The organism is Allobosea sp. MMO-172 (assembly GCF_037147855.1).
Classification (GTDB): Bacteria; Pseudomonadota; Alphaproteobacteria; order Rhizobiales; family Beijerinckiaceae; genus Allobosea.
The window spans coordinates 1-54,608 of sequence record NZ_JBBCUM010000005.1 but is presented as its reverse complement, the minus strand read 5'-3'; the positions used below and the strand labels follow the sequence as shown (position 1 = coordinate 54,608).

Genomic DNA, 54,608 nt, shown 5'->3' with positions numbered 1-54,608 from the left:
CGCATGAGGTCTGCCCGCCCGATATCGCGCAGGCCTTCATTATCAGGGCGCGGCGCATCGCCGACAGCTTCGAGATGGCCCGTGCCAGCCAGCGCGGCGAATTCGCAGCGCCTAGGCATAGCTTGCGCTGATCAGGCCGCTCTGGCTTCACGGGTGAGAAAGGCCGCGATCTCTCCGCGATCGGCTCCCGCTTCGAGCGCGATCCGCTCGGCCAGCGCCGCAGCAGAGGGCCGCAGCGCGCCCAGCGGCCGGTCGAGCCAGTAGGAAACCGGATTCAGCGCCTCACGCTCGTCGACCCTGACGATCCGCCCCGCCGCCAGTTGCTCGCGCGCCAGCGGCGGACGCGCCAAGGCGATGCCGAGCCCATGCGCGGCGGCATCCAGCACGAGATTGTAGTCCTCGAAGCGCCGATCCTGCGGGCGCGGGCGGTAATCCAGTCCTTGCGCCGCGAACCAGGCCTTCCAGCCGGCGGCGTCCGAATCGTGGATCAGCGGCTGCGCGAGCAGGCGCTCCGGCGCCCCCTCCCCGATCGTCTCGGCAAGCTGCGGCGAGGCGATCGGGAAGCACCATTCCTCGAACAGCTGGAGCGAGAGCCGGTCCGGCGCGCCGCCGCGTCCGCAGCGTATCCCGAGATCGACGCCTTCCTCTTCAAAATCGACCTTGCGATGCTCGACCTGCAGCACGATCCGCAGCGACGGCGTTCCGGCCTCCAGCACGGCCAGTCGCGGCATCAGCCAGAGCGCGCAGACGGAAGGCGGCGCGCTGACCCGCACGACCGAAGCGCCGCGCACCTCGCGCCAGCGCTCGGAATTATCGGCGATCAGCGCGAAGGCTTCCTGCGTGCGCTGAAGCAGGCGCTGGCCTTCCGGCGTCAGCGAGACGCCGCGCGCCTGCCGCAGGAAGACGCGCAGGCCCAGCCAGTGCTCAAGCTTGGCGATCTGGCGGCTCACCGCGCCATGGGTCAGGTTCAGCGCCTCGGCAGCGGAGGAGAAGCTGCCCGTGCGGGCGGCAGCCTCAAAGGCGCGCAAGGTATCGAGCGGCGGCAGGTTCGAGCTGTGATCCATTCTCACAGCTCATGCGCGAATTGTTCGTTTGTCAATCAGCTCGCGGAGGCGCTTATCGGGAACAACTTCTTCCCGTCGAAGGAACGACATCATGTCCTCCTCAAGCTGCGCTTCTCCCGCCCTCGCCACCTCCGGCGCCCAGCGTCTCGATCCGACGCTGGTCTTCACCGTGACCTTCACGGTCATGGCCTGGGCCTCCTCCTTCCCGGCAATCCGCGCCGGGCTCGCCGGCTTCGGCCCGGCCGAAATGGCTGCGTTGCGTTTCGCGCTGGCCGGCGGCCCGGCTGCGCTCTTCCTCATCGCGACACGGGCGAAGCTGCCCGAGCACGGCGATATCTGGCGCTTCCTCGTCGGCGGCGTGATCTTCATCGCCGGCTATGCGCTGCTCTTGAATTTCGGCCAGCGCGTCGTGCCGGCGGGCCCGGCCGCCTTCATCATCAACACCAACCCGATCATGACCGCCGTGCTCGCCATGATGATCCTCGGCGAGCGCTTCAGCCTCACCGCCTGGCTCGGCACCGCGCTTTCCTTCGCCGGCATCGGGGTCATCGCACTCGGCAAGGGGCTCGATGTCGAGATCGGCGTCAGCGTGCTGCTGATCCTCGGCGCCGCTTTCTGCAACGCCATCACCACCGTGCTGCAGAAGCCGCTTTTCGCCCGCTACAAACCGCTCCATGTCGCCGCCTGGAACATGGCGGTCGGTGGTTTCGTGCTGCTGCCCTTCCTGCCTTCGGCGATCGGGCAGGCGCAGGCCGCCCCCGCCGTCTCCTTCTGGTCAGTGGTCTATCTCGCGGTGGTGCCGAGCCTGATCGCCTACGGCACCTGGGCGATCACGCTCTCGCGCCTGCCGGCCGCCCGCGCCTCGAACTTCCAGTACGCCGTGCCGCCCATGGCCATGCTGATCGGCTTCTTCTGGCTCGGCGAAATCCCCACCGTCTTCGGCCTGGTCGGCGGCACCATGGCGCTCGCCGGGGTGGTGGTGGTCAACCTGAAGCGCTGAAGCTGCTTGGCGCTGGAACCTCCACCGTCATCCCGGGCAAGCGGAGCGTAGCCCCGGGATCCATCGGAAGGCTCCGCGCTCTACGATGGATCCCGGATCGGCGCCGCTTCGCGGCTTGTCCGGGATGACGCTCGCGTGTCGGAAAACGGCGCGAATACTGCCTCAGCAGAGCGACCTCAAAAACCCCTCGCCTCCAGCGCCTTCTCGTCATCCGCGATATAGTCGCGGATGATCGGGACGGCGCTCTTGTGCTGGCCGAGCAGCAGCTGGAACACCATGTCGCCGCCGATATCGAAGGAGATCGAGCAGGCGCAGAGATAGAATTCCCACATCCGTGCGAAGCGCTCGCCCATCATCGCGACGACCTCTTCGCGCTTGGCCATGAAGCGCTCGCGCCAGGCCTCCAGCGTCCAGTGATAGTGCCGGCGCCAGAACTCGCAGTCGGACGCCCACAGGCCCGTCTGCTCCTGCGCCGCGAAGACCTCCGACAGCGCCGGCGCATAGCCGCCGGGGAAGATGTACTTGTCGAAGAACGGCCCGGTGAAGCCGGGCGGGCCGACTCGGCCGATGCAATGGACCAGCGCGATCCCGTCCGGGGTCAGCAGGTCGCGGATCCCCCCGAAATACTCGCCGTAATGCGCGACGCCGACATGCTCCATCATGCCGACTGAGACGACGCGGTCGAATTTGCCGCCGAGTTCGCGATAATCCTTGTTGATGAAGGTGACCGCATCGCCGACGCCGGCCGCCTCCGCCCGCTTCTGGGCCGCCGCCATCTGGTCCGGCGAGACGTTGAGCCCGGTCACCTTCGCGCCGCAGGCCTTGGCGAGGTAGATCGCAAGCTCACCCCAGCCCGAGCCGATATCGAGGACGCTCATGCCGGGCTCGATCTTCAACTTGGCGGCGAGGTGGCGGAGCTTCGCCTTCTGCGCGGCCTCCAGCCCGACCTCCGGACTGTGCCAGTACGCACAGGAATAGGTCATCGTCTCGTCGAGCCAGAGCCGATAGAAATCGGTCGGGATGTCGTAGTGATGCTTGACCTTCTTGCCGGCGACGCCGAGCGGATTGTGCATCCGCCAGCGCCGGATCCTGAAGCGCACCTTGCGGATCGCCTGCTGCAGCGGGTCCTTGCGCATTTCCCGGCGCTGCAGCCAGAACAGCGTCAGCAGGTCGTGGATCGTGCCTTCCTCGAAATCGATCCGCCCGTCCATGTAACCTTCGGCCAGGGCGAGCTCGGGGTTGAGGAAGAGCTCGCGCTCGACGCGGTTGTCGTGAAAGCGCACGGTGACGGCCGGAGCGGTCTTGGTGACACCGGCGAAGAGCAGCTCTGTCGGCCCGGCCCCGAAGACATGCCGCTTGCCGTCCGGTGTGATGACGGTCAGCCGTCCGTGGCGGATGAACCGCTTGAGCAATCGCGGCAGCAGCAGCATGGGCGCTCCTCGTCTCGATTCGCCAACTAAAGCGGAAACGCCACGGCCTCGAAACCCCCGGCTGTTGCAGAGCCACCCGGCTTGTGCGTAGTCATCGAGAGATTTCCGCAAACCCGAGGGTCGACCGAACACATGTCCTGGCGCGATTTCTGGAATGGCGAGCATTCGATCTACGTCTCGCCGCGCCATAAGGCCCTGCACTATCGCGCCATCGCGACCGACCTGATCGGCCATGTCCCGGCGGCCGATGCGGTCGTCCTCGATCATGGCTGCGGCGAGGCGCTGGACGCCGCCCGCGTCGCCGCCTCCTGCGGCAAGCTCTATCTCTGCGAGGCGGCCTCGACCGTGCGTGACAAGCTGCGCGCCCAGTTCGGCCGCAAGGGCAATATCGTCGTGGTCTCGCCGGAGGAGGTCGAAGCCCTGCCGCCGGCCTCGCTCGATCTCGTCGTCGCCAACTCGCTGCTGCAATACCTGTCGCGCGACGAGCTGAAGGCGTTGCTGGAAATCTGGCGCGACCGATTGAAGCCCGGCGGCGCGCTCATCCTCGCCGACGTCATCCCGCCCGATGTCAGCCCGCTGACCGATGCCTCGCAATTGCTCGCCTTCGCCTGGCGCGGCGGCTTCCTCATGGCGGCGCTCGGCGGGCTCGTCCGCACCGCCTTCTCCGACTATCGCAAGCTCCGCGCACAATACGGCCTCTCGACCTATACCGCCGAGGCGATCATCGCCCTGATCCGCGAGGCCGGCTTCGCCGATGTGCAGCGGCCCGGCAATTTCGGACACAACCCGCATCGCATGACGTTCAAGGCCATCAAGGCGACAGCATAGACGAAAGTAGAATAATCGGCGACAATTCGGCGCTCCGGCACCGATATTCCCTAACGGAAGTTCGCCATACGCCTTGATTTGGCGCTTCAGATATGGCTTTGACCGCGGCTTGCCGCCGCGAGATTGCCGTGCAGGACCAGTTCACCTGTCCCTATTGCGAAGCTGCGCTCAACAAGGGCGTGCTGTCCTGCCGCAGCTGCAGCCGGGACCTCACGCCCGTGCTGCCGCTGCTGCACCGTCTCGACGCGCTGGAGGAGCGCCTCGCCGCTCTCGAGAAGCAGCCGGAAGAAGGCCGCCCCGCGCCCGCCAGCCCACGGCTGCCCGAGCCTCCACCTGTCACCTTTGCCGATCTGGTGGAACCTCAGCGGGAAACGGCACCGGTCTCTTTCCCGGTCGCGCGACGCCGCTTCTGGGTGCTGCCCTTCGGCCTCGTGCTGCTGCTGCTCGCCTATTGCGCGGTCATCCTCTGGCTCGACCTGCCGCTCTGGACGCTGCGCCTCGCTTCGATCGCGATCCCGTTCTTCACCGGTTTGATCTATTTCGGCATCCGTCCGCGCCTGATCGCCTTCGATATCGGCGTCGCCATCTGCTTCGCGATTTTTTCCGTCGCGACCATGAACGCGTTGCTGGGCTGGCACGACAACATACCGCTCCTTCCGCAGGGGGCGGTCGCCTGGCGCGAGACCTCGTTCTACGCGCTGAGCATCGCCGCCTCGATGTTCTCGGGGATGTTGCTGCGCGTGACGCAGGCTGCGCTCGCCGCGCGCGGCCTCGTCTCGCTGCCGGAACTGCGGAAAGGGCTCCAGGCTGTCCACGGCAAGGTGCCGATGGAAACGCTGAAGACAATCGAAACCACCATCCTGATGGCCGGCACCGCCATTTCGGCAATCGCCGGCCTCATCGCTGCAATCCTTGGAGTGAAATAGGACGATGATGAAGTCTGTGCTCGCTCGGCACATGCTGCCTGCCGTTCTCGCCACCGCCGTCCTGCTGACGGCGGCGCAAGCTGCCGACCCGGTCCATCTCATCACGCGCGAGGAAGCCGGCATGCCGGCCGCGCCGAAAACCCCGGCCAGCACGCGCAACCTGACGCGAGGCCCCGGCATCGACACCTTGCCGACCCCGGACAAGGGCGTCGACGGCAAGCCCTTCCGCCTCAATGTGCGCTTCATGCCGGCGAACGGCGTGCCGGTCGATCCGGCCACCGTGCGCGTCTTCTACCGGCGCGACCCTCCGGTCGACATCACCCAGCGCATCAAGCAGTACATCACGCCCGGCGGCATCGACGCGCCCTCCGTCGTCGTGCCGAGCGGCAACCACATCATCGAGATCGAGGCCACCGACAAGGAAGGCCGGATCGGCCGCAGGCAGATCACGCTGACGGTCGCCCCGACCCCGTAAGGCAATCAGGCGTGACGCGCCCTGCGCGTCACGCTGCCCTGTCCGCGAAGCTGAAGAACTTGTGGCCGAGGAACGAGAACACCATCACCACGCCCGTGGTGACGAATTGCATCGGCAGATAGGGCAGCCCCGCCCGCGCCACGAAGAGATGCATCAGGATGCCGGTGAGCACGAAGCCGCCGGCAGCGATCAGGGCGAAGCGCCAGCCGGCCTGGGCGTGCGTCCGGGTCGCATCGAAGGTCATCCAGCGATTGAGCGCGTAGGAAACCAGCGCACCGACGATGAAGCCGGCGAGCGTCGCCGGCACGGGGTCGATCCGGCCGAGCTCGACCAGCCCGATCAGCACGCCGTAATGCGCGACCGCCGTCAGCCCGCCCGCGAAGACATAGGCGGCGAGCTGACGGAACTGACGCGGATAGCGGCGAAGCGGCATCCGCGTTTCCTAGAGGATGCCACAGGTTCACGGAAGCCCGTCAGCCCGCGTCGCTGCCGGCGAGATTGGCCGGCATGCCGCCGACCGGCATGTCGAGTCCCTGCTTCAGCGTATCGAGATGGTACTCGCGGATGCGTCCATTGGTCGGATCGCTGACGAAGGCGCTGCCGCCGATCACGGCGAGGCTCGGCGTCGGCGTCTTCGCGCCATAGGCGCAATCGAAGGCCGGAACCGCCTCGAAAGCCGCAAGCTCCTTCCAGGCCGGCGCGACCTCATAGATGCGCAACTTGCCGTCCGGCGTCAGGTTGGCGAGGCGGCTGCCATTGCCGCTGAGTTCGAACTGACAGGCGGCCTGCCCGCCCGGCACGGCGAGCACGTCCTCGATCTTCAGCGCTTTCGCTTCCGGATCGATCCGCAGCAGCGCGTCATAGGGAGCCTTCAAGCCGTAATTGCCGACGAGATGGCGCCCGCTCTCGCGCGATTTCAGCGCGCTGACGCGGCGCTCGTCGGGATAGCCGAGCTTGCGTCCGCTCCATGCCGTCGCCGCGCCCTTGCCGGCTTTGGACAGCACGAGCAGGCCACCGCCCTCGCCCTCGGCGCAGCCGAAGACATGGCGGCCACCGCGCGCCTCGGCCGAACCGTGGAAGAGCTTGCAGGACGCATCGGGCTTTCCGGCATCGTCGAACAGCGCGACGCGCTTCCAGTCCTTGCCCTCCGCGAGAACCTCGAAGCCGTTGGGGCGCGACGAAGCGCTGCGATCGTCACCCCTGGCATAGGCCGGGTTGGGGATCGACATCAGCCATTGCCGGTTGCCGAGTGGCACCGCGATGCCGTGCTGCGGCGCCGGGCTCGGCCAGACCGTGACGGCAGGCTTGCCCTTGCCGAGGCTGTCGATCGCGACCAGCACCGCTTTCGGCTCGCTCTTGCCCTCCCACGGGCGCAGGCCATCGAAGAACAGTGCAAGCTGGCCATGGCCGGAGAGCACATGCGCCGGCCGGTCTCCCTTCACCGCGAAGTCGAGCAGCTTCGGCGTCGCCTTGTCGAGATCGACATGATCGCCATGCGATTCGGCGATCAGGCCGGTATCGAGGATGCGTAGCGTGCCCGCCTCGTCCCCGGTCTTGACCACGACATAGCGCCCGCCCGAAACGCCGGCGAAGCCGGGGTTGGCTTTCGGCACATCGAAGCTGTGCGTGACCTCGCCGCTGTCGAGATCGAGGATGCGGACGGCCGGCTTCTCGTGATCGGCAAAGACGAGGCGCCCGCGCAGGGGCGCGTGGTCATGGGCGAAAGCCGCGGAGGCGAGCAGGCAGCCGGCAAGACCGGCGGCAGCGAAACGGAAGGACGGCACGGGAGGACTCCAAGGCAATAATGCAATACTATAACATTACATCATCATCTCGCGAACTCAACCCGCTTCCATGCTGCCGGTGGACAAGCCGCATGGCCCGGCAGGCGCCAAACGACACCTGCCGAACAGCGACCAACCGGATAACCTCAGGCCCTGACTTCGAACACCATGTTGAACGGCGTCTCGGTCGCTCGGCGGAAATGCTGGAAGCCGGCATCCATGGCGACCTTGCGCAGACGCATCTCGCCGGCCTGCGCGCCCAGCCCCAGCCCGACCTCCTGCGAGAGCGAGGCCGGCGTGCAGATCATCGTCGAGGCCCCGTAAAAGATCCGCCCGACCGGGTTCAGGTTGTCCTTGAGATGATCATGCGCGAAGGGCTCGACGATCATCCAGCTGCCATCCTCGGCCAGCGACTCGCGCACATGCTTTCCGGCGCCGACCGGATCGCCCATGTCGTGCAGGCAGTCGAACATCGTCACGAGGTCGTATTTCCGCTCCGGGAAATCCTTGGCCGAGGCGCGCTCGAAGACGATGCGGTCGCCGACGCCGGCCCTCTCCGCCGCCTCCCGCGCCCGCTCGATCGAGGGCCCGTGATAATCGAAGCCGTGGAAGCGCGATTGCGGATAGGCCTGCGCCATCAGGATGGTGGAGGAGCCGTGCCCGCAGCCGACATCGGCGACGGTCGCGCCCCGCTCCAGCTTGGCCTGGACGCCGTTCAGCGCCGGGATCCAGTCCGCCGTCAGATGCGCGTTGTAGCCCGGCCGGAAAAAGCGCTCCGTGCCGCGGAACAGGCATTTGCTGTGCTCGTGCCAGCCCAGCCCCGAGCCATTGCGGAAGGCCTCCTCGACCTTCGGCTCGTCGACCCACATCGATTGCACGATCTCGAAGGCACCGGCGAAGAAGGCCGGGCTGTCCTCCTCGGCGAAGGCCATGGCCTGCTCGGGCGAGAGGCTGAAGCTGTCGCTGCCCTCGTCATAATCGACATAGCCCGCCGAGGCCTGGCCCGCGAGCCATTCGCGCAGATAGCGCTCCTTGAGGCCGGTCTTCTCGGCCAGTTGCTGGGAGGTGACGGGCTTGCCGTCGGCCATCGCCTTGTAGAGGCCGAGCTGGTCGCCCAGCACGATCAGGGCGCCGGTGACGGAGGCACCGACGTCACCGACGAGACGTCCAACCAGGGCATCGAGTTTCTGAGGGTCGGCAGCACGCATGGCCATGCTCCTCGGGTTCGGGGCGTGGCCGGTGCCGTGTCGCGATCCGGCTCGACGCCATCGCGGAAGCATGAACGCTAGACCCGTGCGAGGGTCTGTCAACGTGACGAAGTCTGACCCTGAGCCTGTTCGGCACCCGCGAGCCATTCCGACCCCAGCCGCGGCAGGTTCGGGTCGCGCCGCGCCGTTTCGATGACGCTGTCGATCAGTCCCGGAAAGCGCTGGTTGAGTTCCTCGCGCCGGATGCTGAGATAGCGCGACGTGCCCTCCACCCGCATGCGGGTGATGCCGGCCTCGCGCAGCTTGGCGAAATGGTAGGATAAGAGCGAAGGCGAGGCGAAGGCGGTGAAATGGCTGCAGCGCGCCTTATCGACCTCGTTGACGTCGGAGAGCGCGACGAGGATGCCGAGCCGGATCGGATCGGCCAGCGCGCCGAACACGTCGGCAGGCGCGACATCCTCGATATCGGGGTGAAAAACCGGCTTCATGACCTCCGAGATAGGCGATGAAGCCGCCCCTGACAATATTCAACATTCATTGAAATTACCCTTGTGGTAATCGCCAGGCAGGTTTAATTCAACGATCATTGAATTTCGAACCCAGCTTTCGAAACAGCGATCATCCGCAAGGATTAATCCCATGGATACGCGCCTTCTCTCGCTTGCCGGCGGCGCCTTCGCCATCGGCACGGGCAGCCTGATCGTCACCGGCATCCTGCCCCATCTCGCTTCCGGCCTCGCCGTCTCCGTCGATACAGCCGGCCTCCTTATCTCGATCTTCGCGCTGGCCTATGCGATCGGCTCGCCGATCCTTTCCACCGTGCTCGGCGATGCCGATCGCAAGCTCGTCCTCGCCGGCGCGATCACCGTCTTCGGCCTCGCCAATCTCGGCGCCGCCTTCGCCACCGATTTCTGGATGGTTATGGCCGCGCGCATCGTCATGGCGCTCTCGGCCGGCGTCTTCATGCCGGCGGCCAATGCGGTTGCCGTCGCGGTCTCCGCTCCCGAGCGGCGCGGGCGCGCCATCGCGCTCGTCACCGGCGGCATGACCGTCTCGCTGATCCTGGGCATCCCGATCGGCACCGCCGTGGTCGGCTTCGGCGGCTGGCACCTCGCCTTCCTGATCGTGGCGGGCCTGAGCGCGCTCTCGCTGGCGGGCCTTCTGGTCAAGCTGCCCAAGGGCCTGCCGCACGGCACCAACACCTTGCGCGAGCGGCTGCAGGTCGCAGGCCGCGGCGACGTGCTGCTGGCGCTCGCCACCACCATGCTGTGGACCACCGGCGCCTTCGTTCTCTACACCTATATCGCGCCCTTCCTGACCAACCATGCCGGCATCACCGGTCCCTGGCTCGCCGCGACGCTGGTCGTCTCCGGTCTCGGCTCGGCCATCGGCAACCAGCTCGGCGGCATCGCCAGCGACCGCTTCGGCCCCGAGCGCTCGCTGAGCGTCGTGCTGTCGATCCTGGCGGCAGCGCTCTTCACCGCCTCGCTGATCGCGATCAGCCTGCCGCCGGCTCTGGCGATCTGGCCGATTCCTTTCGTGCTCTTCGTCTGGAGCGCCGCAGGCTGGGCCGGCCACCCCTCGCAGATGTCCCGACTGGCGGCGATGGCGCCGGACGCGACCGTGGTCGCGCTCTCACTCAACGCCTCCGCGCTCTATTTCGGCATCGCGGCGGGCGCGGCGCTCGGCCAGCAGGTGATGCGCCACGCCGGCACCTGGCCGCTCGGCTTCGTCGGCGCCGCCTGCGAGGTCGCGGCGCTCGCGGTGCTCGCATTCACGCTCTACCGCAAGCGCGCCGCCAAGCGCGTGCCGTCCCTCCCGGAAACGGCGGCGCCGGCCCGCAGCTGAGAGGAAGCGGCGCGGCTCAGGCCGCCTCCGCCCGCCGCCAGGCCGGGAACGGATCGGGCAGATCGCGATAGCGCTCCGGGTTGAAGCGCAGCGGCAAGGCATCGCCCACCAGGCAAAGGTCGAGCGCGGCGCGAATCGCCGCCTCGTCCAGCTCCGTACCGATGAAAACCAGTTCCTGCCGGCGGTCGCCCCAGACGGAGTGCCAGTTGCGGTTTAGGATCGCCTGCCATTCGGAATGGTCGGGCCAGCGCGAGCGTGGCACGGCCGCCCACCAGAAGCCCATCGCCTCGGTGCGGCAGATGCTGCCGGCAAGCGACATCTCGCCGACCCAGTCAGGCCGGGTCGCCAGCCAGAAATGCCCCTTGGCGCGGATCAGCCCCGGCCATGTCCGCCCCAGGAAAGCGTTGAACTTCTCGGGATGGAACGGCCGCCGTGTCCGGTAGACGAAGGAGGAAATGCCGTATTCCTCCGTCTCCGGCACATGGTCTTTGAAGCCGTAGAGCTCCTTGTGCCAAAGCGGATGTTCCTGCGCCTTCTCGTGGTCGAACAGACCGGTATCGAGCACGGCGTCGAGCGGCACCTTGCCGAAATCCGCCTCGACCTGCCGCGCGTCCGGGTTGAGCGCGCGCACGATCCTGCTGACGGCCTCGCGCTGTTCCGGCGAGGCGTCAGAGGTCTTGTTCAGCACCACCACATCGGCGAACTCGATCTGCTCCACCAGGAGGTCGACCAGCGTGCGCTCGTCGCCCTCCCCCGCCGTCTCGCCGCGCTCGCGCAGGAAATCACGCGAGCCGTAATCCCTGAGCAGGCTTGCGGCATCGACCACCGTCACCATCGTGTCGAGCCGGGCGACATCCGACAGCGAAAGCCCCGCCTCGTCGCGGAACTCGAAGGTCGCAGCGATCGGCAGAGGCTCGGCGATGCCCGTCCCCTCGATCAGCAGATAGTCGAACCGCCCTTCCTCCGCGAGGCGGCGCACCTCGGCCAGCAGGTCGTCGCGCAGCGTGCAACAGATGCAGCCATTGCTCATCTCGACCAGCTTCTCGTCGGTGCGCGAGAGCTTGCCGCCGCCCTCCCGCACCAGATCGGCGTCGATATTCACCTCGCTCATGTCGTTGACGATGACCGCGACCTTGCGGCCCTCGCGGTTGTTCAGGATGTGGTTGAGCAAGGTCGTCTTGCCGGCTCCGAGGAAGCCGGACAGGACGGTGACGGGCAAACGTGGCATGAAGCAACATCTTCTTGTGAAATGTTATAACATAACTCTCATAAGATACCCGTGCCTGGCAAGTGTCCTGACGAAGCCGTGCACATCTGGCCGTGCCGCTCCTTTTAGCTTCCCCCCGCGGCCTTCGCCGTCTATAGCGAGCGCCTAGCATTCATTCAGACGCTCGCCTCGCCTCCGCTCGCCCGATCGGACCGGCCTTGCGCGCGCCTGCCCAAGACCGGTCGAGATCATGCCCAAGCGCACAGACATCAAGTCCATCCTGATCATCGGCGCCGGCCCCATCATCATCGGACAGGCCTGCGAGTTCGACTATTCCGGCACCCAGGCCTGCAAGACGCTGAAGGCCGAGGGCTACCGCATCATCCTGGTCAACTCGAACCCGGCGACGATCATGACCGATCCGGACCTGGCCGACGCGACCTATGTCGAGCCGATCACGCCGGAGATCGTCGCCAAGATCATCGAGAAGGAGCGCCCCGACGCGCTGCTGCCGACGATGGGCGGTCAGACCGCGTTGAACTGCGCGCTCTCGCTCAACAAGAAGTCGATCGTCCAGCCCGATGGCAGCAAGATCAGCGTGCTGGAGAAGTTCGGCGTCGAGATGATCGGCGCCACCGCCGAGGCCATCGACAAGGCCGAGGATCGCGAGCTCTTCCGCGAGGCCATGACCAAGATCGGTCTCGACACGCCGCGCTCGCACCACATCAAGACGCTCGGCCAGGCGCTCGACGCGCTGGAGGATATCGGCCTGCCCGCCATCATCCGCCCGTCCTTCACCATGGGCGGCACCGGCGGCGGCATCGCCTACAACAAGGGCGAGTTCATCGACATCGTCGAGCGCGGCATCGACGCCTCCCCGACCAGCGAGGTCCTCATCGAGGAAAGCGTGCTGGGCTGGAAGGAATACGAGATGGAGGTGGTCCGCGATAAGAAGGACAACTGCATCATCGTCTGCTCGATCGAGAACTTCGATCCGATGGGCGTCCATACCGGTGATTCGATCACCGTCGCGCCGGCCCTGACGCTGACCGACAAGGAATACCAGATCATGCGCGACGCCTCGCTGGCGGTGCTGCGCGAGATCGGCGTCGAGACCGGCGGCTCGAACGTCCAGTTCGCGATCGACCCGGCCACCGGCCGGATGATCGTCATCGAGATGAACCCGCGCGTCTCGCGCTCGTCCGCTCTCGCTTCCAAGGCGACCGGCTTCCCCATCGCCAAGGTCGCGGCGCGGCTCGCTATCGGCTATACGCTCGACGAAATCGAGAACGACATCACCGGCGGCGCGACGCCTGCCTCCTTCGAGCCGACGATCGACTACGTCGTCACCAAGATCCCGCGCTTCGCCTTCGAGAAGTTCCCGGGCTCCGAGCCGACGCTGACCACCGCGATGAAGTCGGTCGGCGAGGCCATGGCCATCGGCCGCACCTTCCAGGAATCGCTGCAGAAGGCGCTGCGCTCGCTGGAGACCGGGCTCGACGGCCTCGACGAGATCGAGATCGAGGGCTTCGGCCAGGGCGACGACCGCAACGCCATCAAGGCCGCGATCTCGACGCCGACGCCGGACCGCATCCTCCATGTCGCCCAGGCCATGCGCGCCGGCTTCACGGACGGGGAGATCCACGAGAGCTGCAAGATCGATCCGTGGTTCCTCGCCCAGATGCGCGAGATCGTCGAGACCGAGGAGAAGGTCCGCAAGATCGGCCTGCCGACCACGCCCGGCGCCTTCCGCCAGATCAAGGCGATGGGCTTCTCGGACAAGCGCCTCGCCGCCGTTTCCGGCAAGACCGAGGCTGAAGTTCGCAAGGCGCGCCGCGCGCTGGAGGTCCGCCCGGTCTACAAGCGCATCGACACCTGCGCGGCCGAGTTCGCTTCGCCGACCGCCTATATGTATTCGAGCTACGCCATGCCCTTCGCCGGCAAGGCCGCGGACGAGGCCAACCCGTCCGACCGCAAGAAGGTCGTCATCCTCGGCGGTGGGCCGAACCGCATCGGCCAGGGCATCGAATTCGACTACTGCTGCTGCCATGCCTGCTACGCGCTGCGTGACGCCGGCTATGAGACCATCATGGTCAACTGCAACCCGGAGACGGTCTCGACCGACTACGACACCTCCGACCGGCTCTATTTCGAGCCGCTGACGGCCGAGGACGTGCTCGAGATTCTCGAGACCGAGAAGCAGAACGGCACGCTGATGGGCGTCATCGTCCAGTTCGGCGGCCAGACCCCGCTGAAACTGGCGAATGCGCTGGAAGAGGCCGGCATCCCGATCCTCGGCACCTCGCCCGACATGATCGACCTCGCCGAGGACCGCGACCGCTTCAAGCGCCTGCTCGACAAGCTGCACCTGAAGCAGCCGAAAAACGGCATCGCCTATTCGGTGGAGCAGGCCCGCATCATCGCCGGCGAGCTCGGCCTGCCCTTCGTCGTGCGCCCGTCCTATGTGCTCGGCGGCCGCGCCATGGCGATCATCCGCGACGAGATCCAGTTCGAGGATTACCTGCTCGGCACCTTGCCCTCGCTGATCCCCTCCGAGGTCAAGGCCAAGTACCCGAACGACAAGACCGGCCAGATCAACACGGTGCTCGGCAAGAACCCGCTGCTGTTCGACCGCTACCTGTCGGACGCCATCGAGGTCGATGTCGATTGCCTCTGCGACGGCAAGGACGTCTTCGTCGCCGGCATCATGGAGCATATCGAGGAAGCCGGCATCCATTCCGGCGATTCGGCCTGCTCGCTGCCGCCGCGCTCGCTCTCGCCTGAGACGCTGGCCGAACTGGAGCGCCAGACGAAGGCAATGGCGCTCGCGCTCGATGTCGGCGGCCTGATGAACGTCCAGTACGCCATCAAGGACGGCGAGATCTACGTGCTGGAGGTCAATCCGCGCGCCTCGCGCACGGTGCCCTTCGTTGCCAAGGTCATCGGCCAGCCCATCGCCAAGATCGCCGCCCGCGTCATGGCCGGCGAGCCGCTCGCCGGCTTCGGCCTGAAGCCCGCGAAGCTGGATCATGTCGGCGTCAAGGAAGCGGTCTTCCCCTTCGCGCGCTTCCCCGGCGTCGACGTGCTGCTCGGGCCGGAGATGCGCTCGACCGGCGAGGTCATCGGCCTCGACCGCTCCTTCGACACCGCCTTCGCCAAGAGCCAGCTCGGCGCGGGCTCGAAGGTGCCGGTCAAGGGTACGGTCTTCGTCTCGGTGCGCGACGAGGACAAGCCGCGCATCGTCCCGGCTGTCCGCATCCTCGCCGATCTCGGCTTCCGCATCCTCGCGACCGGCGGCACGCTGCGCCATCTGCAGGAGCAGGGCATCTCGGCCTCCAAGATCAACAAGGTCCTGGAAGGCCGGCCGCATGTCGTCGACGCGCTGAAGAACAGCGAGATCCAGCTGGTCTTCAACACCACCGAGGGGCCGCAAGCCCTGGCAGACTCCCGTGCACTCCGGCGCACGGCCCTCTTGCACAAGGTGCCCTATTATACCACCTTGGCGGGAGCGATCGCGGCGGCAGAGGGCATAAAGGCCTATTGCAGCGGCGATCTCGAAGTACGATCCTTGCAGTCGTATTTCGAACGCGCGGCCTGACCGGCCGCACGGCGAATTCTAGGGATTGAGCGGAAGCGCGGGAACCGGCGGTCGATATGCCGCCGGTGAGCCGCGCTTTCGGAGCTTATGGGACGGAAGGTATGGAAAAGGTTCCGATGACTGCGGGCGGCTTTGCCGCCCTGGAGGCCGAGCTGAAGGACCGCCAGCAGGTCCAACGCCAGCGCATCATCACCGCGATCGCCGAGGCGCGCGCGCTGGGTGACCTGTCCGAGAACGCGGAATACCACGCGGCCAAGGAAGCGCAGTCGCTCAACGAGGGCCGGATCATGGAACTCGAATCGCTGATCGGCCGCGCCGACATCATCGACATCGCCAAGCTCGCCGGCGGCGACACGATCAAGTTCGGCGCCACCGTCAAGCTGATCGACGACGATACCGAGGAAGAGAAGAGCTACCAGATCGTCGGCGAGCCGGAATCGGACGTGAAGTCCGGCAAGGTCTCGATCGGCTCGCCGATCGCGCGCGCGCTGATCGGCAAGAAGGTCGGCGATTCCGTGCAGGTCAACACGCCTGGCGGCGGCAAGTCCTACGAAGTCGTCAGCGTCGTCTTCCGCTGAACCGACCCCGCCTGCACCCGTCATGCTCGCCCTTGTGGCGAGCATCCGCGGCTTGAACACCCCACTGCATCGATGAAGGCGTGGATGGTCGGGACAGGCCCGGCCATGACGACCGGGCGTCGCTTTCTCACCCCGCCAGCACGACCCGCATCGCCTTGATGATGCCGTCCACCGCGACGCTGGCCAGGATCAACCCCATCACGCGGCTGATCACGCTGGCGCCGGCATTGCCGATGACGGCGATGATCCGCGAAGCGCTGAACAGCAGCACGAGCATGATCGCGAAGATGATCGCGATCTGCAGCACGGTCTCGGCCTGCTCCGCGAGGCTGAACTTCGAATTGTCGGTCACGGTCATCACCGTCAGCATCGCGCCGGGGCTGGCGATGCTCGGGATCGCCAGCGGATAGACCGCCTTCTCCAGATCGGAGGAACGCAGCAGCTTCTGGTCTTCCTCCAGTTTCGATTCGCCGAAGATCATCGTCAGCGCGAACAGGAACAGCACGATATTGCCGGCGATCTGGAACGAGCTCAGCTCGATATCCATCGCCGTCAGCAGCACCTGGCCGAGCAGGACGAAGAACAGCAGCACGAGGAAGGCGACGAGCGAGCCCTGGAGCGCGATGCGCCGCGCCGCAGCCGCACTCAGGCCCGCCGTCACCGCCAGGAAGACCGGCAAGGTCCCGATCGGGTCGATCACGACCCAGAGCTTCACGAATTCCGTCAGCCAGCGATCCACGGCGATGCCCCCTCGGCCACGCCTGACACCGGCGCAGCTCCCCCGCTCCGATAGACCGGGTTTCGACACCGCTTGGCAACCATCCCCCGCGCATGATCGAGCCAAACTGCAAGCCATGGACTATCGCCGGTCCGCACCTACATTGAAGCGACAAGGCTATCGGAGATCCGACCATGATCACCCGTCGACATGTCCTGGCGTCCGCGCTCGGCGCCACCGCTCTGGCGCTTGCGCCGGCCGTCTCGCCCGCTTTTGCACAAGCGCCCGCCGTGGGCGCGATCCGCGTCGAGGCCCTGCCCTCCGTCGTCGAGGCCTGGGGCCCGCATCTGCCCATGGTGAAGGCCGAGCTGGCACGGACCCTCGCCGAGATCCTCGGCCCGAGCTATCAGCCCCGCTCGGGCACACGGCTCGTCGTCACGATCGGCCGGATGTGGCTGGGCAGCGACATTCGGGGCGGACGCTTCAACGGCGGCAACAACGATTATCTGGAAAGCACCGCCACGCTCTATGACCGCAACGGCCGGCAGATCGCCAGCTACCCGATCCGCTCGACCGAACTGTCCAGCGGCGCCGGTCTGCCGCAATTGGCGAGCGTCGACAAGAACCGCCTGCAGGCGCTCGCCCGCAACAATGCCTGGTGGATCAAGCGCTATATCGCGGGCTGAGCGCCGCGTTCAGCCGAAGGGAACGATCGGCTCGTCCTTGACTCGGTCGAGGGCGAGCGCTGTCCGGACATTGCGGACATTCGGCATCGCGGTCAGTTCCGCGACGAAATCCTGGAAGGCCTTCAGGTCCGGCGCGACGCATTTCAGGGCGAAGTCGATATCGCCCGAAAGGGTCCAGCACTCGCGTACCGTCGGCCAGCTGCGTATCCGTTCCTGGAAGGCGACGAGATCGGCCTCGGCCTGGCTCGCCAGATGCACGAAGGCGAAGCAGACGACCTCGTAGCCCAGCTTCCGCTCGTCGAGATCGGCGTGGTAGCCGCGGATCAGCCCGGCCTCTTCCAACGCGCGCACGCGCCTCAGGCAAGGCGGCGGCGAGATGCCGACGCGGCTGGCCAGCTCGACATTGGTCATGCGCCCATCGGCCTGGAGCTCGCGCAGGATGCGCAGGTCGATATCGTCGAGTTTGGGGCGCAACGAGCATCCTCGCGTGAAGGTCGCGCTGGTGTAGACGGCGCGGCCAAGCGATACAAGGCGCATGCCACGAGCCCAGAAAGCCATGCACGACAATCCGGAGCCGAACGTCTGGGTCCTGACCGACGGCAAGGCCGGCGACGAACTGCAATGCCTCGGCGTCGCCGAGCGGCTTGGCGTCGTCCCCGAAATCCGGCGGGTGAAGCCGCGCAAGCCCTGGACCTGGCTGATGCCGCGCGGGCCGATCGACCCGCGCGAGGCGCCGGACAGGCCGGATAGCCCGCTCAAGCCGCCCTTCCCCGATATCGCCATTTCCTCGGGCCGGCGCGCGGTCGCCTATCTGCGCGCGCTGAAGCAGGCCTCGAACGGCGCGACCTACACCGTCTTCCTCAAGGACCCGCGCACCGGCCCCGGCACGGCCGATCTGATCTGGGTCTCCGGCCATGACCGGCTGCGCGGCGAGAACGTCCTCGTCACAACGACCTCGCCGCATCGCCTGACACCCGGGAAGCTCGCCGCCGCCCGGGCCGCGCCCCCACCGGCCATCGCAAACTTGACCGCCCCCCGCGTCGCGGTGCTCGTCGGTGGCGACAGCCGGCATCACCGCTTCACGCCGGCCGATATCGAGCGCCTTGCCGGGCAGCTCGACCAACTCGCCCAATCGGGCGTCAGCCTGATGGGCTCGCCCTCGCGGCGGACCTCGCCGGCACTGGGAACTACCGTCGCCGCCGTCTTCGCGCGCCATGGCGGCTGGTGGTGGGATGGCACGGGCGAGAATCCCTTCCTCACCCTGCTCGCCAATGCCGACGCCGTGATCGTCACCGCCGACTCCACCAACATGGTCGGCGAGGCCGCGGCGGCCGGCGTTCCCGTGCTCGTCTTCGAGCCCACGGGCGGCCATCCCAAGATCGCGGCGCTGGTCGGAGCGCTGGAACGCGAGGGCGTTGTGCATCGCTTCTGTGGACGCCTTGAAGGCCAGCCCTACGAACCGATAGACTCAACGCCGATCATAGCCGATGCGATACGGCAAGGCTGGCTGCGCCACCGGGCTGCCTTGGGGTTCACGCGCTCCTGAACCCGGCGACCCTTGTTTCGGCGCCACGCCGGCGTATCTGACGGATCGAGGCTGCGGCTCCAGGCCCGCAGGAGAGGAACTGAGACGATGGCCCACACCCATGCCCGCGTCATGATCGTCGGCTCCGGCCCGGCCGGTTACACTGCCGCGATCTACGCTGCTCGCGCCATGATGGAACCGGTGCTGATCTCCGGCATGCAGGCCGGCGGCCAGTTGATGATCACCACCGATGTCGAGAACTATCCCGGCTTCGCCGACGTCATCCAAGGCCCCTGGCTGATGGAGCAGATGCGCGCCCAGGCCGAGCACATGGGCACCCGGATGGTCTCCGACCATATCGCCCGCGTCGATCTCTCGCAGCGCCCGTTCCGGCTCTGGGGCGATGGTGGCGAGACCTATTCCTGCGACGCCCTGATCATCGCGACCGGCGCCCAGGCCAAGTGGCTGGGCCTGCCCTCCGAGCAGAGCTTCCAGGGCTTCGGCGTTTCGGCCTGCGCCACCTGCGACGGCTTCTTCTTCCGCAACAAGGAGGTCGCGGTGGTCGGCGGCGGCAACACCGCCGTGGAGGAGGCGCTCTATCTCGCCAATCTCGCCAGCAAGGTCACGCTGGTCCATCGCCGCGACAGCCTGCGGGCCGAGCGCGTGATGCAGGAGCGCCTGTTCAAGCACCCGAAGATCGAAGTGGTCTGGGAAAGCGAGATCGCCGAGATCTGCGGCGGCACCACGCCCCCCAGCGTCACGCATCTGCGCCTGAAGAACCTCAAGACCGGCGCCGAGAGCGAGCTGAAGACCGACGGCGTCTTCATCGCCATCGGCCACAAGCCGGCGACGGAGCTGTTCGTCGGCCAGCTCGCCATGAACGAATCCGGCTATCTCGCTGTCGAGGCCGGCACGACCCGGACCAATGTCGAAGGCGTCTTCGCCGCCGGCGACGTCACCGACGAGCATTACCGCCAGGCGGTCACGGCGGCCGGCCTGGGCTGCATGGCCGCGCTCGATGCCGAACGCTGGCTCGCCGCCAGCGCTCTGGACCACCGCGAAGCAGCGGAATGAAGGCCTTGGCGCAACCCATCACTGACTCTGATGGGTTGCGTCACCAGATTCACGACGAATAACAGAGGCGATCCGCCACACAGGCGTTGACGCACAACGCCTTTATCCCCCATCATGCAAAAAACGCATAGCGGGGGAAGCGCGGTGGATTGGGACCGCATTAGAATCTTTTATACGGTCGCGGAGTCAGGCAGCTTCACCAAAGCTGGCGACGTTCTCGGCCTGAGTCAATCGGCCGTCAGCCGCCAGATCGGTGCGCTTGAGCGGGAGCTGCGCGCGCCGCTGTTCCATCGCCATACGCGCGGCCTCATTCTCACCGAGCAAGGCGAGTTGCTGTGGCGTGCCGCCCGCGAGATGACGCAGCGGCTGGAGCGCACGCGCTCGCAGCTCTCCGAGACACGCGAGCATCCGTCCGGCGAGCTCAAGGTCACGGCGACCCGCGGCCTCGGCGGGCACTGGCTGACGCCGCGCCTCTCCGAGTTCATGGATCTCTACCCTGACATCCGGGTCGAGCTCATCCTCACCGATGAGGAACTCGACCTGTCGATGCGCGAGGCCGATATCGCGATCCGCCTGCGCCAGCCGCAGCAGCCGGACCTGATCCAGCGCAAGCTCTTCACCGTGCACTTCCACGTCTACGCCTCGCCGGCCTATGTGAAGCGCTTCGGCGAGCCCAAGAGCTACGACGATCTCGACAACCACCGCATCCTGTCCTTCGGCGGCACCTCGCCGTCCTACCTGACGGCGGTGCACTGGCTCGGCACGATGGGGCGCGACCAGCGCAACCCGCGGCCGATCCACCTGACGGTCAACAACATCACCGCGATGAAGCGGGCCGTGGATTCGGGCGCCGGCATCGCGGTGCTGCCGGATTACCTGATCGAGACCGGCTCCCCGCTCGTGCAGCTGATGCGCGAGACCGAGATGCCGCAGCTCGAGAGCTACCTCGTCTATCCCGAGGAGATGAAGTCGGTCGCCCGCGTCCAGGTCTTCCGCGACTTCCTCATCCAGAAGGCCCAGCGCTGGACTTACTGACCGCGCAGGCACGTTACGAAGAATCGGGCGCCGCAAGGCGCCCTTTTCGATTCTGGCGGTTTTGTGACCAATTCGGCATCTCGCATGCGCCAAAATCGGACTGTTCGCCTGAAAACTGTTCAGCAGCGGACGAAAACCGGGTTTGCAGGAGGTCCGCAACTTCCGCGCGCAGACCCCATCCTGCAACGAACGCATATTTCTCAATCATTTAGGCTCAAATTCGCGCCATCTGCCCTTAGTACATGCAGCACGCGCATGGCGGACCCAAGATATGTTGCATTGCAAAATGGCAGGGCATGGCCGATATTGTACTCACGGTTGTTCGAAACGGGCTCCGCAATCTCCTCCCGGCGTTGAGTTCGTTTCAGCCGTTCCCCTCTGAGATGTTTGGCGGTTTCGCCAGATGTTTCAAACTTACAAAGCCGGCTCCCCTCGGGGACGCCGGCTCTTTTTTTGCCCGATCGCCAGCGACCAGCCTCACCGAAACGAAAAAGGCGCCGCCCGGAGGCGACGCCTTGTGCAAGTGCGGAGACTGATCGTCGATCAGGCGGCGAGCTTGCCGGCGATCTTCGCGAAATTGTCGACGAAGCCCTGCAGGAAGCCCCGCGTGGCCTCGTTGGTAACGTTGCTATCAGCGTCGATCAGGTCATCCTTGAAGGTGACGAAGACCTGGCTGCCGACGACGACGCCGGCGAGATTGGTCAGGATCATGCGCAGTTCGTTCTGCGAGACGGCCGTACCGACGGCGCCGCCGCTGGTGCCGGTGACGGCAACGGTCTTGCCGGCCCAGGAATTCTTGCCATAGGGGCGCGAGGCCCAGTCGATGGCGTTCTTCAGCACGGCCGGGATCGAGCGGTTATGCTCGGGCGTGACGATCAGGATCGCATCGGCGGCCTCGATCTCGCGCTTCAGGCGCAGAGTCGATTCCGGGCGGTTCGGCTCCAGGTCCTGGTTGAACATCGGCAGGTCGTCGATCTGGACGAAAGTGGCGTCGAAGGCGCCCTCGCCCAGCTTCGCCAGCGCTTGGGCCAGCTTGCGGTTGATCGATTCGCGGCGGTTGCTGCCCACGATGACGGCGAGCTTCAGTTTGGCCATGCTGGTCCCCAGTGAGGGTGGAAAGGCCGGCACAGTAGAGGCCGCGCCTCACGCCGCGCAAGCTGCCGCGCTGCAAGGGCGATATTGCGCGAATTCAAACGCCGTCATTGCGAGCGCAGCGAAGCAATCCAGGGGGACTGGGCGAGACGGTTCACCCCAGTCCCCCTGGATTGCTTCGTCGCTTCGCTCCTCGCAATGACGGCCTGCGGCTCAGTGCCGCCCCGGGCGGGCCGCCAGCGGCAGGGCGTCGAACAGGCTGGGCTCGGCGCTGGTGCGCGCCTTCTCGATGGTCAGGATGCGGAGCTTGATCTCCACGCCCCCCTCGGCCGAGAAGCCCCCGGTCTTGCCGCCGGCCGCCAGCACGCGGTGGCAGGGCACGATGATCGGCCAGGGATTCTGGCCGAGCGCGACGCCCACCGCCCGCGCCGCGCCGGGATCGCCGATGCGCTGCGCCACCTCGCCATAGGTCAGCGTCTCGCCATGCGGAATCGCGAGCGCGACCTCGTAGACCTTGCGGTTGAAATCCGAGACGCTCTCCAGCGCCACCGGCAGATGCGACAGGTCGCGCTTCTCGCCGTCGAACAGTGCCCGGATACCGGCCACGGCCTCCGCGACGAAGCCTTCGGCCTCCGTCTCGTCGGCTTCGGGAAACCGCCGCTCGAGGCGCTTGCGGGCCGCGGCCTCGTCACGCTCCGGCAATTGCGCGCCGATGAAGCGCTCACCTTCCCAGACCACGGCGCAGGGGCCGATCGTCGTCTCGAACAGATGGAAATGCTGGCTGGCCATGTGCGACCCGTGTCGTTCCGGCAAAGAATGACACGAGGTCTAGCACGGCAGCGGCAGGAGACGGCACCCGAAACCTGCCGAGGTCCGTCCTCACATGAAGAGCTTCTCGCCCTCCAGCCCCTTGTAGAGCCCGGCGACCTGCTCGCCATAGCCGTTATAGATCTGCGTCGGGCGGCGCTCGCGCGAGCCCAGGATCTGCTCGCTCGCCTGGCTCCAGCGCGGATGCGGCACGGCCGGGTTCACATTGGCCCAGAAGCCATATTCCGAAGCCTGCAATCCCTCCCAGAAAGTCTTCGGGCGCTCGGCCACGAAGCTGATCTTGCGGATCGACTTCACCGACTTGAAGCCGTATTTCCACGGCGTGATCAGGCGGATCGGCGCGCCATGCTGCGTCGGCAGCGGCTTGCCGTAGATGCCGGTGACCAGCAGCGGCAATTCGTTCGTCGCCTCGGCGATGGTCAGCCCCTCCGTATAGGGCCAGGGATACCAGCGCTGGTTCTGCCCCGGCGCGACGCGCGGGTTCATGAAGGTCTCGAAGCGGATGTACTTCGCGCCCGAAAGCGGCTTCGCCAGCGCGACGAAGGAAGCGAGCGGGATGCCGGTCCACGGCACTGCCATCGCCCAGGCCTCGACACAGCGGAAGCGATAGAGGCGCTCCTCGATCGGCAGCTTGCGGATGAGGTCGTCGAAGCCGATCTCGAACGGCTTCTCGACGAGGCCGTCGACCTGGATGTTCCAGGGGCGAATGGCGAGGCGCTTCGAGGCATCGACGATGTCCTTCGACATGCCGAACTCGTAGAAATTGTTGTAGTTCGCCGCGTCGTCTTCCGCCGTCTGCGGCACGCCCAGCACATAGGCGGCGTTGCGCTTGGCGGGATAGAGATCGAGCGTCGGATCGGCGCCTTGAGCCGCCGCAATGCCCGGCAATGCAGCGCCTGCGATCAATCCGGCGCCAGCAGTCATCAGCTGGCGGCGATTGAGGAACACGCTCTCGGGCGTGGCCTGGCTTTCCGGCATTTCCCAGCCGGCACGGCGCTTGATCAGCATGACGGACATACTCCGTTTTCGATGGGCTCGTTAGGCCACGAAAGCGGGGTCACGGCAATTCACGAGGGAGAGAGAGATTCTCTCCCTCGTCATAGTCGGGCTGAAATCAGCCGCGCGCTTCAAGCGCCTTGATGATCGCCGCGCCCATCTCGCTGGTCGAGACGGCGTTGGCGCCGGGAGCCGCGATATCCTTGGTGCGGGTGCCGGAGCCCAGCACGTCGGCGATCGCGCCTTCGAGCCGGTCGGCCGCATCGCCCGCGCCGAACGAGTAGCGCAGCGCCATGGCGAACGAGCCGATCATCGCGATCGGATTGGCGAGGCCCTTGCCGGCGATGTCCGGCGCCGAGCCGTGGACGGGCTCGTAGAGCGCCTTGCGCTTGCCGGTGGCCGGGTCCTCGGCGCCGAGCGAGGCCGAGGGCAGCATGCCGAGCGAGCCGGTCAGCATCGCCGCCACGTCGGAGAGGATGTCGCCGAACAGGTTGTCGCAGACGATGACGTCATACTGCTTGGGCCAGCGCACGAGCTGCATGGCGCAGTTGTCGGCCAGCACATGCTCCAGCTCGACATCCCCGTACTCGGCGGCGTGCAGCGCGGTGACCGTCTGCTTCCAGAGCACGCCGGTCTTCATGACATTGTGCTTCTCGGCCGAGGAGACCTTGTTGCGGCGCGTGCGCGCCAGCTCGAAGGCGACGCGGCAGATCCGGTCGATTTCCGGCGTCGTGTAGAGCTGCGTGTCGACGCCGCGCTTGGAGCCGTCCTCCAGCGTGACGATCTCCTTCGGCTCGCCGAAGTAGACGCCGCCGGTGAGCTCGCGCACGATCAGGATGTCGAGGCCTTCGACGACCTCGGGCTTGAGCGAGGAGGCAGAGGCCAGCGCCGGATAGCAGATCGCCGGACGCAGGTTGGCGAACAGGCCGAGATCCTTGCGCAGGCGCAGCAGGCCGGCTTCCGGGCGGTGCTGGTAGGGCACATCAGCCCATTTCGGGCCGCCGACCGCGCCGAACAGCACGGCATCGGCGTCCTGCGCCAGCTTCATGTCGCCTTCGGAGATCGCCTGCTTGTGCGCGTCATAAGCCGCGCCGCCGACGAGACCCTTCTCGATCTCGAAGGAGCCGAGGCCCTGCTTGCCGAACCAGGAGACGATCTGCTCGACCTGGCCCATCACCTCGGGGCCGATGCCGTCGCCGGGGAGCAGCAGGAGCTTGTGGGTCGCCATGGTCGTCGCCTCGCGCGCTTGATGTCGTCAGCTTGGCCGTTTCCCGGCCTCGCCGGGTGATTACGGGTGGAACCGTGGCGACGCAAGCGGCGGGCATGCGAAGCCGGCGCATGGCAGGCCATGCGCCGGCGCCGTGAACGCGGCTCAGGCCTTCTTTTCCATGTTCCAGAAGAACTGCGCCGGCGCGAGCACCATGCCGCTCAGATTCCGGCGGAACGCCATCGGCTGCTGGACGAGGCCGCAGGGAACGTAAGGCACGACCTCGAAGCCGCGCTCTTCGATCTTCGCGGCGAGCTCCTTCTGCTTAGCCTCCTCCGGCGTCGCGATCCAGGTGTCCCGCAGCTCCTCGATCCGGGCATCCTCGGGCCAGCCGAACCAGGCCGAGCCACCATTGGCCCGCATCAGCGGATGCAGCGCCGGGTTGAGCGTATCGGCGCAGGACCACAGCGTATGGAACACCGACCAGCCGCCCTGGTCAGGCAGGCCGCGATTGGCACGCCGGCCGATGAAGCTCGCCCAATCGGTCGCGACCAGCTCCGAATTGATGCCGAGCTTCTTGAACAGATCCTCCGTGACCATGCACTGCTGGTAGGCGATCGGCTGGTCGGCCGGCGCGAGCAGAACGACCTTCTCGCCCTTGTAGCCGGCCTCCTTGAGCATGGCCTTGGCCTTCTCGAGATTGCCCGGCATGGCCGCCGCCCCGCCAGCCCCCGAGGACATCGGCGAGCCGGGCGTGAAGAAGGTCTTGGCGCCGCTGTAAAACGCCTTGTCGCCGACGACGGCCTCCATGTAGTCGGCCTGGTTGACGGCGGCCATCACGGCCCGGCGGATCGCCGGGTTGTTGAAGGGCGGCTGCAGCTGGTTGAAGCGCATCAGCAGGAACAGGCCCAGCGGCACGTTCTCGATGACGACGTCCTTGTTGCCCTTCAGCATCGGGATCAGGTCGACGGGCGGCTGCTCGTACCAGTCCAGCTCGCCCTGCATCAGCGCGCCGGCCGCGGCGGCCGCCTCGGTCAGGGCAAGCCATTCGATGCGGTCGATCCGGGCGACCTTGCCGCCGGTAGCCCAGGACGGCGCCTCCTCGCGCGGCCTGTACTTGGCGAAGCGCTCGTAGATCGCGTTCTGGCCGGGCACCCACTGCTTGTCCATGAAGCGCCACGGGCCGGAGCCGACGGCTTCCGTGATGTTCTTCATGTGGTCGGTCTGCGCGATGCGCTCCGGCATGATGAAGGGCACGTTCGACGAGAGCTTGCCGAGCGCGGCCGTCATCATCGGGAACGGCTTCTTCAGGCGGATGCGGAAGCTGCGCTGGTCGACGACCTCGTAAGCCTCGACGAAGGTGGCGAAGGTCTGGCCGAAGGCATCGCGCTTCGACCAGCGGGCGATCGAGGCGATGCAGTCCTGCGCACGCACCGGCGTCTCGTCATGGAAGGCGAGCCCGTCGCGGAGGCGGAAGGTCCAGCTCAGCCCGTCCGGCGCGGTCTCCCAGGCCTCGACCATCTGCGGCTTGATCTGGAAATTCGCATCGGTGGCGAAGAGCGTGTCGTAGATCAGGTAGCCGTGATTGCGGATGACGTAGCTGGTGGCCGTGATCGGATCGAGCGAAGGCAGCGGCGTCGAGGGGTTGAAGCGCAGCGTTGCCGCCGCCCCCTGCGAAAAGGCCCGGTTGCCCATGAAGGCTGTGGCGGCAAGCGCGCCAGCTCCCGTGAGGACCGTGCGACGGCGGATCGACATGGCAGATCTCCCTCTTTTGTAGGCGGATGCCTCAAGGGCACCGCCTAGCAAGGGATATACCAGTTGTCGGCACCCTGTCGACAATTTGCCGTCAGACGCTTCCGATGCGCGCCGTCACTTCGATCTCGACCTTCATCTCGGGCTTCAGCATGCCGGAAACGACATAGATCGCGGCCGCCGGCCTGATCTCGCTGAAGAACTCGCCGCAGACGGCCAGGACCGGCTCGCAATAGCTGCGGTCGGTGACGAAATATTGCGCCCGCGCCACCTGGGCGAGCGAGGAGCCGGCCTCCTCCAGCACGGCGCTGATCGTGCGGAAGATGTTGCGGGCCTGCTCGGCCGCATCCTCCGGCAGCACCATGGTGGCGTAGTCGTAGCCGGTCGTGCCGGAGACGAAGACGAGATCGCCGTCGATCACGGCGCGCGAATAGCCGAAGCTGCGCTCGAAGGGCGAGCCGGTGGAAATCAGGCGGCGCATGGGTTCTCCGAATGAAACGCCGGTCATCCCGGGCGACCGAAGGGAGACCAGGGATCCATGCCGGAACGGTTCAGGCATGGATCCCGGATCGGCGCCGCTTGCGCGGCTTGTCCGGGATGACCAAGCCTTTCATACGACACGGTGGCGCGACGCCACCCGTTTTCTGCGCGATCAGACCCGCCCGCCCTTGAGCGCGCGCAGCACCTTCTCGCCCGGCCGCCCGGTCTGCGGCATGCCGATCTTCGCCTCGATCTCCTTGATCGCAGCGCGCGTCAGCGAGCCGACGGCGCCGTCCGGCTCGCCGACATTGTAGCCGCGGGCGATCAGCAGGCGCTGCAGCTCGCGGCGCTGCTCGCGCGACAGCGGCAGGTCGTCGGTCGGCCAGTCGCCCTGCACGCCCGGCCGGCCGCGCAGGCGATCGGACAGGAGCGAGATGGCGAGCGCATAGGAATCCGCACCGTTATAGCTGTAGGCGGCGTCGTAGTTCTTGAAGACGAGGAAGGCCGGCCCGTTCCGCCCCGCCGGCATCAGCAGGCCGGCATTGCCCGAGCCCGTCAGCGCCGAGCCGTCATATTTGACGATGCCGCGCGAAGCCCAGCTCGACACCGGATGCTTCGGGTTGCGTCCGGTCGGACCGGAATAGCCTGACGGAACACGCACCTCGTAGCCCCAGGTCGCGCCGGTGACCCAGCCGGCCTTGTCCATGAAATTCGCGGTCGAATGCAGCGCGTCGGGGATCGAATCGACGAGATCGCGCCGGCCATCGCCATCGCCGTCGACCGCGAGGCGGAGATAAGTCGAGGGGATGAACTGGGTGTGGCCGAAGGCGCCGGCCCAGGAACCGAACAGCCGCTCGGGCCGTACGTCGCCGCGCTGGATGATCTGCAGCGTCGCGATCAGCTCCCCCTTGAAGAAGGCATTGCGGCGCGGCGCCAGGCAGGCGCCGGTCGAGAGCGCCTGCACCAGCGGCATCTTGCCCCGCGCCTTGCCGAAATCGCTTTCGACGCCCCAGACGGCGGCAATGGTGTGGCGGTCGACGCCGAAGCGCTGCTCGGCCGCCGCGAGGGTCGAGGCATGCTGGCGCATCATCGCGCGCCCTTCCGCCACCTTCTCCTCGTCGACCAGCGTGCCGAGATAGTCCCAGATCGGAGTCTTGAACTCCGGCTGGTTGTTCATGGCTTCGATGACCTTCATGTCCGGCTCGACGCCGGCCATGGCCCGGTCGAAGGTCGCCCCCGAGACGCCCTTGGCGGCCGCCGCGGACTTCAGCCCGGCGAGGCAGGATTGGAACCCGCTCTGCGCCGAGGCGGCGGAAGCGAGAAGGACGAGAGGCAAGGCCAGTGTGATTGCGCGCATGGTCTCCACCGAATCGCAGAATTCACGCAAAACTAGGGCGTTGCCGTTAACGGAAGTTAACCATGGCGCATCTGGCGATTCGATCCCGAATCCCGCTATGGGAACGGCGTCACCCGGAATGCTCCCGTGCCCCTCTCCGTCGAACTCCTCGGTTTCGTCGCCGCCGCGCTGACCAGCCTGTGCTGGCTGCCGCAGACCTGGCGTACCTTGCGCACCCGCGACACCCGCGCGATCTCGCTGTGGACGCAGCTTCTGCTCGCTTGCGGGACGGTGCTCTGGCTGGTCTACGGCGTCCAGATCCTGTCCTGGCCGGTCATCGTCGCCAACACGCTGACCCTGCTGCTCGTGCTGGCCATCATCACCATGAAGCTGCGCTTCGGCTGAAAGCCTAGGCGCCTCCGAACCATCGCGAAGAAGGCTCCCGGCATGCCCTCGCTCTCCATGGCCCATCTCCTGCCGATCGTGATGCTGTTCGGCTCGAACATCTTCATGACCTTCGCCTGGTACGGACATCTCAGCTACAAGAGCACCGCGATCTGGCTCGCCATCCTCGCGAGCTGGATGATCGCCCTGCCCGAATACATGCTGGCCGTGCCCGCCAACCGCATCGGCTCCGCCGTCTATTCCGCCGCCGAGCTGAAGACGATGCAGGAGGTGATCACGCTGACCGTCTTCGCCGGCTTCTCAGTGTTCTGGCTCAAGGAATCGCTGACCTGGAGCCACGCGGTCGGCTTCGCCCTGATCGCGGCCGGCGCCTTCTTCATCTTCCACGCCAAGGCCTGAGCGCCGCGCTTCCCAACTCTTCGACAGGACTGACTGCCTTGCAAAAGACGGCACTGCTTCTCTGCGGCCTCGTGCTCGCCCCCGCCGCTGCCCTCGCCGGCCCGACCTGCAGCCCGAGCGACGACAAGGCCCGCATCCTCTCCGGCCCCTCGGCCAGCGCGGTCCATCGCAGCTGGCAGGGCGGCAAGCAGGTCGGCTATGGCTGGTCGCTTCAGGTCGAGCGCAGCGCGCATGACGCCGCCGGCACCGAGTATTATGTCGGTGATCTCTACGATCCCAATGGCAGCCTCGCGACCCGCAAGGTCTTCGTCATCGAACGCGAATGGGATTGCGGCCCCTGACGGGCAGCTAGCGGGCCGGCCTCACCCGCAGCACCTTACCGTCGGCCTCGTCGCTGAGCAGATAGAGGAAGCCATCCGGCCCCTGGACGACGTCGCGGATGCGCTCGCCGATATCGGTCAGCAGGCGCTCCTCGCCCGTCACCTTCCCGCCCTCGGTCGAAAGCCGGACCAGCATCTGCCCGGCAAGCGCCCCGACGAAGAGCGAATTCTTCCAGGCCGGCCAGACCGCACCGGTATGGAAGGCTGCGCCCGAGGGCGCGATCGACGGGTCCCAATAGAACAGCGGCTGCTCCATGCCGGGCTTCGACGTGCCCTCGCCGATCTTCGCGCCGGAATAGTCGACGCCAAAGGTGATGACGGGCCAGCCATAGTTCAGCCCGGCCTTGGGCGTGTTGATCTCGTCGCCGCCGCGCGCCGCATGCTCGGCGGTCCAGAGCTGCCCGGTATCGGGATGCAGCGCCGCGCCCTGCACGTTGCGGTGGCCGATCGACCAGATTTCCGGCGCCCAGCCTTCCTTCTTCGGATTGTCGGCCGGCGTCCCGCCGTCCGGCCGGATGCGGATGACCTTGCCGAGATGGTTGGCGGGGTTCTGCGCCTGATCGCGCTGGCTGTAGCGATCTCCCACCGTGACGAAGAGCACGCCCGTCCGGTCGAAGACCAGCCGCGAGCCGAAATGCAGGTTGGAGTTGATCGCCGGCAATTGCCGGAAGATCATCTCGACACCCGTCAGCGCTGTGCCCTGCTCGTTTAGCCGCCCGCGCGCGACGCTGGTGCCGCTACCGCCCGAGCGCGGCTCTGAAAAGGAGAGATAGACAAGGCGGTTCTGCGCGAAACCGGGATCGAGCGCGACACCGAGAAGACCGCCCTGCCCGCGTGCCGCAACGCTCGGCACGCCGTTGATGGGCCGCGAGAGCTTGCCGTCTTTCTCGACCAGCCGCAGCCGGCCCGGCCGCTCGGTGACCAGCATGCGCCCGTCCGGCAGGAAGGCGAGGCCCCAGGGATTTTCGAGCCCGCTCGCGACGGTCTCGACCGAAAGCTCGCCAGCGCTGGAGGGATAGCGCTTCTGGGCCGATGCCGGCAGCGCCGGGCTCGCGAGCGCCAGCACCGTTCCGAGCAACCCCACCAGACCCAATCGCCACATCACGCTCTCCTCGTTCTATCCGGCCCCTGTCCGGAGATAGAGGGGAACGCCGCCGATCACCAAGCCGTTGCCGCCAACTCACGACGAAGTGAGACGATCGGCTGGCTTTCGTCGAGCGTGACATCGGCTTCCGTCACCGGCTGGCCGGCAGCGACGTCGCGGCTGAGCCTCACGCCATGGGCAAGGCCGATCGGCAAGGCACGCCGCGCCCGGCTCTCGGCCGCCGGCATCAACCGGCCGTAGACGGTATAGCCGCCCTCGCCATCGAGCATCTCGCCGGCCTTGAGCGCGCGTTTCGCCACGGCGACCGCGTCGCTACGCCAGCCACGCGTCGTGCCGGTCGGCTCGGCACGCAGCACGGCATTCAGCGCGGAAATAGAGAGTTCGAGCCCGATCAGGTGGAAGGGTTTGTACATCGCCGCATAGCGGCCGGTCGCATCGGTCGGCAGGCCGTATTGCTTGAAGCAGGCGGCGGCATAATCGTTCGGCGCCTTGAGCACGACATAGACGCCCCAGCGCAGGTCGCGGAAGACCGGCCGCCCGTCGCGCTCCAGCGAGGAGACGACCTCTACCATGCCGTCCCGCTCCAGTTGCCCGCCGACCGCGCGCGGCCGCAGCACATGAGCGAGATCGTCGACGCCGCAAGGCGGGAAGGCGAGCCCGGCCTCCGGCACGTCGAGATCGCAGGCATTGGCGATCGCCGCCATCTCGATCGCCGACTTGGTGCCATCGAGGAAGGAATTGAACATCTGCGGGTTCATGCCGCCGGCCTTGGCCGCTTCCGGCGTCAGGCCGTAATGGGTCCAGACATCGTCCGGCGTGACCTCGTGATAGGCCGGCAGGTATTTCGTGCCCTTGCCCGCTGCGGCGACGGTGAAGCCGGTGGCGCGCGCCCAGTCGACCATCTCGCAGACCAGCGCCGGCTGGTCGCCATAGGCCATCGAATAGACCACGCCCGCCGCCTGCGCCCGCTGCGCCAGCACCGGCCCGACCAGCACGTCGGCCTCGACATTGACCATCACGACATGGCGCCCGGCCTCGATCGCCGCCAGCGCATGGCGTGCGCCTGCGGCCGGGTGGCCCGTCGCCTCCAGCACGACCTCGACGCCATCAGCACGCGCGGCTTCGACGCCGTCATCGACGAAGCGCGTCCGCGCGATCCGCGCCTCGTCCCAACCGACGGCCCGGCAGGCCGCCTTGGCCCGCTCGGGATCGAGATCGGCGATGACCGCGACCTCCAGCCCCGCGATATGCGGCACCTGCGACAGGAACATCGAGCCGAACTTGCCGGCGCCGATCAGCGCCGCGCGCACGGGCTTCCCCGCCTCGCGGCGGGCGGCGAGCTTGGGCATCAGGTTCATGGGGCAGGCTCCTGCGCATCACGCCCCACAGCCCTCATCCTGAGGAGCGCTCCACAGGAGCGCGTCTCGAAGGATGCTTCAGGAAGCTGCGGAGATCACTGGACCATCCTTCGAGACGGCCGCTGACGCGGCCTCCTCAGGATGAGGGCTGAGCGAATGTCTCGCCTTATTCCGGCTTCACGCCGGCCTCAGTGATGATCTGCTTCCAGGTCGCGATTTCCTGGGCGTGGTAGGGCTTGAACGCCGCGGGATCGCGCACCTTGAGCGTGAAGCCGAGCTTCAGGATCGCCTCGCGGGTCTCGGGCTTGTTCAGAGAGGCGATGACTGCCTTGGACAGCTTTTCCAGCACATCGTCCGGCGTCTTCACCGGGGCGAAGAAGGCCGCCCAGGAATCGGCGTCGGCATTATTCACGCCCTGCTCGCGCAAGGTCGGGATGTCCTTGGCCCGCGGGTTGCGCTCGGGGCTGGCCAGCGCCAACGCACGCAGCGTGCCGGCATTGATCTGCTCCAGCACGCTCGGCAGCGTTGAATTGGCGATGTCGATGCGGCCCGCGATGATCTCCTGCACCAGCGGCGCGGCGCCGCGGAACGGCACATGCGTCATCTTGATGCCGGTGCGCTGCATGAACAGCTCCATGGCGAGATGCGAGCCGGAGCCGACGCCGGTCGAGCCGTAGTTGAGCTTGCCCGGATCGGCCTTGGCGAGCGCGATCAGCTCCTGGATGTTCTTGGCCGGCAGGTCGTTGCGCACGACGAAGGCGTGTTCGAAAGCGCCGACGCCGGCGAGCGGCGCGAAATCCTTGACCGCGTCGTAGCCCGGCTCCTTCAGCAGGAACATGTTGTTGCCGTGCGTCTGGTTGTTGCCGAACACGATGGTGTAGCCGTCCGGCGCCGCATGGGCGACGGCGCGCGTGCCGACGGCGCCCGAGGCGCCGGCGCGGTTGTCGACCACGACATTGTGCCCGAAGGCGACCGAGAGGTCCTGCGCCACGAAGCGCGCGATGGCGTCGGTCGGGCCGCCCGCCGGATAGGGCACGACCAGCGTGATGACCTTGCTGGGGAAGCTCTGCGCCCGGACGATCGACGGAGCGAAGACGGCGCCGGCCATCAGGCCGAGCGTGGAGCGGCGGGTCAACGACATGGACTTCCTCCCGGACGCCCGCCTGAATTGGCGAGCCTGCTTTGCGGCGAGATTTACGGGCAAAGGCGCCATGCGTCCAGCAGCACCTAAGGCGCAGAAGGCATCGATAGACCTGCGGCAGACGCGGACCGTTACGGTTCGGACGAGCCTGCCCGAAGCAGAACGATCTACCTGCCGAAACCTGCCCGCTTCAGCCGCTGGATCGCGAGGTCGAGCGCCTGCAGGAAGGCCGAGCGGTCCTTCTGCGAGAACGGCTTCGGCCCGCCCTGCACGGTGCCCATCGCGCGCAAATCCTCCATCATGTCACGCGTCGCCAGCGCCATGCCGATCGAGGCTTCGGTGAAGGGCTTGCCGGTCGGCCCGATCACGTCCGCTCCAGCCTTGATGCAGCGATCCGCCAGCGGGATATCGGCCGTGATCACGATCGAACCGCGCGAGACCCGCTCCGCGATCCAGTCATCGGCCGCATCGAAACTGCCGGGCACCGTCACCCGCTCGATCCAGGGCTCGCGTGGCACGTTGAGGAAGCTGTTGGCGACGACGAAGACATACAGGCCGTGCCGGCCGGCGACGCGATAGATCTCGTCCTTCACCGGGCAGGCGTCGGCATCGATATAGATCGCTATGGGGTTAGCGGAGTTCGTCATCGGGTCGGCTTCGCATGCCCGGAGCGCAAGGGCAAACCGCCCTGAATTCATGACGTTTCTGCCAGACATCAATCAGTTGCGCTTGCGATCATGGCCCGCGAGTCATAAACCTCGCCCGCGCCTTTTTCCGGCGCGCACCCTTCCGCCTCCTCCGGAGACCAGTCCCATGGCCTTTCTTGCCGATGCCCTGAAGCGCGTGAAGCCGTCCGCGACCATCACGATCACGCAGAAGGCCCGTGACCTGAAAGCCCAGGGCAAGGACGTGATCTCGCTCTCCGTCGGCGAGCCCGATTTCGACACGCCGGACAATATCAAGGAAGCGGCTATCTCCGCGATCAAGCGCGGCGAGACCAAGTACACCCCGGTTTCCGGCATCCCGCAGCTGCGCGAAGCCGTCGCCCGCAAGTTCAAGCGCGAGAACGGCCTCGACTACAAGGCGAGCCAGACCATCGTCTCGACCGGCGGCAAGCACGTCATCTACAACGCGCTGCTCGCCACGCTGAACCCCGGCGACGAGGTCATCTGCGTCTCGCCCTACTGGGTTTCCTATCCCGAGATGGTCGCGCTCTGCGGCGGCACGCCGACCTTCGCCGAGACCTATCTCAAGAACGACTTCAAGCTGCAGCCCGAAGACCTCGAGAAGGCCATCACCCCCAAGACCAAGTGGGTGATCCTGAACTCGCCGTCGAACCCGTCGGGCGCCGCCTACAGCCATGCCGAGATGAAGAAGCTCACGGATGTGCTGATGCGCCATCCGCATGTCTGGATCCTCACCGACGACATGTACGAGCACCTCGTCTATGGCGACTTCACCTTCGTCACCCCCGCGCAGGTCGAGCCCGCCCTCTACGAGCGCACGCTGACGATGAACGGCGTCTCGAAGTCCTATGCCATGACCGGCTGGCGCATCGGCTACGCCGCGGGCCCGCAGCAGCTGATCAATGCCATGGACCTCGTCCAGGGCCAGCAGACCTCCGGCACCTCGGCGATCTCGCAATGGGCCGCGGTCGAGGCGCTCGACGGCACGCAGGAGCATATCCCGGTCTTCAAGAAGGCCTTCGAGCGCCGCCGCGACCTCGTCGTCTCCATGCTGAACCAGACCCGCGGCCTGAAGTGCCCGGTGCCGGAAGGCGCGTTCTACGTCTATCCCGACTGCTCGGCCCTGATCGGCAAGACCCTGCCGAACGGCAAGAAGATCGAGACCGACGAAGACCTCGTCATGGGCCTGCTCGAGACGGAGGCCGTCGCGGCCGTGCACGGCTCGTCCTTCGGCCTTGGTCCGAACTTCCGCATCTCCTACGCCACCTCGGACGAGAAGCTGGAAGAGGCCTGCCGCCGCATCCAGCGCTTCTGCGCCGAGCTGCGCTGAGCACGATGACCGAAGGCGCCGCAACGCGCCGGATCGTTCTGGCCGGGGGCTTCATGCTCCCGGCCACTTTCGTTTTCGGGCAATCGGCGGCGACGCTTTCGCCGCGCAAAGCCCATGAGGCGGCGCAGGCGAAGCGCATCCTGCTCGTCGATATCCGCGGCGCGCAGGAATGGGCCGATACCGGCCTGCCCCAGGGCGCCCTGCCTCTGGATGTCGACGCACCGGCCTTCGAGGTCAGGATCGCGGGCTTGCGGCTCGACCATCCCGGCAAGCGCATCGTCCTGATCGACCGGACGGGTGCACAGGCGGTCGCCGTGGCACAGAAACTCGCCGGACGTGGCTGGCGCGATCTCGCCGGCGTGCGCGGCGGTATGCTCGGCCCGGGCGGCTGGCTGGCCGAGAAGCTGCCGGTGACGGAGTATCGTTAGCACCCTTCTCCCCTCGGGGGAGAAGGTGGCAGCGCGAAGCGCTGACGGACGAGGGAAGACTGGCGCTAACGGCCCTCATCCGTCTGCTTCGCAGACACCTTCTCCCCCGAGGGGAGAAGGGAAAGAAGGTCCGGCCGCCGCTCCCGCGTGATCTGCTCCGCCTGTTCGCGCCGCCACTTCGCGATGCGGGCATGGTCGCCGGAGAGCAGCGCCTCCGGCAGGCCCCTGCCCTCCCATTCGCGCGGGCGGGTATAGTGCGGATATTCCAGCAACCCGTTCTCGAAGCTCTCATCCTCGCCCGAGGCGACCTTGCCCATGACACCGGGGATGAGGCGCACGCAGGCGTCGAGCAGCGTCAGCGCCGCCATCTCGCCACCGGAGAGGATGTAGTCGCCGATCGAGACCTCGATCAGGTTGCGCCCCTCGATCACACGCTCGTCGACGCCCTCGAAGCGCCCGCAAACGATGACGAGGCCGGGACCTTCAGCCCAGTCGCGCACCTGTTCCTGCTTGAGCGGCCGCCCGCGCGGCGACATCAGCAAGCGCGGTCGCGCATCATCCGCCGGCACGGCTGCATCGATCGCCGCGGCGAGCACGTCGCAGCGCAGCACCATGCCGGCGCCGCCGCCGGCCGGGTTGTCGTCGACATTGCGATGGCGGCCGATGCCGTGCTCGCGGATCTGGTGGGTATCGAGCGACCACAATCCCTTGCGCAGCCCCTCGCCGGCCAGCGAGATGCCGAGCGGCCCCGGAAACATCTCCGGATAGAGCGTCAGGATCGAGGCGCGGAAGGACATGATCGACCTTGGATTAAGGCAATTGCTCCCAACCTGTCATCCCGGGCGTAGCGAAGCGCAGACCCGGGATCCATTCCGGAACGGTTCAGGAATGGATCCCGGATCGGCGCCGTTGACGCGGCTTGTCCGGGATGACCCGCGGTTGGAAAGACGAACTAACTGAAGCGCAGCGCGGGCAAACCGTCCAGCGCGGTGAAGTCGGGCGCCGATGCGATCAGGTTGTCGTAAGCCGTGAAGCCCTCGGGGCCGAGCAGGGTCAGCAAAGCCACGGCCCGCATGCCGGCGCGGCGGGCCGCCTCGACGCCGAGCGGCGCGTCCTCGAAGACGATGCAATCGGCCGGATCGACCTTCATCCGCTCGGCGGCGGCCAGGAACATGTCCGGATGCGGCTTGCCGCGATATCCCTGGCTCGGCGAGACGATCGTGGCGAAGCGCCGGCGCAAGTCCAGCGCATCGAGCACCACTTCGATATTCGGTGGCGGAGCTGCGGTTCCGACCGCCATCGGCACGCCTGCCGCATCGGCGCGCGCCATCAAGTCGAGCAGACCGGCCGTCGCCGCGACATGCGGGCGATAGGCCTCGCGATAGAGCGCTTCCTTGGCATCGCCCATCGCGGCGATCTCGTCGGCGGTCGCATCCGGGAAATACGGCCCGACGATCTCGCCCAGCGCCATGCCGGCGGTGCGGGCCGAAAAGGTCTCGCGGTCGAAGGGCAGATTGTTGCTGACGTGCCAGCTCTCCCAGGCATCGTCATGGAAGCGCATGTTGTCGACGATGGTGCCGTCCATGTCGAAGATCAGCGCGCGGGCAGGCCTATTGCTTGTCATCGTCGGGCTCGAACAATCCCAATGGGGGCTCGGCCTCGATCCGGCGCGCGGCCATGTCGATACGCGGCGCGAAGGCCTTGGTGAAGGGCATCAGGACGAAGCGCCCGTCCGGCGTCTTGATGTCGAGCAGGTCGCCGGCCCCGTAATTCTCGACGCCGGTGACACTGCCGAGCACGGCTCCGTCCGGCCCGACCACGCTGCAGCCGATCAGGTCGGCATGCAGGAACTCGTCCTCGTCCGCATCGGCCGAGAGCTTGTCGCGGGCGACGAAGAGCTCGGTTCCGTTCAGCGCCTCGGCCTGCTCGCGCGTCGTCACGCCCTTGAACCGGGCGACGACCACTTCCTTGGCCGGGCGGATATCGGTGATTTCGTAGCTGCGGCCCTTGCCGTCGGTCAGCGGGCCGTAATCGGCGATCCCGAGGGGATCGCCGGTAAAGGTCTTGATCCTGATCTCGCCGCGCACGCCATGCGGCGCGCCGACGATACCGAGCAGGATGAGATCGCCCATGTCAGCACGCCATGCCCGGCCTTGAGCCGGACATCTCCTTGAGAAAACGCTCGGGCCGAGGCTGCGCCCGGCCCGAGATCGACGTGCGGACGATCAGGCTCACGCCTCGGCGGCTTCTTCGGCAGCCGGAGCAGCGGCCTTCTCGGCCTTCTTCTCGGCGCGCTCCTTGGCCTTCTCGCCGGGGACAGCCTTGTTCGGGTTGTTGCGGGCAGCGCGCTTGACGAGGCCGGCGGCGTCGAGGAAGCGCAGAACGCGGTCGGTCGGCTGGGCGCCCTTGGCGAGCCAGGCCTGGACCTTCTCGATGTCGAGCACGACGCGGTCGGCGGCGTCCTTGGCCTTCATCGGATCATAGGAGCCGATCTTCTCGATGAAGCGGCCATCGCGCGGCGAGCGCGAGTCGGCGACGACGATGCGGTAGTACGGGCGCTTCTTGGCGCCGCCGCGGGTCAGGCGAATCTTGAGGGACATGGGTCTTCTCCGGTCAGGTTTGGTTTCAGGTTCAGTGTTTCGCAGGCGTGGCAGCCGGATGCCGGTAGATGCCGACCTCGGTGCCACGGATCACGAAGGGTTTCTCGAAGCGCGCGCCAAGGCGCTCGGCGACGCGGATCGAGGGTCGATTGTCGGGGTGGACCAGGCTCATCAGCGTGGTCCATCCCAAGTCACGATAGGCATAGTCACGGGCGCGCAGCGCGGCCTCGGTCGCATAGCCGCGACCGTGCTCGCCTGCGAACAGGCTCCAGCCGATCTCCGGCTCGGGCCAGCCTTCCGGCGAAAGCAGGCCGCACCAGCCGACGAGCCGGCAGTCCTCTTTCGCCTCCACCGCCCAGAGGCCGTGGCCGCGCAAGGTCCAATGGCCGGCTATGCTGGACAGACGCCGCCACGAATCCTCGCGGTTGCTGGCGCCACCGACATAGCGCGTGAGTTCCTCGTCACCGAAGAACCGCGCAAGCACGTCGAAATCGGCAGCCGTCCAGCCGCGCAGCCGCAACCGCTCTGTTTCCAGAACGGGAATCACTTCTTCTTGCCCCCGAACGGATTACCGAGGCCGGGCAGCCCGCCGGCGAGGCCGCTTTTGCCACTACCGCCGAGACCCGGCAGCTTCGGCATCATGCCGGCCGGCGGGGTGACGCCCTTCGGCAGGCCGGGGAAACCGCCCGGCGGCATCGAGGGCAGGCCGCCGCCCGCGCCGAGCTGCTTCTGCAATTCCGCAAGCTGCGCCGGGTCCATCTTCGAGGGGTCGGGCATGCCGGCCGGCAGGCCGCCGCCGAGCCCGAACATCGAGCCGAGCTTGCCGAGCATGCCGCCCTTCTGCTTGGCCATCATCTTCATGGCGTCGGCCATGCCGCGATGCATCTTGAGCAGCTTGTTGATCTGCTCGGCCGTGGTGCCGGAGCCGGCGGCGATGCGCTTCTTGCGGCTGTTCTTGAGCAGGTCGGGATTCTTGCGCTCGGCCGCCGTCATCGAGTCGATCGCGGCGATCATGCTCTTGAACATCTTGTCACCGACGCCGGCATTGGCGAGCTGCGACTGCGCCTGCTTCATGCCGGGCAGCATGCCCATCACGCCGCCGATACCGCCCATCTTCTCCATCTGCTGGAGCTGCGCGCGCATGTCGGAGAGGTCGAACTGGCCCTTGGCCATGCGCTGCGCGGTGGCCTGCGCCTGCTCGGCGTCGATCGTCTGCGCCGCCTTCTCGACGAGCGAGACGATGTCGCCCATGCCGAGGATGCGGTTGGCGACGCGGGAGGGGTGGAACTCGTCGAGCTCGTCGACCTTCTCGCCGATACCGACGAGCTTGATCGGCTTGCCGGTGACGGCGCGCATCGAGAGCGCCGCGCCACCGCGCGAATCGCCGTCCATGCGGGTCAGCACGATGCCGGTGAGGCCGACGCGCGCATCGAAGGCGCGGGCCGTGTTGACGGCGTCCTGACCGGTCAGCGCATCGGCGACGAGCAGCACTTCATGCGGGTTCGTCGCGGCCTTCACCTCGGCGACCTCGGCCATCAGCGTGTCGTCGAGCGTCACGCGGCCGGCGGTGTCGAGCATCACGACGTCGTAGCCGCCGAGACGGGCGGCCTCGACCGCGCGCTTGGCGATCTGCACGGCCGACTGGCCGGCGACGATCGGCAGCGTCTGCACGCCGACCTGGCTGCCGAGGATGGCGAGCTGTTCCATGGCGGCCGGGCGTCGCGTATCGAGCGACGCCATCAGCACCTTCTTCTTGTGGCGCTCGGTCAGGCGCTTGGCGATCTTCGCCGTCGACGTCGTCTTACCGGAGCCCTGCAGACCGACCATCAGGACCGGAACCGGCGGCACGGCATCGAAATTGATGCCCTCGCCCTCGCCGCCCAGCGTCTCGATCAGAACGTCGTTGACGATCTTGATGACCTGCTGGCCGGGCGTGACCGACTTCAGCACCTCGGCGCCGACGGCGCGCTCGCGCACCTTGTCGGTGAAGGACCGGACGACCTCGAGCGCGACGTCCGCCTCGAGCAGCGCACGGCGCACCTCGCGGAGAGCCGTGTTGACGTCCTCCTCGGTCAGCGAACCCCTGCGGGTCAGCCCCGAGAGGATGCCGGAGAGCCTGTCGCTCAGCGTGCCGAACATGCGGACCTGCCTGCTTGCCTCAGGAAGCCTTCAGCGCCAGAGCCTCATCGCCAAGCGGTTTCGCGCCCGAGGGCGCAATCGCGCTGTCGGGCGTTGACCTCCGGGCTCATGGAAGCGGCTTGCGCGGCCCGGTCGGCGGATGTGGTTTCGGCGATGTCGGCGAAACGGATGCGGTCTTAAAGCGGAAGACTGTGGCGAAAGTCAAGTTTTGGGGACAAGGCCGCGCCGAAAACGACGCCCTGATTGCCAGATGGCCCTCTCCACCGCATTGCTGGCTCGTTCGATTTCATCATCAGGGAACCGACGATGCGCTTTTCCGCCCTTCGCAGCCTGCCCCTCGCCGCCGGCCTCGCGCTCGCCAGCCTCGCCCCGGCGCTGGCCCAGCCCTGCGCCAGCAACTTCAAGGTCGACGGCGTGCCGATGGTGACCGGGCTGAGCTACCGCACCTGGGACCTGATCCCGAACCGCCAGCCTGCGGCCGTACTCAGCGATCTCGGCGCCGCCGTCTCGGCCGAAGGCTTCGCCGACATGCGCATCGACAAGGCGACCAGCGCCGTCCTCGCCATCCAGGAAACCACCGGCTCGGGACGCCCCCAGACCCTGCGCATCACCGCTCGCAAGAACGGCAAGGGCACCCGCGTCGATGCGGTCTTCGTCGTCCAGGCCGGGCAGGTCGCGCCGGAGGATTATGTGCGCAAGGCGTTCTGCCGCGTGATCGGCGGCGCACGCAGCTGAACCGCGGCCCCAGAAAGGCCCTGATCGGGCGGCATCGCTGCGGCCCGATTCGCAAACGTGCCGGCCCATGACACTGAAACCTGCCTCGATCCTGCTGGCCCTCTCCGTCCTGCTGGCCGCCTGCGCCGGCGATCCGCGTCGCGAGGGCCCGCTCGATCCGCGCATGGTCGAGAAGGTCGCGGCCGTCTCGCTCGACCCCGCGCAGGCCGGGCGCATCCTCAATGCCTATCGCGCCAGCCAGGGCCTCGGCGCCGTCCGGCCCGACCCGCGCCTGATGGCCATGGCGCAGCGCCAGGCCGATGCGATGGTGGCGAAGAACGCGCTCTCGCATGATGCCGGCGGCGACTTCACCACCCGCATCCATGCCGCAGGCGTCGACAGCGCGCGGGCCGCGGAGAATCTCGGCGGCGGCTATTTCTCGGTCGAGGAAGCCTTCGACGGCTGGCGCAAGTCTCCGGGCCATGATGCGAACCTGCGCATGAAGGAAGCGACCCGCTACGGCATCGCCCTCTCCAAGGACCCGCGCACCAGCTACCGCGTCTGGTGGGTGCTCGTCGTCGCGGCCGATCCGGAGCCGCGCGTGACCCTGGGTTACGGTGACAGGCCGCCGCAGCCTCGCTAACCAGCGACATCCGTCACTCCCAGCGAGCGTTCAGATGTCCATTCGTTCTTTTATTCCTTTCGTCATTGCCGCTACCGCCTCTTTCGCCGGCCTGAGCGGCGCCCAGGCCCAGCCCTGCGCCACCAATTTCACCTCGTCGGGCGTGCCGATGGTGTCGCAGATCACCTACCGGACCTGGGACCTCTCGAAGAAGGCGCCGGCCGCCGTGCTGCCTGCGATCCTCCGGGCGATCGAGGCCGACCGCGATTTCGGCGATATCCGCACCGACAAGGCGAATGGCACCATCACCGCCATGCAGGAGGTCACCGGCTCGGGCCGCCCGCAGATCCTGAAGGTGACGACCCGCAAGCAGCCGACCGGCACGCGCATCGACATCGCCTTCACCGTCCAGCCCGGCCAGGTCGCGCCTGAAGAGGCTGTGAAGAAGGGCCTCTGTGACTTCCTCAAGGGCGCGCGCTGAACCGGCCTGACGCAGCTTCAATTCGGCTCTTTACAAACCCCCGCTTCTGGTGATGGCTCTGGTCTTTAGCGGAGCCACCACCATCATGACCTCCGAAGCCTGGATCGCCTTCACCGCCGCCACCGCCGTCCTCCTGGTCATCCCCGGACCGACGATCCTCCTCGTGATTTCCTATGCGCTCGGCCAGGGCTGGCGCACCGCCTTCCCGATCGCCGTCGGCGTCGCGCTCGGCGACTTCACCGCGATGACATTGTCGATGCTCGGCGTCGGCGCCCTGCTCGCCACCTCCGCCCTGGTCTTCACCACGCTGAAATGGATCGGCGCGGCCTATCTGGTCTGGCTCGGCATCAAGCTCTTCCGCGCCGGCGGCACGCTCGACGCCAAGCCGCGCGAGGACGCAGCTCCCGGCTGGAAGATGCTCGGCCATGCCTGGCTGGTGACCGCGCTGAACCCGAAGAGCATCACCTTCTTCGTCGCCTTCCTGCCCCAGTTCCTCGACACCAAGGGCGATTTCTGGACGCAGATGCTGATCTTCGAGGCGACCTTCATTACACTCGCCTTCGCCAACGCCATGGGTTACGCGCTGATCGCCTCGCGGGCACGGGCCGTGGTCAGCAATCCCCGCGCGATCGGGCTGTTCAACAAGGCCGGCGGCACGCTGCTGATCGGGGCCGGCGTCGCGACCGTCGCGATCCGCTCGGGCAGCAACTGACGCCGGCCATGTCGAGCAAGGACGACCGGACGCTCGGCTTCTATGCCGAGGAAGCCAGCGCCTATGCCGGCCGCGACCGGCTGGCAGAGCATCGCCGCATCGATCCCTTCGTCGCCGGGCTCAGGCCCGGCGCGCGGATTCTCGAACTCGGCTGCGGCGGCGGGCAGGACAGCGAGGAGATGCTGCGGCGCGGCTTCGACGTCGTGCCGACGGACGGTTCCCCGGAACTGGCGCGCCAAGCCGAGCTGCGCCTAGGCCGCCCGGTCGGCGTCCTGCTCTTCGAGGATCTGGAAGAGGTCGCGGCCTATGACGGTGTCTGGGCGCATGCCTGCCTGCTGCATGCGCCACGCCCGGCCCTGCCCGGCATCATCGAGCGGATTCACCGCGCCCTACGCCCGGGCGGCGTCCTTTATGCCAGCTTCAAGGCCGGCGAGGCCGAAGGGCGCGACGGGCTCGGCCGCTATTTCAACTATCTCTCTTCAGACGAGCTGCGCGCCGCCTTCGGCAACGGCGCTCGCTGGCAGCCCCTGACGATCGATGAGGATACCGGCTCCGGCTATGACCGCCAGCCGACACGCTGGCTTCACGCCTTGGCGATCAGATCGCCGGAACCTTGACGGAAGGTCGCGGCGGCCTACCTGTTCAGGACCATGACCCGCCGCAAACTCCTCTCCTTCGTCGGCCTCGGTGCGCTGCTGGCTTCGACCGGCGCCGCCTGGGGCGCGATTTCCCGCTCACGCAATCCCTATTACCAGGGCCCCGTCAGCGACCATTTCAACGGGCTCGTCTTCAGCGACGGCCGCCCGGTGACCAAGGGCCTCGCCGATGTGCTGCGCTGGCAGACCGGCAAGCGCGAGCGCGAGTCTTTCCCCCTCGCCTATCAGGCGCCGCCGCAGGACAAGCCGCCGGCCCGTGTCGAGGGAGCGCGGATCGTCCATCTCGGCCACGCCTCCTTCCTCTATCAGGTCGCGGGCCTGAACCTGCTGATCGACCCCGTCTATTCGCTGCGCGCCAGCCCCTTCTCCTTCATCGGTCCGAAGCGGGTGAATGCGCCGGGCGTCGCCTTCGCCGACCTGCCGAAGATCGATGCGGTGCTGGTCACGCATAACCATTACGACCATCTCGACATCGAGACGCTGGCACTGCTGCACGGCCGGGATCAGCCGCGCATGATCATGCCGCTCGGCAATGACGCGATCGTCCGATCCCGCATCCCGGATGCCCGCGCCGAGGCGCATGACTGGAACGAGCGGCTCACGCTATCCGACAAGGTCGCGGTCACGCTGGTGCCGAGCTACCACTGGTCGGCGCGCGGTGCTTTCGACCGCCGCATGGCCTTGTGGTGCTCCTTCATCTTGGAAACGCCGGCAGCGAAGATCTTCCATATCGGCGATACCGGCTACCATGACGGCTCGCTCTATCGGGAACTCGGCAGCCAGCACGGTCCCTTCGATCTCGCCGTGTTGCCGATCGGCGCCTATGAGCCGCGCTGGTTCATGTCGGACAACCACATGAATCCCGACGAGGCCGTAAAGGTCATGCTGGCGCTGGGAGCCAAACAGGCGATCGGCCATCACTGGGGCACCTTCCAGCTCACCGACGAAGGCGTCGAGCGCCCGCCCGAGGCGTTGAAGGCCGCGCTGGCCGAAGCCGGTCTGTCCGAGGAGCGCTTCCGGCCGATGCGGCCGGGTTTGAGCTGGAGTGCGTGACCACCCTTGTCATTCCGGGGCGGCGCATCGCGCCGAACCCGGAACCCACGACTGGGTGCGACCTCAAGAAATCAAACCGGGTAAAGTTTCGCCCGGTCGTGGGTTCCGGGTTCGATCCTGCGGATCGCCCCGGAATGACAGCAAAAGCTACTTCGGCTGGACGTAGACGTTGATTTCGAGGTTCGGGTCGCCTGGGTCCCGGAGATCGCTGACATATTCCTCGAGGAAAGCATCCTTCACGGCGATGCTCTTGGCTTCGAGATAGGCCGTGATCGTCTCGTAGGTGGAATCGATATCGTCATAGGGCGCGACATGCAGGAAGCGCAGCGCCCGGCCAGCCGGCGACGTACCCAGTCTCACCCCAGGCCCCAGCGCAGGAGGCTGCACCCCGGCTGGCACGGCCACCGGTAGCATCGCTTCGAAGCGGAAGCCGTCATCGGTCGTCTCGACGAAGAGCGACAAGGGCCGGCCGGCGACAGGCAGGCCAGCCCTCTGTGCTTCCGCGCGCAGCGCGTTGAAGCTCTCCGACAACCGCTGGAAGCCCTGATCCCAGCTCGCTTGCCCCGACAGCGACAGGACGGGCTTCGGAGCGAGCATGACCTCGTCGATATCGCTTGAGTCACCACGCTTGCCGGCGAGTGTCGCATTGGGATCGGGCACGCTGGTCTGCTGCTGCGCGGGCGGCGCCGGCAAGGGCTGGCCCGGCGGCGGCAGGGAGGGCGGCGGCTGCACCGGCTGCGGCTCGGCCGGACCCGGCAAGGTCGGCGCGGGCTGGACGGGCTGCGGCACCACCGGGTTCGGCGGCGGCGGAGCCGGCTGGACCGGCTGCGGGCTCGGCTGGGAATCGGGCATGGGCGCTGGCGGCGTCTGCGCCGGGGCGGACGGCATCTGGACGGGGCTGGCGCCGGGCGGCGGAGCGAGAGGCGCGGATTCGACGGCGACAGGCGGCGCCACGCGCGTCTGCGCGACGACCATTCCGTTGAGCAGGCTCGCCATGCCGGCAAGCGCCAGAACACAAATCCGGGAATACCGCCGAGAAACACGCATTGTCACGGCCCTGAGTTTCACGCGATTCGCGCCCTTGCGGCGCAACATAGAATGTCCACCTTGTCTCAGGAACGGGGACGAGGGTGGCTTTTTCACGTCGCCTCGGCCATAGACCCCTTATTGATGGGACGTGTGACCAAATGAACGCTCTGGCCAATCGCCGGTTCCTGAAGATGAACGGGCTCGGCAACCAGATCACGGTGCTGGACCTGCGCGGCGGCAAGCATGTCATCAGCGAAGGCGAGGCCCGCGCCATCGCCTCCGAGCCGCGCGCCCGCTTCGACCAGCTCATGGTCCTGCACGATGCCATCACGCCCGGCACCGACGCCTTCGTGCGCATCTACAACACCGACGGCTCGGAAGCCGGGGCCTGCGGCAACGGCACGCGCTGCGTCGCCTGGGCGATGATCGCCGACCCGCAGATGGGCGATGCCAGCAAGAGCCATCTCGCGCTCCAGACCAAGGCCGGCCTGCTGCCGGCGGTGCGCGAGGGCGAGACGCTCTTCACCGTCGACATGGGCGCGCCACGCCTTGCCTGGGACCAGATTCCGCTGGCCGAGCCCTTCGAGGACACCAGCCGCTTCGAGCTCCAGATCGGGCCGATCGACAACCCGATCCTGCACACGCCCTGTGCCGTCAACATGGGCAATCCGCACGCGGTCTTCTTCGTCGCGGACCCTTATGCGTACAATCTCGAGCAGATCGGCCCGCTGCTCGAAAACCACCCGATCTTCCCGGACCGCGCCAATATCGAGCTCGCCGCGGTCAAGGCCCCCGACCATATCGTGCTGCGCGTCTGGGAGCGCGGCGCCGGCATCACCCAGGCCTGCGGCTCGGGCGCCTGCGCGGCGCTGGTCGCGGGCGTGCGCCGCGAACTCACCGCCCGCAAGGCGACCGTCAGCCTGCCGGGCGGCGACCTCGCCATCGAATGGCGCGAGCGCGACGGCCATGTCCTGATGACCGGCCCGGTCGAATTCGAATGGGAAGGCACGCTCGACCCGGCGTTGTTTTCGAGCGCCGCGTAATGACCCTTGAGGTCGTCACCTTCGGCTGCCGCCTCAACATCGTGGAGAGCGAGGCGCTGCGGCTCCAGGCCGAAGCCGCCGGCCTGAAGGATGCCGCGATCGTCAATTCCTGCGCCGTCACCGCCGAGGCGACCCGGCAGGCGCGGCAGGCCGTGCGTCGCCTCAAGCGCGAGCGGCCGGACAGGCCGGTGATCGTCACCGGCTGCGCCGCGCAGATCGAGCCCGTCCGCTTCGCCGATATGCCGGAAGTCGCTCGCGTCTTCGGCAATGACGAGAAGCTGCGCCCCGAGAACTGGGCGGCGCTCGCCCGCTCCAACAGCCTCGGCCATCCCGATGCGGCCGCCGCCGACAAGCTCGATGTCGGCGACATCATGGCCCGCACGGCCATGCGCGCGCCGGTCACCGGCCGTTTCGCCAGCCATACGCGCGGCTTCGTCCAGGTCCAGAACGGCTGCGACCACCGCTGCACCTTCTGCGTCATCCCCTTCGGACGCGGCAATTCGCGCTCGCTCGCCATCGCCGATGTCACCGCGCAATGCCGGACCCTGCTGGAAGCCGGCGCCCGCGAGATCGTGCTGACCGGCGTCGATCTCACCAGCTATGGCCGCGATCTGGCCGGCGAGCCGAGCCTGGGCGCGCTCGCCGGAGCGATCCTTCGCGCCCTGCCCGAATTGCCGCGCCTGCGTCTCTCCTCGATCGATGCCGTCGAAGTCGACGACATGTTGCGCGACCTGTTGGCGACTGAACCGCGCCTGATGCCGCATCTGCATCTCTCGCTACAGGCCGGCGACGACCTCATCCTCAAGCGCATGAAGCGTCGCCACGGCCGCGACGACGCCATCCGCTTCTGCGCCGAGATCCGGGCGCTGCGTCCCGATATCGTCTTTGGTGCCGATCTCATCGCCGGCTTCCCGACCGAGGACGAGGCGATGTTCGCCCGCTCGCTCGATCTCGTCGAAGCCTGCGGCCTGAGCTTCGTCCATGTCTTTCCCTATTCGGCCCGCCCCGGCACGCCGGCCGCGCGGATGCCGCAGCTTTCGGGAGAGATCGTCTCGGAGCGCGCCGCAAGGCTGCGCACAGCAGCAGGTGCGGCTCACGCACGCCACCTCGCCGCACGCATCGGCCGCCCGCTCAGCGTCCTGACGGAGCGCGGCAATACCGGCCGGGCCGAGGATTTCACGCTGGTCCGCTTCGGCAGCGACATCGCGCCGGGGAAGATCGTGCCGGTTACCGGCCACGCCGCCGACGGCAAGGCGCTTCTCGCGGCCTGAACCCGTTTTCCTGGGAAGAGTGGCCGCCTCGGTCGCCGATGGGAGGAGGAGTGACCGAGGCGGCAGAGCCATGCCCGGAATGGCAGACCCACTTCTTAGACGCAGCAGCCCGCCAAAAGGTTCAAAGCCTCACGCAATCACGGAACCGCGCACCCGCTGGACCTGATTGTTGCAATATCCCCGCGGGTTCCAGACCGGCTCTAGCGGCTGGACACCGTCCTCGGCATCGCGGGCCCGCGCCATCACGACAAACGGGCCGGGCTTTCCCGCAACGATTTCCGTCTCGAAGCGCTGCCAGGCGAAGCGCCCCTCGCCGCCCTGCAATGCGACATCCTGCCAGCTTTCGCCGCCATCACTGGAGATCGCGACCGATTCCAGCGGAACGGCACCGCTCCAGGCAAACCCCGCGACCTTCAATCGTTCGCCTAGCTTCGCCACGAAGCCGTCGAGCGGCGCCGTGATCAGCGACTTGACCGGCATGTCGATGATGACAGCGAAGTTCGCAGGGTCGAGCGGCTCGCCGGGGCGCACCGGCCGGATCGGCATCCGATAATCCGTCCCGCGCATCTTCTCGCCATCATGCTCGACATCGCGCAACGTGATCCGGTCGAGCCATTTCTGCCAGGCCGAGCCGGGATAACCCGGCGCGACGATGCGCAAGGGCCCGCCATGCAGGCGCGGCAAGGGCTCGCCATTCATGGCGAAGGCGATCAGCGTTTCCGGAGCCACCGCCTTGGCCATCGGCAGGCCACGCGAGAGCGCGGCCTTCTCCGGCTTGCCGATCTGCCGATCGGGGGCGTGATGCGCGGTATAGACCGCGCTGCGCTTCGGGCCGGCATGTTCCAGAACATCCGCCAGCCGGACCCCGGTCCAGCGCGCGCAACCGACGGCGCCGAGGCGCCATTGCAGCCCGTCCGTCGCCGGCGAGAAGCGGGAGCGGCCATTGCCGGCGCATTCCAGCACCGCGGTGACCGTGACGGTTTCGAAGCGCTGGCGCAGGCCCTCGACGGTCCAGACGGCCGGCCGCTCGACCTCGCCATCGATCGTCAGCGTCCAGTCGCTCGCGTCGTCGATCTCCGGCAAATGGCCGTTATTGCGGATGAAGAAAGAATCGACCGGTGTGATCGGCTCGTCGAGCAGCGCGAGCGCCGGCTCGGCATTCAGCGCCTCCTCCTCGTAGACATGGAGGCCGGGCTTCAGGCGGCGCAGCAGCGGCAATTCGACGAGGCGATGAGGCAAGCGGCGATGATCTCCGGCGAAGCGCGGCGGTCACCAGCCCACGCGAAAGCCGACAAGAGATGACACGATGCTCGCCCGCCTGTCGACCGTCGCCCAGCGTCAACGCTTGGCGACGACCTCCTCGCGCAGCGCGCGGCGCAATACCTTGCCGACATTGGTCTTCGGCAGGCTCTCGCGGAAGAAGATCTGCTTGGGCACCTTGTAGCCGGTCAGGTTCTCCTTGCAGTAGGCGCGCAGCGCGTCGGCCGTCAGGGTCTGGTCCTTGCGCACGACGAAAGCGGTCACCGCCTCGCCCGAATGCTCGTCCGGCAGGCCGATCACCGCCGATTCCAGCACGCCCGGATGCGAGGCCAGCACATCCTCGACCTCGTTCGGATAGACGTTGAAGCCGGAGACCAGAACCATGTCCTTCATCCGGTCGACGACCTTGACCTGCCCGTCCGGCAGCATCACGCCGACATCGCCGCTGCGGAAATAGCCGTCGGCGGTCATCGCCTTGGCGGTCTCGTCCGGGCGGTTCCAGTAACCCGCCATCACCTGCGGCCCGCGGATGCAGATCTCGCCCGCCTCGCCCATCGGCATGTCGTTGCCCTCGGCATCGCGGATCGCGATCTCGGTCGAGGGGATCGGATAGCCGATCGTGCCGCTGAACTCAGTCAGGTCCGGCCGGTTGATCGTGGCGATCGGCGAGGTCTCGGAGAGGCCGTAGCCCTCGATGATCGGGCGCCCGGTCACGGCCTTCCACTGCTTGGCGACCGCCGCTTGGGTCGCCATGCCGCCGGCGACCGCGAAGCGCATCTCGGAGAAATCGACTTGCCGGATCTCGGGATGGTTGGCGAGCGCGTTGTAGAGCGTGTTGACGCCGGAGAAGAGCGTGAAGCGGCTCGCCTTCAGCGTCTTGATGAAGCCCGGGATGTCGCGCGGATTGGCGATCAGCAGGCTCTTGGCGCCGATGCGCAGCATGAACATGCAGCAGCAGGTCAGTGCGAAGATGTGGTAGAGCGGCAGCGCCGTCACCATGACATGCTGGTAGTCGCTGCGGCCGAGCGGCGGCTCGAGCACCCATTCCAGCCAGAAGCCCGCCTGCTGGACATTGGACGCGACATTGCGATGCGTCAGCGTCGCGCCCTTGGCGACGCCGGTCGTCCCGCCGGTATATTGCAGGAAGGCGACATCGTCCGGCACCACCGTCACCGGCGCCATCCGGCTCCCGCCCTGCAGAACCTGTTGGAAGCCCACCGAGCCCGGCAGGTTGTAGGGCTTCACCACCTTCTTGATGCGGCGCGCGACGAAATTGACGATCTTGCCCTTGAAGCCCATCAGGTCGCCGGCTGTCGCGACGACGATGGCGTCGAGCTTCAGGTTCGGCTTCGCCTCCTCGACGACATGGGCGAAGTTCTCGATCACCACGAGTACGCGGGCCCCGGAATCGTTGACCTGATGGGTCAGTTCGCGCGCGGTGTAGAGCGGATTGACGTTGACGACGGTGAAGCCACCCAGAAGCGTGCCGAAGATCGCAGCCGGATAGGCGAGGATGTTCGGCATCATCAGGGCGACGCGATCACCCTTCTTCAGCCCCTTGGACTGAAGCCAGCCGGCGAAGGCCTCGGCCGCCTGGCGGGTCTCGGCGAAGGTGATCGTCTTGCCGAAGCTCTCGAAGGCCGGACGGCTGGCATAGGTCGAGCAGGCCGAGCCGATCAGGTCCACCAGTGTGCCGACCTTGGCATCGTCGAGTTCCGGCGGAACGGCCGGCGGGTAATGCGCTAGCCAAGGTCGCGAGATAGTCCTGGCCTGCGTGGCGCCGGTCGCAGTCATTCTTCCCTCCCTCTCGCCCGGTTAGCCGCCTCGCGACGGGTTCCGGTGCATTTTCATGATCGTACAGTGCGGAACAGCGGCCGGGAGCGCAAGCTCCAGCCACCATGGACTGTCGAATGTTCACATCTAAACAGTCCACGCAGCACGAAATCAAGCCCGCCGGGAGCCACAAAATGGCGGCCGGCGGGAGGGGCAGGTCTGAATCCGCGGATCAGCGCGCCTGCGCGAGGGCGAGCGCCTGGGCGGAGACCACGGCCTCGGCCGGCTTGCCGGCGAGTTCCGCGAGATGGTCGAAGCGCGCGCTGAACGAGCCGACGCCGGAGGTGGCCGAGCGCAGCTCGACGATCAGCCCGGTCATCTCGGCTTCCGGTACCAGTGCCTTGATCTGGTCCCAGCCGCGCCAGCCGGGACGCGTGTCGTAGCCGAGGATCTGCCCGCGCCTTGCCGAGATCAGGGCCGAGGCCCGCGACATCGCTTCCGACGGGATCACCACATCGACCGAGAGGATCGGCTCCAGCAGCACCGGCTTCGCCTGCGGCATCGCCTCGTTCATCGCGAGCCGCGCCGCCTGCCGGAACGCCATGTCCGAGGAATCGACCGTGTGATAGGAGCCGTCCGTCAGCGTCACCGCGACATCGACGATCGGGAAGCCGAGCGGCCCCTTCTCGCAGAAATCGCGCATGCCGGCCTCGACCGAGCCGATATACTGGCGCGGCACGACCCCGCCCGTGATCCTGTCGACGAACTGGATGCCCTCCCCGCGCGGCAGCGGCGCGACTTCGATCACCACGTCGCCATATTGGCCATGGCCGCCGCTCTGCTTGCGATGCCGGCCGCGCGCACCGGCCTGGCCGCGGATCGTCTCGCGATAGCCGACCTGCGGCGTCTTGCTGGCGACGGTGACGCCATAGCGCCCGGCCAGTTTCTCCAGCGCAACGCGCAGATGCATCTCGCCCTGGCCGGACAGGCGGGTCTCGCCGAGTTCCGGCACCTGCGTGACTGCCAGCGCCGTGTCCTCCTCGGTCAGGCGCTGGAGAGCTGCGGCCAGCCGGACATCGTCCTTGCGGTCCTTCACCGCGATGGCGAAGGCATGCACGGCTTCGGGCGGGGCGACCGCGCTGACCACGCTCGCGCGCGTCTTGCCGAGCATGAAGGCCTCGCCCGTCGCGATGCCGTCGAGCTTGGCGAAGCCGGCGACATCGCCCTCCTCCGCCGCGGGCTTGCGGCTCTGCTCGACGCCCTTCAGGGCGACGACGCCGGCAATGCGCGCCTCGACACCACCCGAGGATGTGACGACATCGCCTTCCGCCAGCCGGCCGCGCATTACCCGCGCCAGCGAGACCTTGCCGCCCTGGCTCGAATGCCAGGTCTTCATCACCTGCGCGAGCGGCGGGCCCTCGGGGAGAATGCCGGCGCGGCCGCGCGTCTCGGCCAAACCCGGCGCCTCATGCCTGAGCGCCTTGAGCAGCCGGGTCACACCATTGCCGCGCTCGGCCGCGCCGATCAGCACCGGCACGACATGGCGATGCTGCAACTCGCGGGCGAGATCGTCGAAGACGCGGTCGCGCGGCGGCTCCATGTCGCCGAGCAGCTCCTCCATCAGTTCGTCGTCGTAATCGGCGAGCCGCTCCAGCATCGAGAAGCGGGCCTCCTTCTCGCGGCCGGCCTCGTCGACGGCCAATGGCACGATCTCGCTCGGCGCATGCTCGCGGTAGATGAAGGCCCGCTCCAGGGCGAGATCGATGAAGCCGATCGCTATGCCCTTCTGCCAGATCGGGATCTGGCGCAGCAGCAGCGGCGTGCGGGAGGCGCGCTGCAGGATGGCGAGCGTCTCGCGCACCCGGCGCGAAGCCGTGTCGATCTTGTTGAGGAACAGGAAGCGCGGGATATCGGCTTCCTCCAGCTCGCGCAGCACGAGCTCCAGCGCCGGCGCCTTGCGGTCATCCGCCTCGCAGACCACGACGGCGGCATCCACCGCCGGCAGCACATGGCGCATCTCGTGCAGGAACTCGACCGAGCCGGGGCAGTCGATGAAATGGAAGGTGTCGCCAAGGAAGTCGACGCTCGCAACGGTGGGCTCCGTGCTCATCTGGTGGGCGCGGGCTTCCGGCGCCGCATCGCCGACCGTGTTGCCGCCCTTGACCGTGCCGGTGCGGGTCAGCGCACCGCATCGCATCAGGATGCTCTCGAGCAGCGTCGTCTTGCCGCTCTGGAAGGGGCCGACGATCGCGATGCATCGTGGCCCCGCGCGTCGGGTGCCGTTTGCGGAGACTCCGTTCTGTGCCGATGCGGGCATGACTTCCTCCTTCGGGACTGGCCGCGATGGAGGAGAAGGTCTGGCAACCCCGGCTCCGGCGCAGCAGAAAGCCGGCGGGAACCGCGCATGCGCTCACGCCGGATGGGCGGCGGTCGCTCGGGCCCGACAGGGTCGGGCGGCCGTCGGAGAGGCTGTTGGGCGGAGGTTCGCGCCGATCGGGAGCGGACGCAAGGGCTTTGTCAGCGCTCGCGATAACGGGCCGCGCTGGCTCAGTCCGGCCGCTTCGCGCCGCCTGCGGGATTGCTTTGATGCATCGGCTGGCCGGATGGCGCCGTGTCCCGGCCGTATTCACGATTCTGCGGCGTCTCAGCTGCGGGAGGGCCACCGGTCGCGGGGCGATTGACGCCGGGGGCATGCTGCGTGGCGCCGGAGCCGGTCCCCTGTTGGGGCGCCATCCCGCTCGACCCCGAGCCGCTGCCGGCTCCCTCCTTTGCGGCAGAGGGCGGCGAAGCCGTCTGGGCCTCGGCCATCCCGGTCGCGGCCAGCACGGCTATCGCAACCCCCACGGCATATGATTTCATCGCTCGTCCTCCGGGCTGCCTCGCACGGAGGACCACGGCCGACCAACGTTGCCGAACCGGGCATGGTTCCGGCGGGAACCCGGACGGCCGCCGGACATTCTACGAGGCGGGCCGTGAGCTTGCGGCCGTGATGGAGCATGGAGACAGCCGATGCCCGAGAATGCCTCGCAGACGGAATTGGACGAGCGCATCGCCCTCCTCCGGCGCAACATCGCCGAATTGATGGAGCAGGCAACGGGCGCCTCCGGCGCGGCCGTCGAGGAGGCCCTCGCCGATCGGCTCAGCGAACAGCAGGACATGCTCAACGAGCTGCTGAAGCAGCGCGACGCCAAAGGCTAAGCGAGCCTTACCCAGCCGACCGAAGCCACTGCACCACCCTTGTCATCAACTCAGTATTTAGCGTCTCTGAGCCTTGCGTTTGCGACGACGATGATGCGTCGCATGATGGCGACGATAGCGACGATTGGCTTTTTCTGGCGCTTGATGAGC

56 protein-coding genes (1 of these 56 running past the window's edge) are annotated in these 54,608 nt (G+C 67.2%); 26 read left to right on the top strand and 30 right to left on the bottom strand.

From position 1 onward, the window contains the following. On the top strand, nt 1-131 hold the 3' end of the coding sequence (locus tag WFK61_RS09335; protein WP_336811255.1) for a group III truncated hemoglobin. The gene continues 295 nt to the left of window position 1, outside the view; only the last 131 of its 426 coding nucleotides appear in the window; its start codon lies beyond the left edge, outside the window; it ends in the stop codon at nt 129-131. Here WFK61_RS09335 and WFK61_RS09330 read toward each other — a convergent pair whose 3' ends face one another. Continuing rightward, nucleotides 132-1,064 (bottom strand): LysR family transcriptional regulator, encoded by a 933-nt coding sequence (locus tag WFK61_RS09330; protein WP_336811254.1) that lies wholly within the window; start codon nt 1,062-1,064, stop codon nt 132-134. A gap of 91 nt (nt 1,065-1,155) precedes the next feature. Here WFK61_RS09330 and WFK61_RS09325 point away from each other — a divergent pair, with 91 nt between their 5' ends. Next, nucleotides 1,156-2,064: a DMT family transporter gene (locus WFK61_RS09325; protein ID WP_336811253.1), complete on the top strand. Its 909-nt coding sequence runs from the start codon at nt 1,156-1,158 to the stop codon at nt 2,062-2,064. Nucleotides 2,065-2,240: 176 nt separating this feature from the next. Here WFK61_RS09325 and WFK61_RS09320 read toward each other — a convergent pair whose 3' ends face one another. Further along, the gene (locus WFK61_RS09320) at nt 2,241-3,494 is read right to left on the bottom strand and encodes a cyclopropane-fatty-acyl-phospholipid synthase family protein (RefSeq protein WP_336811252.1); all 1,254 of its coding nucleotides are present in this window, start codon (nt 3,492-3,494) and stop codon (nt 2,241-2,243) included. 132 nt (nt 3,495-3,626) lie between these two features. On the opposite strand from WFK61_RS09320, the gene WFK61_RS09315 reads away from it, so the two are divergent. The 3 genes from WFK61_RS09315 to WFK61_RS09305 all read left to right on the top strand — a co-directional run bounded on the left by WFK61_RS09315 (nt 3,627) and on the right by WFK61_RS09305 (nt 5,723). Next, nucleotides 3,627-4,322, top strand: a complete 696-nt coding sequence (locus tag WFK61_RS09315; RefSeq protein ID WP_336811251.1) for a class I SAM-dependent methyltransferase — start codon at nt 3,627-3,629, stop codon at nt 4,320-4,322. A gap of 92 nt (nt 4,323-4,414) precedes the next feature. Then, nucleotides 4,415-5,248 (top strand): hypothetical protein, encoded by an 834-nt coding sequence (locus tag WFK61_RS09310; protein ID WP_336811250.1) that lies wholly within the window; start codon nt 4,415-4,417, stop codon nt 5,246-5,248. A 4-nt stretch (nt 5,249-5,252) separates the two neighbouring features. Continuing rightward, nucleotides 5,253-5,723: a hypothetical protein gene (locus WFK61_RS09305; protein WP_336811249.1), complete on the top strand. Its 471-nt coding sequence runs from the start codon at nt 5,253-5,255 to the stop codon at nt 5,721-5,723. A 28-nt stretch (nt 5,724-5,751) separates the two neighbouring features. On the opposite strand, the gene WFK61_RS09300 is transcribed toward WFK61_RS09305, so the two are convergent. From WFK61_RS09300 to WFK61_RS09285, 4 genes are all read right to left on the bottom strand, one after another. Further along, complete coding sequence (locus WFK61_RS09300; RefSeq protein ID WP_336811248.1) at nt 5,752-6,156, bottom strand: GtrA family protein; 405 nt, start codon at nt 6,154-6,156, stop codon at nt 5,752-5,754. A gap of 40 nt (nt 6,157-6,196) precedes the next feature. Then, complete coding sequence (locus tag WFK61_RS09295) at nt 6,197-7,507, bottom strand: hypothetical protein (protein WP_336811247.1); 1,311 nt, start codon at nt 7,505-7,507, stop codon at nt 6,197-6,199. Between the two features lie 146 nt (nt 7,508-7,653). Continuing rightward, on the bottom strand, nt 7,654-8,715 hold the full coding sequence (locus tag WFK61_RS09290) for a class I SAM-dependent methyltransferase (RefSeq protein WP_336811246.1): 1,062 nt from the start codon (nt 8,713-8,715) through the stop codon (nt 7,654-7,656). Nucleotides 8,716-8,813: 98 nt separating this feature from the next. Next, nucleotides 8,814-9,203, bottom strand: a complete 390-nt coding sequence (locus WFK61_RS09285) for an ArsR/SmtB family transcription factor (protein ID WP_336811245.1) — start codon at nt 9,201-9,203, stop codon at nt 8,814-8,816. A 151-nt stretch (nt 9,204-9,354) separates the two neighbouring features. Between WFK61_RS09285 and WFK61_RS09280 the strand changes: the two genes are divergently transcribed. Further along, entirely contained in the window at nt 9,355-10,563 is a 1,209-nt protein-coding gene (locus tag WFK61_RS09280) for an MFS transporter (protein ID WP_336811244.1), read from the top strand. Between the two features lie 16 nt (nt 10,564-10,579). On the opposite strand, the gene zigA is transcribed toward WFK61_RS09280, so the two are convergent. After that, nucleotides 10,580-11,791, bottom strand: coding sequence for a zinc metallochaperone GTPase ZigA (gene zigA, locus WFK61_RS09275; RefSeq protein ID WP_336811243.1), 1,212 nt, complete (start codon nt 11,789-11,791; stop codon nt 10,580-10,582). 229 nt (nt 11,792-12,020) lie between these two features. On the opposite strand from zigA, the gene carB reads away from it, so the two are divergent. Both carB and greA read left to right on the top strand, forming a co-directional pair. Continuing rightward, nucleotides 12,021-15,368 (top strand): carbamoyl-phosphate synthase large subunit, encoded by a 3,348-nt coding sequence (gene carB / locus WFK61_RS09270; RefSeq protein WP_336811242.1) that lies wholly within the window; start codon nt 12,021-12,023, stop codon nt 15,366-15,368. A gap of 101 nt (nt 15,369-15,469) precedes the next feature. Then, complete coding sequence (gene greA / locus WFK61_RS09265) at nt 15,470-15,946, top strand: transcription elongation factor GreA (protein ID WP_047579718.1); 477 nt, start codon at nt 15,470-15,472, stop codon at nt 15,944-15,946. Nucleotides 15,947-16,073: 127 nt separating this feature from the next. Here greA and WFK61_RS09260 read toward each other — a convergent pair whose 3' ends face one another. After that, on the bottom strand, nt 16,074-16,685 hold the full coding sequence (locus WFK61_RS09260) for a MarC family protein (protein ID WP_336811241.1): 612 nt from the start codon (nt 16,683-16,685) through the stop codon (nt 16,074-16,076). 173 nt (nt 16,686-16,858) lie between these two features. Between WFK61_RS09260 and WFK61_RS09255 the strand changes: the two genes are divergently transcribed. Then, nucleotides 16,859-17,350 carry a hypothetical protein gene (locus WFK61_RS09255; protein ID WP_336811240.1) on the top strand — a complete coding sequence of 164 codons (492 nt, stop codon included), beginning with the start codon at nt 16,859-16,861 and terminating at the stop codon, nt 17,348-17,350. A gap of 9 nt (nt 17,351-17,359) precedes the next feature. Here WFK61_RS09255 and WFK61_RS09250 read toward each other — a convergent pair whose 3' ends face one another. After that, entirely contained in the window at nt 17,360-17,824 is a 465-nt protein-coding gene (locus WFK61_RS09250) for an Lrp/AsnC family transcriptional regulator (RefSeq protein ID WP_336811520.1), read from the bottom strand. An 82-nt stretch (nt 17,825-17,906) separates the two neighbouring features. On the opposite strand from WFK61_RS09250, the gene WFK61_RS09245 reads away from it, so the two are divergent. The 3 genes from WFK61_RS09245 (at nt 17,907) to WFK61_RS09235 (ending at nt 20,984) form a co-directional block, all read left to right on the top strand. Beyond that, on the top strand, nt 17,907-18,896 hold the full coding sequence (locus tag WFK61_RS09245; protein ID WP_336811239.1) for a mitochondrial fission ELM1 family protein: 990 nt from the start codon (nt 17,907-17,909) through the stop codon (nt 18,894-18,896). Between the two features lie 87 nt (nt 18,897-18,983). After that, complete coding sequence (gene trxB / locus WFK61_RS09240; protein ID WP_336811238.1) at nt 18,984-19,949, top strand: thioredoxin-disulfide reductase; 966 nt, start codon at nt 18,984-18,986, stop codon at nt 19,947-19,949. A 144-nt stretch (nt 19,950-20,093) separates the two neighbouring features. Further along, complete coding sequence (locus tag WFK61_RS09235) at nt 20,094-20,984, top strand: LysR family transcriptional regulator (RefSeq protein ID WP_079591033.1); 891 nt, start codon at nt 20,094-20,096, stop codon at nt 20,982-20,984. 543 nt (nt 20,985-21,527) lie between these two features. Here WFK61_RS09235 and WFK61_RS09230 read toward each other — a convergent pair. The 7 genes from WFK61_RS09230 to WFK61_RS09200 form a co-directional block, all read right to left on the bottom strand. Beyond that, entirely contained in the window at nt 21,528-22,079 is a 552-nt protein-coding gene (locus WFK61_RS09230) for an NADPH-dependent FMN reductase (protein ID WP_336811237.1), read from the bottom strand. 210 nt (nt 22,080-22,289) lie between these two features. Continuing rightward, nucleotides 22,290-22,865, bottom strand: coding sequence for a methylated-DNA--[protein]-cysteine S-methyltransferase (locus tag WFK61_RS09225; RefSeq protein ID WP_336811236.1), 576 nt, complete (start codon nt 22,863-22,865; stop codon nt 22,290-22,292). Nucleotides 22,866-22,955: 90 nt separating this feature from the next. Next, nucleotides 22,956-23,912: a protein-methionine-sulfoxide reductase catalytic subunit MsrP gene (gene msrP / locus WFK61_RS09220; RefSeq protein WP_336811235.1), complete on the bottom strand. Its 957-nt coding sequence runs from the start codon at nt 23,910-23,912 to the stop codon at nt 22,956-22,958. Between the two features lie 106 nt (nt 23,913-24,018). Further along, a complete protein-coding gene (leuB, locus tag WFK61_RS09215) occupies nt 24,019-25,128 on the bottom strand; it encodes a 3-isopropylmalate dehydrogenase (protein WP_336811234.1) in 1,110 nt (369 codons plus the stop codon). 144 nt (nt 25,129-25,272) lie between these two features. Then, nucleotides 25,273-26,862: an ABC transporter substrate-binding protein gene (locus tag WFK61_RS09210; protein ID WP_336811233.1), complete on the bottom strand. Its 1,590-nt coding sequence runs from the start codon at nt 26,860-26,862 to the stop codon at nt 25,273-25,275. 91 nt (nt 26,863-26,953) lie between these two features. Continuing rightward, nucleotides 26,954-27,340 (bottom strand): RidA family protein, encoded by a 387-nt coding sequence (locus WFK61_RS09205; RefSeq protein WP_336811232.1) that lies wholly within the window; start codon nt 27,338-27,340, stop codon nt 26,954-26,956. A 171-nt stretch (nt 27,341-27,511) separates the two neighbouring features. After that, nucleotides 27,512-28,696: a lytic murein transglycosylase gene (locus WFK61_RS09200; protein WP_336811231.1), complete on the bottom strand. Its 1,185-nt coding sequence runs from the start codon at nt 28,694-28,696 to the stop codon at nt 27,512-27,514. Nucleotides 28,697-28,822: 126 nt separating this feature from the next. On the opposite strand from WFK61_RS09200, the gene WFK61_RS09195 reads away from it, so the two are divergent. Genes WFK61_RS09195 through WFK61_RS09185 form a run of 3 tightly spaced genes read left to right on the top strand, consistent with a single transcriptional unit; the run spans nt 28,823 to nt 29,820 of the window. Then, the gene (locus tag WFK61_RS09195) at nt 28,823-29,080 is read left to right on the top strand and encodes a SemiSWEET family sugar transporter (RefSeq protein ID WP_336811230.1); all 258 of its coding nucleotides are present in this window, start codon (nt 28,823-28,825) and stop codon (nt 29,078-29,080) included. Nucleotides 29,081-29,122: 42 nt separating this feature from the next. Further along, nucleotides 29,123-29,479, top strand: coding sequence for a DMT family protein (locus WFK61_RS09190; protein WP_336811229.1), 357 nt, complete (start codon nt 29,123-29,125; stop codon nt 29,477-29,479). Nucleotides 29,480-29,517: 38 nt separating this feature from the next. After that, on the top strand, nt 29,518-29,820 hold the full coding sequence (locus WFK61_RS09185; RefSeq protein WP_336811228.1) for a hypothetical protein: 303 nt from the start codon (nt 29,518-29,520) through the stop codon (nt 29,818-29,820). A gap of 7 nt (nt 29,821-29,827) precedes the next feature. Here the strand turns inward: WFK61_RS09185 and WFK61_RS09180 are convergent, their stop codons facing one another. The 4 genes from WFK61_RS09180 to WFK61_RS09165 form a co-directional block, all read right to left on the bottom strand. Continuing rightward, nucleotides 29,828-30,961, bottom strand: coding sequence for a PQQ-dependent sugar dehydrogenase (locus tag WFK61_RS09180; RefSeq protein ID WP_336811227.1), 1,134 nt, complete (start codon nt 30,959-30,961; stop codon nt 29,828-29,830). A gap of 56 nt (nt 30,962-31,017) precedes the next feature. After that, entirely contained in the window at nt 31,018-32,322 is a 1,305-nt protein-coding gene (locus WFK61_RS09175) for an NAD(P)H-dependent oxidoreductase (protein WP_336811226.1), read from the bottom strand. A 166-nt stretch (nt 32,323-32,488) separates the two neighbouring features. Then, complete coding sequence (locus WFK61_RS09170) at nt 32,489-33,463, bottom strand: Bug family tripartite tricarboxylate transporter substrate binding protein (protein ID WP_336811225.1); 975 nt, start codon at nt 33,461-33,463, stop codon at nt 32,489-32,491. 167 nt (nt 33,464-33,630) lie between these two features. After that, entirely contained in the window at nt 33,631-34,110 is a 480-nt protein-coding gene (locus tag WFK61_RS09165) for a YaiI/YqxD family protein (protein ID WP_336811224.1), read from the bottom strand. 166 nt (nt 34,111-34,276) lie between these two features. Between WFK61_RS09165 and WFK61_RS09160 the strand changes: the two genes are divergently transcribed. Both WFK61_RS09160 and WFK61_RS09155 read left to right on the top strand, forming a co-directional pair. After that, nucleotides 34,277-35,479: a pyridoxal phosphate-dependent aminotransferase gene (locus WFK61_RS09160; protein WP_336811223.1), complete on the top strand. Its 1,203-nt coding sequence runs from the start codon at nt 34,277-34,279 to the stop codon at nt 35,477-35,479. 53 nt (nt 35,480-35,532) lie between these two features. After that, a complete protein-coding gene (locus tag WFK61_RS09155) occupies nt 35,533-35,907 on the top strand; it encodes a rhodanese-like domain-containing protein (protein WP_336811222.1) in 375 nt (124 codons plus the stop codon). 65 nt (nt 35,908-35,972) lie between these two features. Here WFK61_RS09155 and trmD read toward each other — a convergent pair whose 3' ends face one another. The 6 genes from trmD to ffh form a co-directional block, all read right to left on the bottom strand. Next, nucleotides 35,973-36,704, bottom strand: coding sequence for a tRNA (guanosine(37)-N1)-methyltransferase TrmD (trmD, locus tag WFK61_RS09150; protein WP_336811221.1), 732 nt, complete (start codon nt 36,702-36,704; stop codon nt 35,973-35,975). Nucleotides 36,705-36,859: 155 nt separating this feature from the next. Next, nucleotides 36,860-37,531, bottom strand: a complete 672-nt coding sequence (locus WFK61_RS09145) for an HAD family hydrolase (RefSeq protein WP_336811220.1) — start codon at nt 37,529-37,531, stop codon at nt 36,860-36,862. Further along, nucleotides 37,518-38,039, bottom strand: coding sequence for a ribosome maturation factor RimM (gene rimM / locus WFK61_RS09140; RefSeq protein WP_336811219.1), 522 nt, complete (start codon nt 38,037-38,039; stop codon nt 37,518-37,520). The genes WFK61_RS09145 and rimM overlap by 14 nt, the downstream gene beginning before the upstream one ends. Before the next feature lie 99 nt (nt 38,040-38,138). Further along, a complete protein-coding gene (rpsP, locus tag WFK61_RS09135; protein WP_257731397.1) occupies nt 38,139-38,507 on the bottom strand; it encodes a 30S ribosomal protein S16 in 369 nt (122 codons plus the stop codon). 31 nt (nt 38,508-38,538) lie between these two features. Then, nucleotides 38,539-39,054, bottom strand: a complete 516-nt coding sequence (locus WFK61_RS09130; RefSeq protein WP_336811218.1) for a GNAT family N-acetyltransferase — start codon at nt 39,052-39,054, stop codon at nt 38,539-38,541. Then, nucleotides 39,051-40,646, bottom strand: coding sequence for a signal recognition particle protein (ffh, locus tag WFK61_RS09125; RefSeq protein WP_336811217.1), 1,596 nt, complete (start codon nt 40,644-40,646; stop codon nt 39,051-39,053). Before ffh ends, WFK61_RS09130 begins: the two co-directional genes overlap by 4 nt. A gap of 306 nt (nt 40,647-40,952) precedes the next feature. On the opposite strand from ffh, the gene WFK61_RS09120 reads away from it, so the two are divergent. From WFK61_RS09120 to WFK61_RS09095, 6 genes are all read left to right on the top strand, one after another. Then, nucleotides 40,953-41,381, top strand: a complete 429-nt coding sequence (locus WFK61_RS09120; RefSeq protein WP_336811216.1) for a hypothetical protein — start codon at nt 40,953-40,955, stop codon at nt 41,379-41,381. A gap of 67 nt (nt 41,382-41,448) precedes the next feature. Continuing rightward, the gene (locus tag WFK61_RS09115; RefSeq protein ID WP_336811215.1) at nt 41,449-42,003 is read left to right on the top strand and encodes a CAP domain-containing protein; all 555 of its coding nucleotides are present in this window, start codon (nt 41,449-41,451) and stop codon (nt 42,001-42,003) included. Nucleotides 42,004-42,037: 34 nt separating this feature from the next. After that, nucleotides 42,038-42,463, top strand: a complete 426-nt coding sequence (locus WFK61_RS09110) for a hypothetical protein (protein ID WP_336811214.1) — start codon at nt 42,038-42,040, stop codon at nt 42,461-42,463. An 85-nt stretch (nt 42,464-42,548) separates the two neighbouring features. Further along, on the top strand, nt 42,549-43,175 hold the full coding sequence (locus tag WFK61_RS09105) for a LysE family translocator (protein WP_336811213.1): 627 nt from the start codon (nt 42,549-42,551) through the stop codon (nt 43,173-43,175). An 8-nt stretch (nt 43,176-43,183) separates the two neighbouring features. Then, on the top strand, nt 43,184-43,792 hold the full coding sequence (locus WFK61_RS09100; protein ID WP_336811212.1) for a class I SAM-dependent methyltransferase: 609 nt from the start codon (nt 43,184-43,186) through the stop codon (nt 43,790-43,792). A gap of 33 nt (nt 43,793-43,825) precedes the next feature. After that, nucleotides 43,826-44,884 (top strand): MBL fold metallo-hydrolase, encoded by a 1,059-nt coding sequence (locus WFK61_RS09095; protein ID WP_336811211.1) that lies wholly within the window; start codon nt 43,826-43,828, stop codon nt 44,882-44,884. Between the two features lie 147 nt (nt 44,885-45,031). On the opposite strand, the gene WFK61_RS09090 is transcribed toward WFK61_RS09095, so the two are convergent. Then, entirely contained in the window at nt 45,032-45,880 is an 849-nt protein-coding gene (locus WFK61_RS09090; RefSeq protein ID WP_336811210.1) for a GyrI-like domain-containing protein, read from the bottom strand. A 191-nt stretch (nt 45,881-46,071) separates the two neighbouring features. On the opposite strand from WFK61_RS09090, the gene dapF reads away from it, so the two are divergent. Together dapF and mtaB are read left to right on the top strand one after the other, a co-directional pair. Then, complete coding sequence (dapF, locus tag WFK61_RS09085; protein ID WP_336811209.1) at nt 46,072-46,956, top strand: diaminopimelate epimerase; 885 nt, start codon at nt 46,072-46,074, stop codon at nt 46,954-46,956. Beyond that, on the top strand, nt 46,956-48,227 hold the full coding sequence (gene mtaB / locus WFK61_RS09080; protein WP_336811208.1) for a tRNA (N(6)-L-threonylcarbamoyladenosine(37)-C(2))-methylthiotransferase MtaB: 1,272 nt from the start codon (nt 46,956-46,958) through the stop codon (nt 48,225-48,227). The genes dapF and mtaB overlap by 1 nt, the downstream gene beginning before the upstream one ends. A 129-nt stretch (nt 48,228-48,356) precedes the next feature. On the opposite strand, the gene WFK61_RS09075 is transcribed toward mtaB, so the two are convergent. From WFK61_RS09075 to WFK61_RS09065, 3 genes are all read right to left on the bottom strand, one after another. Beyond that, a complete protein-coding gene (locus WFK61_RS09075; RefSeq protein WP_336811207.1) occupies nt 48,357-49,466 on the bottom strand; it encodes a sulfite oxidase in 1,110 nt (369 codons plus the stop codon). A gap of 99 nt (nt 49,467-49,565) precedes the next feature. Beyond that, nucleotides 49,566-51,281, bottom strand: a complete 1,716-nt coding sequence (locus WFK61_RS09070) for an AMP-binding protein (RefSeq protein WP_336811206.1) — start codon at nt 51,279-51,281, stop codon at nt 49,566-49,568. Nucleotides 51,282-51,492: 211 nt separating this feature from the next. Beyond that, entirely contained in the window at nt 51,493-53,577 is a 2,085-nt protein-coding gene (locus tag WFK61_RS09065) for an elongation factor G (RefSeq protein ID WP_336811205.1), read from the bottom strand. A 692-nt stretch (nt 53,578-54,269) separates the two neighbouring features. On the opposite strand from WFK61_RS09065, the gene WFK61_RS09060 reads away from it, so the two are divergent. Next, on the top strand, nt 54,270-54,458 hold the full coding sequence (locus WFK61_RS09060; RefSeq protein WP_336811204.1) for a hypothetical protein: 189 nt from the start codon (nt 54,270-54,272) through the stop codon (nt 54,456-54,458). Nucleotides 54,459-54,608: the final 150 nt, after the last annotated feature.

Excerpts from the sequence above, each read along its gene's own strand:
- WFK61_RS09330 (WP_336811254.1), bottom strand. The coding sequence starts at position 1,064 with ATGGATCACAGCTCGAACCTGCCGCCGCTCGATACCTTGCGCGCCTTT.
- WFK61_RS09325 (WP_336811253.1), top strand. The coding sequence starts at position 1,156 with ATGTCCTCCTCAAGCTGCGCTTCTCCCGCCCTCGCCACCTCCGGCGCC.
- WFK61_RS09320 (WP_336811252.1), bottom strand. The coding sequence starts at position 3,494 with ATGCTGCTGCTGCCGCGATTGCTCAAGCGGTTCATCCGCCACGGACGG.
- WFK61_RS09315 (WP_336811251.1), top strand. The coding sequence starts at position 3,627 with ATGTCCTGGCGCGATTTCTGGAATGGCGAGCATTCGATCTACGTCTCG.
- WFK61_RS09310 (WP_336811250.1), top strand. The coding sequence starts at position 4,415 with ATGGCTTTGACCGCGGCTTGCCGCCGCGAGATTGCCGTGCAGGACCAG.
- WFK61_RS09305 (WP_336811249.1), top strand. The coding sequence starts at position 5,253 with ATGATGAAGTCTGTGCTCGCTCGGCACATGCTGCCTGCCGTTCTCGCC.
- WFK61_RS09300 (WP_336811248.1), bottom strand. The coding sequence starts at position 6,156 with ATGCCGCTTCGCCGCTATCCGCGTCAGTTCCGTCAGCTCGCCGCCTAT.
- WFK61_RS09290 (WP_336811246.1), bottom strand. The coding sequence starts at position 8,715 with ATGCGTGCTGCCGACCCTCAGAAACTCGATGCCCTGGTTGGACGTCTC.
- WFK61_RS09285 (WP_336811245.1), bottom strand. The coding sequence starts at position 9,203 with ATGAAGCCGGTTTTTCACCCCGATATCGAGGATGTCGCGCCTGCCGAC.
- WFK61_RS09280 (WP_336811244.1), top strand. The coding sequence starts at position 9,355 with ATGGATACGCGCCTTCTCTCGCTTGCCGGCGGCGCCTTCGCCATCGGC.
- zigA (WP_336811243.1), bottom strand. The coding sequence starts at position 11,791 with ATGCCACGTTTGCCCGTCACCGTCCTGTCCGGCTTCCTCGGAGCCGGC.
- carB (WP_336811242.1), top strand. The coding sequence starts at position 12,021 with ATGCCCAAGCGCACAGACATCAAGTCCATCCTGATCATCGGCGCCGGC.
- greA (WP_047579718.1), top strand. The coding sequence starts at position 15,470 with ATGGAAAAGGTTCCGATGACTGCGGGCGGCTTTGCCGCCCTGGAGGCC.
- WFK61_RS09255 (WP_336811240.1), top strand. The coding sequence starts at position 16,859 with ATGATCACCCGTCGACATGTCCTGGCGTCCGCGCTCGGCGCCACCGCT.
- WFK61_RS09245 (WP_336811239.1), top strand. The coding sequence starts at position 17,907 with ATGCACGACAATCCGGAGCCGAACGTCTGGGTCCTGACCGACGGCAAG.
- trxB (WP_336811238.1), top strand. The coding sequence starts at position 18,984 with ATGGCCCACACCCATGCCCGCGTCATGATCGTCGGCTCCGGCCCGGCC.
- WFK61_RS09230 (WP_336811237.1), bottom strand. The coding sequence starts at position 22,079 with ATGGCCAAACTGAAGCTCGCCGTCATCGTGGGCAGCAACCGCCGCGAA.
- WFK61_RS09225 (WP_336811236.1), bottom strand. The coding sequence starts at position 22,865 with ATGGCCAGCCAGCATTTCCATCTGTTCGAGACGACGATCGGCCCCTGC.
- msrP (WP_336811235.1), bottom strand. The coding sequence starts at position 23,912 with ATGCTGATCAAGCGCCGTGCCGGCTGGGAAATGCCGGAAAGCCAGGCC.
- leuB (WP_336811234.1), bottom strand. The coding sequence starts at position 25,128 with ATGGCGACCCACAAGCTCCTGCTGCTCCCCGGCGACGGCATCGGCCCC.
- WFK61_RS09210 (WP_336811233.1), bottom strand. The coding sequence starts at position 26,862 with ATGTCGATCCGCCGTCGCACGGTCCTCACGGGAGCTGGCGCGCTTGCC.
- WFK61_RS09205 (WP_336811232.1), bottom strand. The coding sequence starts at position 27,340 with ATGCGCCGCCTGATTTCCACCGGCTCGCCCTTCGAGCGCAGCTTCGGC.
- WFK61_RS09200 (WP_336811231.1), bottom strand. The coding sequence starts at position 28,696 with ATGCGCGCAATCACACTGGCCTTGCCTCTCGTCCTTCTCGCTTCCGCC.
- WFK61_RS09190 (WP_336811229.1), top strand. The coding sequence starts at position 29,123 with ATGCCCTCGCTCTCCATGGCCCATCTCCTGCCGATCGTGATGCTGTTC.
- WFK61_RS09180 (WP_336811227.1), bottom strand. The coding sequence starts at position 30,961 with ATGTGGCGATTGGGTCTGGTGGGGTTGCTCGGAACGGTGCTGGCGCTC.
- WFK61_RS09175 (WP_336811226.1), bottom strand. The coding sequence starts at position 32,322 with ATGAACCTGATGCCCAAGCTCGCCGCCCGCCGCGAGGCGGGGAAGCCC.
- WFK61_RS09170 (WP_336811225.1), bottom strand. The coding sequence starts at position 33,463 with ATGTCGTTGACCCGCCGCTCCACGCTCGGCCTGATGGCCGGCGCCGTC.
- WFK61_RS09165 (WP_336811224.1), bottom strand. The coding sequence starts at position 34,110 with ATGACGAACTCCGCTAACCCCATAGCGATCTATATCGATGCCGACGCC.
- WFK61_RS09160 (WP_336811223.1), top strand. The coding sequence starts at position 34,277 with ATGGCCTTTCTTGCCGATGCCCTGAAGCGCGTGAAGCCGTCCGCGACC.
- WFK61_RS09155 (WP_336811222.1), top strand. The coding sequence starts at position 35,533 with ATGCTCCCGGCCACTTTCGTTTTCGGGCAATCGGCGGCGACGCTTTCG.
- trmD (WP_336811221.1), bottom strand. The coding sequence starts at position 36,704 with ATGTCCTTCCGCGCCTCGATCCTGACGCTCTATCCGGAGATGTTTCCG.
- WFK61_RS09145 (WP_336811220.1), bottom strand. The coding sequence starts at position 37,531 with ATGACAAGCAATAGGCCTGCCCGCGCGCTGATCTTCGACATGGACGGC.
- rimM (WP_336811219.1), bottom strand. The coding sequence starts at position 38,039 with ATGGGCGATCTCATCCTGCTCGGTATCGTCGGCGCGCCGCATGGCGTG.
- rpsP (WP_257731397.1), bottom strand. The coding sequence starts at position 38,507 with ATGTCCCTCAAGATTCGCCTGACCCGCGGCGGCGCCAAGAAGCGCCCG.
- ffh (WP_336811217.1), bottom strand. The coding sequence starts at position 40,646 with ATGTTCGGCACGCTGAGCGACAGGCTCTCCGGCATCCTCTCGGGGCTG.
- WFK61_RS09120 (WP_336811216.1), top strand. The coding sequence starts at position 40,953 with ATGCGCTTTTCCGCCCTTCGCAGCCTGCCCCTCGCCGCCGGCCTCGCG.
- WFK61_RS09115 (WP_336811215.1), top strand. The coding sequence starts at position 41,449 with ATGACACTGAAACCTGCCTCGATCCTGCTGGCCCTCTCCGTCCTGCTG.
- WFK61_RS09110 (WP_336811214.1), top strand. The coding sequence starts at position 42,038 with ATGTCCATTCGTTCTTTTATTCCTTTCGTCATTGCCGCTACCGCCTCT.
- WFK61_RS09105 (WP_336811213.1), top strand. The coding sequence starts at position 42,549 with ATGACCTCCGAAGCCTGGATCGCCTTCACCGCCGCCACCGCCGTCCTC.
- WFK61_RS09100 (WP_336811212.1), top strand. The coding sequence starts at position 43,184 with ATGTCGAGCAAGGACGACCGGACGCTCGGCTTCTATGCCGAGGAAGCC.
- WFK61_RS09095 (WP_336811211.1), top strand. The coding sequence starts at position 43,826 with ATGACCCGCCGCAAACTCCTCTCCTTCGTCGGCCTCGGTGCGCTGCTG.
- WFK61_RS09090 (WP_336811210.1), bottom strand. The coding sequence starts at position 45,880 with ATGGCGAGCCTGCTCAACGGAATGGTCGTCGCGCAGACGCGCGTGGCG.
- dapF (WP_336811209.1), top strand. The coding sequence starts at position 46,072 with ATGAACGCTCTGGCCAATCGCCGGTTCCTGAAGATGAACGGGCTCGGC.
- mtaB (WP_336811208.1), top strand. The coding sequence starts at position 46,956 with ATGACCCTTGAGGTCGTCACCTTCGGCTGCCGCCTCAACATCGTGGAG.
- WFK61_RS09070 (WP_336811206.1), bottom strand. The coding sequence starts at position 51,281 with ATGACTGCGACCGGCGCCACGCAGGCCAGGACTATCTCGCGACCTTGG.
- WFK61_RS09065 (WP_336811205.1), bottom strand. The coding sequence starts at position 53,577 with ATGCCCGCATCGGCACAGAACGGAGTCTCCGCAAACGGCACCCGACGC.
- WFK61_RS09060 (WP_336811204.1), top strand. The coding sequence starts at position 54,270 with ATGCCCGAGAATGCCTCGCAGACGGAATTGGACGAGCGCATCGCCCTC.